This is a genomic window from Brevibacillus sp. FW306-2-1A-C05A (assembly GCF_058781555.1).
Genome location: NZ_JBYSWV010000003.1, coordinates 56,603 through 114,273 on the forward strand (window position 1 = coordinate 56,603; position 57,671 = coordinate 114,273).

The 57,671-nt window shown below is 54.2% G+C and carries 59 protein-coding genes and 1 other annotated feature (2 of these 60 running past the window's edge); of the genes, 51 read left to right on the forward strand and 8 right to left on the reverse strand.

Translation table 11 applies throughout. The features are described from left to right. The 43 genes from AC3WJN_RS04255 to AC3WJN_RS04465 all read left to right on the forward strand — a co-directional run. Positions 1 to 661, forward strand: the 3' portion of a protein-coding gene (locus tag AC3WJN_RS04255; RefSeq protein WP_005827351.1) for an endonuclease Q family protein. The gene continues 509 nt to the left of window position 1, outside the view; 661 of the gene's 1,170 nt are visible here — the last part of the coding sequence; its start codon lies beyond the left edge, outside the window; it ends in the stop codon at positions 659 to 661. Between the two features lie 66 nt (positions 662 to 727). Beyond that, positions 728 to 1,354, forward strand: a complete 627-nt coding sequence (gene spoIIM, locus AC3WJN_RS04260; protein ID WP_005827353.1) for a stage II sporulation protein M — start codon at positions 728 to 730, stop codon at positions 1,352 to 1,354. Between the two features lie 94 nt (positions 1,355 to 1,448). Further along, positions 1,449 to 1,913: a ferric iron uptake transcriptional regulator gene (gene fur, locus AC3WJN_RS04265; protein WP_005827355.1), complete on the forward strand. Its 465-nt coding sequence runs from the start codon at positions 1,449 to 1,451 to the stop codon at positions 1,911 to 1,913. 118 nt (positions 1,914 to 2,031) lie between these two features. Next, positions 2,032 to 3,162 carry an alanine dehydrogenase gene (gene ald, locus AC3WJN_RS04270; RefSeq protein WP_005827356.1) on the forward strand — a complete coding sequence of 377 codons (1,131 nt, stop codon included), beginning with the start codon at positions 2,032 to 2,034 and terminating at the stop codon, positions 3,160 to 3,162. Between the two features lie 57 nt (positions 3,163 to 3,219). Next, on the forward strand, positions 3,220 to 3,459 hold the full coding sequence (locus AC3WJN_RS04275) for a YqzK family protein (protein ID WP_005827357.1): 240 nt from the start codon (positions 3,220 to 3,222) through the stop codon (positions 3,457 to 3,459). 88 nt (positions 3,460 to 3,547) lie between these two features. Next, positions 3,548 to 4,435, forward strand: coding sequence for a site-specific tyrosine recombinase XerD (gene xerD / locus AC3WJN_RS04280; RefSeq protein ID WP_005827359.1), 888 nt, complete (start codon positions 3,548 to 3,550; stop codon positions 4,433 to 4,435). 168 nt (positions 4,436 to 4,603) lie between these two features. Then, positions 4,604 to 5,776, forward strand: a complete 1,173-nt coding sequence (deoB, locus tag AC3WJN_RS04285; RefSeq protein WP_007785537.1) for a phosphopentomutase — start codon at positions 4,604 to 4,606, stop codon at positions 5,774 to 5,776. 60 nt (positions 5,777 to 5,836) lie between these two features. After that, entirely contained in the window at positions 5,837 to 6,646 is an 810-nt protein-coding gene (locus AC3WJN_RS04290; protein WP_005827361.1) for a purine-nucleoside phosphorylase, read from the forward strand. Between the two features lie 24 nt (positions 6,647 to 6,670). Next, positions 6,671 to 7,978, forward strand: coding sequence for a pyrimidine-nucleoside phosphorylase (locus AC3WJN_RS04295; RefSeq protein ID WP_005827363.1), 1,308 nt, complete (start codon positions 6,671 to 6,673; stop codon positions 7,976 to 7,978). A gap of 331 nt (positions 7,979 to 8,309) precedes the next feature. Continuing rightward, positions 8,310 to 8,780 carry an Lrp/AsnC family transcriptional regulator gene (locus tag AC3WJN_RS04300; protein ID WP_005827364.1) on the forward strand — a complete coding sequence of 157 codons (471 nt, stop codon included), beginning with the start codon at positions 8,310 to 8,312 and terminating at the stop codon, positions 8,778 to 8,780. A gap of 111 nt (positions 8,781 to 8,891) precedes the next feature. Next, positions 8,892 to 10,544: a peptide ABC transporter substrate-binding protein gene (locus AC3WJN_RS04305; protein WP_007785533.1), complete on the forward strand. Its 1,653-nt coding sequence runs from the start codon at positions 8,892 to 8,894 to the stop codon at positions 10,542 to 10,544. Between the two features lie 246 nt (positions 10,545 to 10,790). Further along, positions 10,791 to 11,723 (forward strand): ABC transporter permease, encoded by a 933-nt coding sequence (locus tag AC3WJN_RS04310; RefSeq protein ID WP_005827367.1) that lies wholly within the window; start codon positions 10,791 to 10,793, stop codon positions 11,721 to 11,723. Positions 11,724 to 11,730: 7 nt separating this feature from the next. Next, complete coding sequence (locus tag AC3WJN_RS04315) at positions 11,731 to 12,648, forward strand: ABC transporter permease (protein WP_005827368.1); 918 nt, start codon at positions 11,731 to 11,733, stop codon at positions 12,646 to 12,648. 14 nt (positions 12,649 to 12,662) lie between these two features. Beyond that, the gene (locus tag AC3WJN_RS04320; protein ID WP_005827369.1) at positions 12,663 to 13,658 is read left to right on the forward strand and encodes an ABC transporter ATP-binding protein; all 996 of its coding nucleotides are present in this window, start codon (positions 12,663 to 12,665) and stop codon (positions 13,656 to 13,658) included. Positions 13,659 to 13,672: 14 nt separating this feature from the next. Beyond that, positions 13,673 to 14,632, forward strand: coding sequence for an ABC transporter ATP-binding protein (locus AC3WJN_RS04325; protein WP_005827370.1), 960 nt, complete (start codon positions 13,673 to 13,675; stop codon positions 14,630 to 14,632). Between the two features lie 177 nt (positions 14,633 to 14,809). Next, positions 14,810 to 16,882, forward strand: coding sequence for a methyl-accepting chemotaxis protein (locus AC3WJN_RS04330; protein ID WP_005827371.1), 2,073 nt, complete (start codon positions 14,810 to 14,812; stop codon positions 16,880 to 16,882). A 99-nt stretch (positions 16,883 to 16,981) separates the two neighbouring features. Beyond that, positions 16,982 to 18,169, forward strand: coding sequence for a D-alanyl-D-alanine carboxypeptidase family protein (locus AC3WJN_RS04335; protein ID WP_005827372.1), 1,188 nt, complete (start codon positions 16,982 to 16,984; stop codon positions 18,167 to 18,169). Positions 18,170 to 18,318: 149 nt separating this feature from the next. Further along, complete coding sequence (gene spoIIAA / locus AC3WJN_RS04340; RefSeq protein ID WP_005827373.1) at positions 18,319 to 18,669, forward strand: anti-sigma F factor antagonist; 351 nt, start codon at positions 18,319 to 18,321, stop codon at positions 18,667 to 18,669. Further along, complete coding sequence (spoIIAB, locus tag AC3WJN_RS04345) at positions 18,670 to 19,119, forward strand: anti-sigma F factor (RefSeq protein WP_005827374.1); 450 nt, start codon at positions 18,670 to 18,672, stop codon at positions 19,117 to 19,119. A gap of 11 nt (positions 19,120 to 19,130) precedes the next feature. Further along, positions 19,131 to 19,886, forward strand: coding sequence for an RNA polymerase sporulation sigma factor SigF (sigF, locus tag AC3WJN_RS04350; RefSeq protein ID WP_005827375.1), 756 nt, complete (start codon positions 19,131 to 19,133; stop codon positions 19,884 to 19,886). A gap of 156 nt (positions 19,887 to 20,042) precedes the next feature. Continuing rightward, a complete protein-coding gene (locus tag AC3WJN_RS04355) occupies positions 20,043 to 20,657 on the forward strand; it encodes a stage V sporulation protein AA (RefSeq protein ID WP_005827376.1) in 615 nt (204 codons plus the stop codon). Then, positions 20,654 to 21,073 carry a stage V sporulation protein AB gene (locus AC3WJN_RS04360; protein WP_007785524.1) on the forward strand — a complete coding sequence of 140 codons (420 nt, stop codon included), beginning with the start codon at positions 20,654 to 20,656 and terminating at the stop codon, positions 21,071 to 21,073. The genes AC3WJN_RS04355 and AC3WJN_RS04360 overlap by 4 nt, the downstream gene beginning before the upstream one ends. Before the next feature lie 98 nt (positions 21,074 to 21,171). Beyond that, a complete protein-coding gene (gene spoVAC / locus AC3WJN_RS04365; protein ID WP_005836019.1) occupies positions 21,172 to 21,657 on the forward strand; it encodes a stage V sporulation protein AC in 486 nt (161 codons plus the stop codon). A 14-nt stretch (positions 21,658 to 21,671) separates the two neighbouring features. Continuing rightward, positions 21,672 to 22,697 carry a stage V sporulation protein AD gene (gene spoVAD / locus AC3WJN_RS04370; RefSeq protein ID WP_005836018.1) on the forward strand — a complete coding sequence of 342 codons (1,026 nt, stop codon included), beginning with the start codon at positions 21,672 to 21,674 and terminating at the stop codon, positions 22,695 to 22,697. Then, positions 22,697 to 23,047 carry a stage V sporulation protein AE gene (spoVAE, locus tag AC3WJN_RS04375; protein WP_005836016.1) on the forward strand — a complete coding sequence of 117 codons (351 nt, stop codon included), beginning with the start codon at positions 22,697 to 22,699 and terminating at the stop codon, positions 23,045 to 23,047. Before spoVAD ends, spoVAE begins: the two co-directional genes overlap by 1 nt. A 27-nt stretch (positions 23,048 to 23,074) precedes the next feature. Continuing rightward, a complete protein-coding gene (gene spoVAEA / locus AC3WJN_RS04380) occupies positions 23,075 to 23,692 on the forward strand; it encodes a stage V sporulation protein SpoVABEA (RefSeq protein ID WP_005836014.1) in 618 nt (205 codons plus the stop codon). Further along, a complete protein-coding gene (locus tag AC3WJN_RS04385) occupies positions 23,646 to 25,115 on the forward strand; it encodes a spore germination protein (RefSeq protein WP_005836013.1) in 1,470 nt (489 codons plus the stop codon). Before spoVAEA ends, AC3WJN_RS04385 begins: the two co-directional genes overlap by 47 nt. 174 nt (positions 25,116 to 25,289) lie before the next feature. Next, the gene (lysA, locus tag AC3WJN_RS04390) at positions 25,290 to 26,612 is read left to right on the forward strand and encodes a diaminopimelate decarboxylase (RefSeq protein WP_221842149.1); all 1,323 of its coding nucleotides are present in this window, start codon (positions 25,290 to 25,292) and stop codon (positions 26,610 to 26,612) included. Positions 26,613 to 26,734: 122 nt separating this feature from the next. Next, positions 26,735 to 29,002 carry a bifunctional diguanylate cyclase/phosphodiesterase gene (locus AC3WJN_RS04395; protein WP_492329226.1) on the forward strand — a complete coding sequence of 756 codons (2,268 nt, stop codon included), beginning with the start codon at positions 26,735 to 26,737 and terminating at the stop codon, positions 29,000 to 29,002. Between the two features lie 67 nt (positions 29,003 to 29,069). After that, positions 29,070 to 29,504, forward strand: coding sequence for a peptidylprolyl isomerase (locus AC3WJN_RS04400; protein WP_005836006.1), 435 nt, complete (start codon positions 29,070 to 29,072; stop codon positions 29,502 to 29,504). Between the two features lie 227 nt (positions 29,505 to 29,731). Then, the gene (locus AC3WJN_RS04405) at positions 29,732 to 30,400 is read left to right on the forward strand and encodes a site-2 protease family protein (RefSeq protein ID WP_005836004.1); all 669 of its coding nucleotides are present in this window, start codon (positions 29,732 to 29,734) and stop codon (positions 30,398 to 30,400) included. 20 nt (positions 30,401 to 30,420) lie between these two features. After that, positions 30,421 to 31,182, forward strand: a complete 762-nt coding sequence (locus tag AC3WJN_RS04410) for a segregation and condensation protein A (RefSeq protein ID WP_005836001.1) — start codon at positions 30,421 to 30,423, stop codon at positions 31,180 to 31,182. Next, positions 31,172 to 31,756 carry an SMC-Scp complex subunit ScpB gene (gene scpB / locus AC3WJN_RS04415; protein WP_005835999.1) on the forward strand — a complete coding sequence of 195 codons (585 nt, stop codon included), beginning with the start codon at positions 31,172 to 31,174 and terminating at the stop codon, positions 31,754 to 31,756. The genes AC3WJN_RS04410 and scpB overlap by 11 nt, the downstream gene beginning before the upstream one ends. Before the next feature lie 96 nt (positions 31,757 to 31,852). Further along, positions 31,853 to 33,022: a D-alanyl-D-alanine carboxypeptidase family protein gene (locus tag AC3WJN_RS04420; RefSeq protein ID WP_007785513.1), complete on the forward strand. Its 1,170-nt coding sequence runs from the start codon at positions 31,853 to 31,855 to the stop codon at positions 33,020 to 33,022. Further along, on the forward strand, positions 33,015 to 33,605 hold the full coding sequence (locus AC3WJN_RS04425; protein WP_005835995.1) for a nucleoside recognition domain-containing protein: 591 nt from the start codon (positions 33,015 to 33,017) through the stop codon (positions 33,603 to 33,605). Before AC3WJN_RS04420 ends, AC3WJN_RS04425 begins: the two co-directional genes overlap by 8 nt. A gap of 11 nt (positions 33,606 to 33,616) precedes the next feature. After that, positions 33,617 to 34,150, forward strand: a complete 534-nt coding sequence (locus tag AC3WJN_RS04430; RefSeq protein ID WP_005835993.1) for a spore maturation protein — start codon at positions 33,617 to 33,619, stop codon at positions 34,148 to 34,150. A 113-nt stretch (positions 34,151 to 34,263) separates the two neighbouring features. Then, positions 34,264 to 35,013, forward strand: coding sequence for a pseudouridine synthase (locus AC3WJN_RS04435; protein ID WP_005835992.1), 750 nt, complete (start codon positions 34,264 to 34,266; stop codon positions 35,011 to 35,013). 109 nt (positions 35,014 to 35,122) lie between these two features. Continuing rightward, positions 35,123 to 35,647 (forward strand): thiol-disulfide oxidoreductase ResA, encoded by a 525-nt coding sequence (gene resA / locus AC3WJN_RS04440; RefSeq protein WP_005835990.1) that lies wholly within the window; start codon positions 35,123 to 35,125, stop codon positions 35,645 to 35,647. A gap of 12 nt (positions 35,648 to 35,659) precedes the next feature. Continuing rightward, positions 35,660 to 37,288 (forward strand): cytochrome c biogenesis protein ResB, encoded by a 1,629-nt coding sequence (gene resB / locus AC3WJN_RS04445; protein WP_007785508.1) that lies wholly within the window; start codon positions 35,660 to 35,662, stop codon positions 37,286 to 37,288. A gap of 24 nt (positions 37,289 to 37,312) precedes the next feature. Next, on the forward strand, positions 37,313 to 38,542 hold the full coding sequence (gene ccsA, locus AC3WJN_RS04450; protein ID WP_005835985.1) for a cytochrome c biogenesis protein CcsA: 1,230 nt from the start codon (positions 37,313 to 37,315) through the stop codon (positions 38,540 to 38,542). A 90-nt stretch (positions 38,543 to 38,632) separates the two neighbouring features. Next, positions 38,633 to 39,349, forward strand: a complete 717-nt coding sequence (locus AC3WJN_RS04455; RefSeq protein ID WP_005835983.1) for a response regulator transcription factor — start codon at positions 38,633 to 38,635, stop codon at positions 39,347 to 39,349. Beyond that, positions 39,350 to 41,140: an ATP-binding protein gene (locus AC3WJN_RS04460; RefSeq protein ID WP_005835982.1), complete on the forward strand. Its 1,791-nt coding sequence runs from the start codon at positions 39,350 to 39,352 to the stop codon at positions 41,138 to 41,140. Between the two features lie 14 nt (positions 41,141 to 41,154). Continuing rightward, positions 41,155 to 42,288 (forward strand): HAD family hydrolase, encoded by a 1,134-nt coding sequence (locus AC3WJN_RS04465; RefSeq protein ID WP_007785502.1) that lies wholly within the window; start codon positions 41,155 to 41,157, stop codon positions 42,286 to 42,288. An 86-nt stretch (positions 42,289 to 42,374) separates the two neighbouring features. On the opposite strand, the gene AC3WJN_RS04470 is transcribed toward AC3WJN_RS04465, so the two are convergent. From AC3WJN_RS04470 to AC3WJN_RS04495, 6 genes are all read right to left on the reverse strand, one after another. Continuing rightward, complete coding sequence (locus AC3WJN_RS04470) at positions 42,375 to 42,650, reverse strand: hypothetical protein (RefSeq protein ID WP_007785500.1); 276 nt, start codon at positions 42,648 to 42,650, stop codon at positions 42,375 to 42,377. A gap of 12 nt (positions 42,651 to 42,662) precedes the next feature. Continuing rightward, the gene (locus tag AC3WJN_RS04475; protein WP_005835975.1) at positions 42,663 to 43,946 is read right to left on the reverse strand and encodes an ArsB/NhaD family transporter; all 1,284 of its coding nucleotides are present in this window, start codon (positions 43,944 to 43,946) and stop codon (positions 42,663 to 42,665) included. Between the two features lie 125 nt (positions 43,947 to 44,071). Then, a complete protein-coding gene (gene serA / locus AC3WJN_RS04480) occupies positions 44,072 to 45,655 on the reverse strand; it encodes a phosphoglycerate dehydrogenase (RefSeq protein ID WP_007785496.1) in 1,584 nt (527 codons plus the stop codon). Then, entirely contained in the window at positions 45,648 to 46,802 is a 1,155-nt protein-coding gene (locus AC3WJN_RS04485) for a pyridoxal-phosphate-dependent aminotransferase family protein (RefSeq protein ID WP_007785494.1), read from the reverse strand. Before AC3WJN_RS04485 ends, serA begins: the two co-directional genes overlap by 8 nt. Before the next feature lie 67 nt (positions 46,803 to 46,869). Then, positions 46,870 to 47,120 (reverse strand) — a binding site (T-box leader). A gap of 349 nt (positions 47,121 to 47,469) precedes the next feature. Further along, entirely contained in the window at positions 47,470 to 47,676 is a 207-nt protein-coding gene (locus AC3WJN_RS04490) for a ferredoxin (RefSeq protein WP_005836244.1), read from the reverse strand. A gap of 102 nt (positions 47,677 to 47,778) precedes the next feature. Further along, positions 47,779 to 48,597, reverse strand: a complete 819-nt coding sequence (locus AC3WJN_RS04495) for a hypothetical protein (protein WP_235694603.1) — start codon at positions 48,595 to 48,597, stop codon at positions 47,779 to 47,781. 186 nt (positions 48,598 to 48,783) lie between these two features. On the opposite strand from AC3WJN_RS04495, the gene AC3WJN_RS04500 reads away from it, so the two are divergent. From AC3WJN_RS04500 to AC3WJN_RS04530, 7 genes are all read left to right on the forward strand, one after another. Then, positions 48,784 to 49,902: a YpbB family protein gene (locus AC3WJN_RS04500; protein ID WP_007785492.1), complete on the forward strand. Its 1,119-nt coding sequence runs from the start codon at positions 48,784 to 48,786 to the stop codon at positions 49,900 to 49,902. Further along, positions 49,895 to 51,403 carry a RecQ family ATP-dependent DNA helicase gene (locus AC3WJN_RS04505; protein WP_005836239.1) on the forward strand — a complete coding sequence of 503 codons (1,509 nt, stop codon included), beginning with the start codon at positions 49,895 to 49,897 and terminating at the stop codon, positions 51,401 to 51,403. The genes AC3WJN_RS04500 and AC3WJN_RS04505 overlap by 8 nt, the downstream gene beginning before the upstream one ends. Positions 51,404 to 51,420: 17 nt before the next feature. Beyond that, entirely contained in the window at positions 51,421 to 52,002 is a 582-nt protein-coding gene (locus AC3WJN_RS04510) for a CPBP family intramembrane glutamic endopeptidase (protein WP_007785490.1), read from the forward strand. A 92-nt stretch (positions 52,003 to 52,094) separates the two neighbouring features. Continuing rightward, entirely contained in the window at positions 52,095 to 52,685 is a 591-nt protein-coding gene (locus tag AC3WJN_RS04515; protein WP_237716678.1) for a LysM peptidoglycan-binding domain-containing protein, read from the forward strand. Positions 52,686 to 52,744: 59 nt separating this feature from the next. Further along, the gene (locus tag AC3WJN_RS04520; protein WP_007785488.1) at positions 52,745 to 53,677 is read left to right on the forward strand and encodes an NAD(P)/FAD-dependent oxidoreductase; all 933 of its coding nucleotides are present in this window, start codon (positions 52,745 to 52,747) and stop codon (positions 53,675 to 53,677) included. Positions 53,678 to 53,832: 155 nt separating this feature from the next. After that, complete coding sequence (locus tag AC3WJN_RS04525) at positions 53,833 to 54,198, forward strand: hypothetical protein (protein WP_005831375.1); 366 nt, start codon at positions 53,833 to 53,835, stop codon at positions 54,196 to 54,198. Positions 54,199 to 54,483: 285 nt separating this feature from the next. Next, positions 54,484 to 55,083 carry a genetic competence negative regulator gene (locus AC3WJN_RS04530; RefSeq protein WP_007785485.1) on the forward strand — a complete coding sequence of 200 codons (600 nt, stop codon included), beginning with the start codon at positions 54,484 to 54,486 and terminating at the stop codon, positions 55,081 to 55,083. A gap of 71 nt (positions 55,084 to 55,154) precedes the next feature. Here AC3WJN_RS04530 and AC3WJN_RS04535 read toward each other — a convergent pair whose 3' ends face one another. Next, positions 55,155 to 55,907 carry a PIG-L deacetylase family protein gene (locus AC3WJN_RS04535; protein WP_007785483.1) on the reverse strand — a complete coding sequence of 251 codons (753 nt, stop codon included), beginning with the start codon at positions 55,905 to 55,907 and terminating at the stop codon, positions 55,155 to 55,157. Between the two features lie 370 nt (positions 55,908 to 56,277). Between AC3WJN_RS04535 and AC3WJN_RS04540 the strand changes: the two genes are divergently transcribed. Next, complete coding sequence (locus tag AC3WJN_RS04540; protein ID WP_085974920.1) at positions 56,278 to 57,510, forward strand: Glu/Leu/Phe/Val family dehydrogenase; 1,233 nt, start codon at positions 56,278 to 56,280, stop codon at positions 57,508 to 57,510. A 143-nt stretch (positions 57,511 to 57,653) separates the two neighbouring features. Here AC3WJN_RS04540 and AC3WJN_RS04545 read toward each other — a convergent pair whose 3' ends face one another. Continuing rightward, positions 57,654 to 57,671, reverse strand: partial view of an asparaginase gene (locus AC3WJN_RS04545; protein ID WP_005831366.1) — the 3' end only. It continues 954 nt past the right edge of the window; the window shows 18 of its 972 coding nt (coding positions 955-972); its start codon lies beyond the right edge, outside the window; the stop codon is at positions 57,654 to 57,656.

Below are 57,671 nucleotides of genomic sequence, written 5' to 3' on the forward strand. Positions count from 1 at the left end.
TCGGCTGGCGGATGTGCTCGACCCGTCCCGCATCTACGCTGTAGAGCTTGGGCTGAGCGCGAATACGGACATGGCGGATCGGCTGTCCGAGCTGCACGCCAAAACGTTTCTCACCAATTCCGATGCGCACTCCCTCGGCAAAATCGGCCGAGAGTATCAAAGCATCGCGATGGAAGCGCGTTCGTTCGCCGAGTGGGCAAAAGCGATTCGCCGCGAGGGCGGCAGAGGGGTGACGGTGAATTACGGCCTGCATCCGCAACTGGGCAAATACCACCAAACCGCTTGCCAGGGCTGCCAGTCGCTTTTGCCAGCAGACGCAAAAGGGAGATGTCCCGAGTGCGGACACAAGCGGATCGTGCGCGGCGTGGCTGCGCGCATCGACGAGCTGGCAGACCGGGAAGCCGGAGCGCACCCTGCGTTTCGCCCGCCTTATATCGAGCAGTTTCCGCTGGAATTTATCCCGGGAGTCGGGCCGAAGCTGCTCGCCAAGCTGTATCACGCGTTTGGCACGCAGATGAATGTCGTGCACCGAGCGACAGAGGAAGAACTGGCACATGTCGTCGGCGAAAAAATTGCCAAGCTGATCGTGGCAGGCAGAGCAGGTTGTTTGAACGTGCAAAAAGGCGGCGCGGGAACTTACGGAAAGGTGATCTTGTCCTAACTGTCATAGCCCCTCATCAGCCCGCATAAGCTGTACAGTAATCAGCGAAGCGGGAGGGGACGAACCGTGCGTTCACGAGTCGGACAAACTATCCAATCCTATATGAGAGAACATCAGTCGCTCTATTGGTTTACGATTGTCCTGTTTGCCATGGGGATTATTTTCGGTGCCGTGCTCGTCAACTCGCTGCCACTTTCGCAAAAGCAGGAGCTGTACGGTTTTCTGCAATATTTTTTTAACAGCCTGAGCACGAGCGGCATCCCGGAGACGAGCGCCCATTTTCAGCAGTCGTTCGGGCATTATGCGAAAACGGTCGCGATCATGTGGGTGCTGGGCTTATCCATTATCGGCCTGCCGATGATTTTGCTGATGCTGTTTCTCAAAGGAGTCGTCGTCGGATTTACCGTCGGCTTTTTAGTCAGCCAGTTGCAGTGGAAAGGCGTGACGTTCGCCATGCTCGGCGTACTCCCGCAAAATTTGCTCGTCGTTCCGGCTCTGTTCATCATCGGCGTGAGCGGAATTTCTTTTTCTCTCCGGCTGATCCAGACCCGGCTGTTGAGCAAGCGCGATGTCATTGCCCCGCATTTCATGGGCTATACCGTGCTGGTCATTTCCATGCTGGGCGTGCTGACGCTGGCCGCTCTGTTCGAGACGTTTGTGTCGCCGAGACTGATGCAGCTCGTGCTCAATTAAGAATAATTATCAGGTAAGAACTCATGCATTTGACTTATTCGACGCCCCTCTACTATAATAGGAACAGGTTTCATGCGAGCGGGGAGGGGCATTAATGTTGGAAGAAAAATTAGAGAAGATCAAGCAACAGTTGCATTCACAAAACTACAAGCTGACACCACAGCGTGAAGCCACTGTTCGCGTCTTGCTGGAAAATGAAGAAGATCACTTGAGTGCGGAAGATGTTTATTTGCTGGTGAAGGATAAAGCGCCGGAAATCGGGCTTGCGACTGTATACAGAACTCTTGAGCTTTTGAGCGACTTGAAAATCCTTCATAAAATGAACTTCGGCGATGGGGTAGCCAGATACGACCTTCGCGATGACAATGCGGCTTACCACCACCATCACCTCATTTGCCTCAACTGCGGCACTGTGGACGAGATTTTTGAAGACTTGCTTGTCAGTGCAGAAGAAAAGGTCAAGAATGTTTACAACTTTGCTATTACCGACCACCGTCTTACCTTTTACGGGATTTGCGGTCGCTGCATTGACAAAGTAAACGTGGAGGACTTCAAATAAGCCAACTTCTCTGGGAACGGAGAAGTTTTTTTCTTTTCTCTTTCGGCGCTTTTGTAATGGCCGACGTTTTCCTGTGGCATCCTAAAACAGTACATGGAGACAGGAGGCGAGATGGCTTTTGATTATTGGCGTACCGAAAGAGATCAAAAATAACGAAAACCGCGTCGGGCTTACTCCTGCTGGCGCCAGCTCCTACAGGCAAGCAGGACACCGCGTGCTGGTAGAGACGCAGGCGGGAGTAGGCTCCGGCTTTACCGATGAAGACTATGCCGCAGCAGGGGCGGAAATTCAGCCGTCGGCAGAGGAAGTGTGGAAAAACGCCGACATGATCTGCAAGGTCAAGGAGCCGCTGCCTGACGAGTACCCGTACTTCCGGGAAAACCTGATTCTGTTTACGTATCTGCACCTCGCGCCGGAGCGGGAGCTGACCGAGCAGTTGCGGGCGAAAAAAGTGGTGGCAATCGCCTACGAGACGATCCAGACCGACAGCGGGGCACTGCCGCTGCTCATGCCGATGAGCGAAGTGGCGGGGAGGATGTCCGTTCAGATCGGGGCGCAGTTTCTAGAGAAGCCACACGGCGGAAAAGGCGTCCTTTTGGGCGGGGTCCCCGGTGTTTTGCCTGGGCGCGTCGTCATTGTAGGCGGGGGCATCGTCGGGACGAATGCGGCGCGAATGGCGATCGGGCTTGGGGCCAATGTCACTTTGCTCGACATTAACGCCAACCGGCTGCGCGAACTGGATGAAATGTTTGGCGGCAGGCTGCAGACGCTGATGTCCAACTCCTACAACATCGCCGAAGCGGTAAAAGACGCGGATTTACTGATTGGAGCCGTGCTCATTCCCGGCGCCCGCGCTCCGCGGCTGGTCACGGAGGAGATGGTCAAGACGATGTCGCCTGGCTCGGTCATTGTCGACGTGGCAATCGATCAGGGCGGCTCCATCGAGACGGTCGACCGCATATCCACCCACAGCGACCCGACGTATGTCCGGCATGGCGTCGTCCACTATTCGGTGGCCAACATGCCAGGGGCGGTACCGCGCACCTCGACGATTGCGTTGTCCAACGTGACGCTGCCGTACGGGCTTTTGCTCGCCAACAAAGAGTATCGGGCGGCGATTTCCCAGCATCGGGCCTTGGCGCGCGGGGTCAACGTGCTAAACGGACATATCGTTTACGAGGCTGTCGCCCGTTCGTTGAACTTGCCGTACACGCCGCTCGACGATGTGCTGCAGGAGCTTCCGCTGTAGAGCCGCATGGGCGAAGAGACAAGTGCATACATATGAAGAGAGCAGGGAGGTGGACAGATGGGGTTCCCGTATCGCCGGATGATGGAGGCGCTTCGCTTTTTGCTGTTATTCGTGACGTGCTCATTGCTCTCTTACGGTATCATCACGTTGCTTGCGGAAAAATTGCTGCCGGCCGATCCATACCACGAGCCGCACGGGAATGCCGTGAAGGTCGTGAAACTGATTAATTCCCCGCAAACACAGGACCTGGACGGCTACCTCGCGCGGTTGCAGTTGTTTTATTTGACGGGAGAGTAAATGCACTTTTTTGTGTGCGGGCAGCAGGAGATTTTTACTCGATGTGGAAAGCAATACAGGATACTTATCACCTGAAGGGGACAGCTTCATGGACAGTCTGATTGATCTATTTATCCATTTCCTCGCTGTGGAAAAGGGGCTATCGCGCAACACCCTGGAATCGTATCAGCGGGACATGGTCGCCTATACCTCGTATTTGCACGAGCAGGGCGTGACCCGGATCGAGGAATCAACGCGGACGCACATCATCGGCTACTTGCTCGTCCTGCGGGAAAAGGGGCGGGCAACCGCGACGCTTTCGCGCAATATGGCATCCATTCGCGCTTTCTACCAGTTTCTCGTTCGGGACAAAATCATCGACAAAGATCCTTCGATCCACCTGGAGACGCCCAAAATCGAAAAGCGCTTGCCAAAAGTGCTCTCGGTTGACGAAGTGGAGCGGCTTCTGGACAGTCCCCCTGTCAATCACCCGGCCGGGCTGCGGGACAAGGCGATGCTGGAACTGCTGTATGCGACAGGCATCCGCGTCTCTGAGCTGGTCAATCTGGACAAAGCGGATGTCAATCTGGATATGGGCTTTGTCAAATGCATGGGAAAAGGCTCCAAGGAACGGATTATTCCGCTTGGCTCCGTCGCCATTCAGATGGTCCGGCACTATTTGCAGGCAGGACGTCCCAAGCTGGTGAAGGGGACGGGCGAGTCAGCCTTGTTTCTCAATCATTTGGGCAAGCAGATCACGCGTCAGGGCTTTTGGAAAATTATCAAGCGCTATGCCGCGAAAGCGAATATCCGGGCGGAGATTACGCCGCATACCTTGCGTCATTCTTTTGCCACCCACCTGTTGGAAAACGGGGCGGACTTGCGCTCGGTACAGGAGATGCTCGGGCATGCGGATATTTCCACGACACAAATCTACACGCATGTGACCCGGACGAGGATCAAGGACATTTATGCCAAAACGCATCCGCGAGCGTAATGCCGATGCGGCTTGGGATACGATGAAGATACCCCCGACAACGCTAGACAAAAGAAACACAGATGACTCCGCCCGAGTCCGAGGCGGAGCAAGCTTATCTCCATCAGGTCAGACGTCTGACGACCTGGGATGAAACTTTATCCATTTTTTGAACTGGAGGCGTTAACATTGCGTTATTCACGTGTATTTCTGATCGTTATGGATAGCGTGGGAATCGGCGAACAGCCAGATGCTCCCAAATTCCGCGATGAAGGAGCCAACACTCTCGGCCATATCGCGGAGCGCGTCGCAGGCTTTGCTTTGCCGAACCTGCAAAAGCTCGGGCTCGGAAATATTGCCCCGCTAAAAGGCGTCCCTGCTGCGGAAGCTCCAGCCGCCCACTATGGGAAAATGCAGGAAATTTCCATGGGAAAAGATACGACGACAGGCCACTGGGAGATTATGGGCTTGCACGTCGCAACGCCGTTTCGGACGTATCCGGACGGTTTTCCAGCCGAGCTGATCGCGGAATTTGAACAGCGCATCGGGCGGAAGGTGCTTGGAAACAAAGTCGCTTCCGGTACGGATATTCTCGACGAGCTGGGCGAAGAGCACATGAAAACAGGGGCTGTCATTGTGTACACGTCTGCTGATAGCGTTTTCCAGGTGGCTGCCCACGAGGAAATCGTGCCGTTGGAGGAGCTGTATCGCATTTGCCAGGTGGCGCGCGAGCTTACTTTGCGGGATGAGTTTGCCGTGACGCGCGTGATCGCCAGACCGTTTGTCGGAGAGCCGGGCAACTTCACACGCACCGCCAATCGCCATGACTACTCCGTCAAGCCGTTCGAGCCGACCGTGATGAACCGTTTGCAGGATGCCGGACTGACCTCGATCGCGATCGGCAAAATCAGCGACATTTATGCCGAGGAAGGAATCACGCAGTCGATCCGAACCAAAGATAACATGGATGGCGTAGACCAATTGATCGGCACGATGAAGCAGTCGTTTACAGGTCTGTCGTTCGTCAACCTCGTCGACTTTGATGCGAAGTTCGGACATCGCCGCGATCCGGAAGGGTACGGCCAGGCGCTGATGGAGTTCGATGCCCGCATTCCGGAAATTTTGGCCGCCATGCGAGAAAACGACCTGCTCGTGATTACCGCTGACCACGGCAACGATCCGGTCCACCACGGAACCGACCATACGCGCGAATACGTTCCGCTCCTGGTGTACCACAAAGGCATACGCACAGGGGAAAACTTGGGCATTCGCGAAACATTTGCCGATCTCGGCGCGACGATTGCGGACAATTTTGGCGTGGCCGCTCCGGCAATCGGAAAAAGCTTCCTGAATCGTGTATAAAGGTTAAGTGATTATAAATATTTATATAGAAGAAACGTAACCGAAGAGGAGTGTTCACATATGGCAAATTTGCAAGAAGCAGTAGCGTTTATCGAACCAAAACTGGCGGAAAAGCCGACGATCGGGCTGGTATTGGGTTCCGGGCTGGGCGTTTTGGCCGATGAGATCGAAAATCCGGTCGTCATTCCGTACCACGAAATTCCGGGCTTCACCGTGTCCACGGTAGTCGGACACAAAGGGCAGCTCGTCATCGGCAAGCTGCAAGGCAAACAAGTAGTGGCGATGCAAGGCCGTTTCCACTTCTACGAAGGCCACGGGCTGGATGCAGTCGTTTTCCCGATCCGCGTGATGAAGCTTTTGGGCGTGGAGACGATCATCGTGACCAATGCGGCGGGCGGCATTAACGAAGGTTACGATCCGGGCGATCTGATGCTGATTTCCGACCATATCAACATGACTTTCCGCAACCCGCTGATCGGGCCAAACGACGACGAGCTGGGCGCGCGTTTCCCTGACATGTCCGAAGCGTACTCCAAAGAGCTGCGCCAACTGGCGCATCAAGTAGCGTCCGAGCAAGGCATCAAGCTGCGCGAAGGCGTGTACGTAGGATTGCTTGGCCCAAGCTACGAGACGCCGGCGGAAATCCGCATGCTCCGTCTGCTCGGCGGAGATGCCGTAGGGATGTCGACTGTTCCGGAAGTGATCGTCGCGCGCCACATGAAAGTAAAAGTGCTGGGCATTTCGTGCATCAGCAACATGGCAGCAGGCATTCTCGAACAGCCGCTTTCGCACGATGAAGTAATGGAGACGACCGAAAAAGTAAAAACGCAGTTCCTGGCATTGGTCAACGGCATCGTAGCCAAACTGTAAAGAACAAGGCGGAGGGGATTTTCTATGCGGATGGTCGATATGATTGCCAAAAAGCGTGACGGCGGCGAGCTGACAACCGAGGAAATACAGTTTCTCGTAGACGGATATACAGACGGAACCATTCCTGACTACCAGATGTCCGCCTGGGCGATGGCGGTTTTTTTCCGCGGCATGACAGCGCGCGAGACAGCAGATTTGACACTGGCTATGGCAGGCTCGGGCGAACAGCTCGACTTGTCCTCGCTGGCAGGCATCAAGGTGGACAAGCACAGCACGGGGGGAGTAGGCGACAAGACGACGCTTGTCGTCGCCCCTCTGGTGGCAGCAGCAGGCATTCCCGTAGCGAAAATGTCGGGCCGCGGCCTGGGCTACTCGGGAGGAACGATCGACAAGCTGGAGTCGTTTAGCGGCTTTCAGGTAGAGCGCACACGCGAGCAGTTTTTGCAGCAGGTGCGCGACATTGGCGTGTCCGTCATCGGGCAGTCCGGCAACCTGACTCCGGCAGACAAAAAACTGTACGCGCTGCGTGACGTGACAGCGACCGTAGAAGCGGTTCCGCTGATCGCAAGCTCGATCATGTCCAAAAAGATTGCGGCGGGCGCTGACGCCATCCTGCTCGACGTAAAAGTCGGCAAGGGCGCGTTCATGAAAAGCCTGGAAGAAGCGGAAACGCTGGCAAACGCGATGGTCGCAATCGGCAGCCAGGTCGGACGCAAAACGGTGGCGGTCATCAGCGACATGAACCAGCCGCTCGGCTTTGCCGTGGGCAATGCGCTGGAAGTGAAAGAAGCCGTAGAGACGCTGGCTGGCAGAGGGCCAAAAGATTTGACCGAGCTTGCCCTCTCGATTGGCTCGCGCATGCTTGTTTTGGGTGGACTCGTTTCCACTGTTGAGGAAGGCCGCGTCAAGCTGGAGGAACTGATGACGAGCGGCAAAGCCGTGGACAAGCTGGCCGAGATGGTGGAAGCGCAAGGCGGCGACAAACAGGACGTGTACGACCTATCCCGTTTGCCGCAGGCGAAAATCATTCATCAGGTTGTCGCAGAGCAGGATGGCTATGTGGAGGCGATTGACGCCGAAGCGGTAGGGCATGCCTCTGTCGTCCTGGGAGCTGGCCGTCTGACGAAGGAAATGCCGATCGATCTGGCGGTAGGCTTCGTGCTGCACAAAAAGCGGGGAGACGAAGTCCGGGCCGGCGAGGCGCTGATGACGATCCACGCCAACGACGAGCAGCTTTTGCAAAGCGCGCTGGAAGAATTGCGGAATGCCTTCTCTATTTCGACAACAATTCCGTCCGCCCAGCCGCTGATTTATAAAATCATCGAGGCGTAAATCGCGCCTTTTTCTTGAAGGATCAACAAAGGAAAGAGTGTGCCTGCCTGGGGTGCGCACACTCTTTCTGTGTGTAAAAATACAGTTTTTCGAGAAAATATAGTTGATTAAATTGTCATTTTCCTTTTCAATATGAGATAGGAAGTGCTTGTTTGATAATATAAAAAAATTTTTACTGTTCGGCTACACTTTATAATGTTTTATAATTCTACTTGTCAAATTTCGTTGACACCGCTATCATTTCAGATTACTTTTAATGTAACAGACAAATTATTAAAGATTTTTTCGAGTTTCGTAAAAAAAGGATGGAGGTTCCCGGAAAAACGTATTTATGAGAAAGTTGGACCATGTTGACAAGCAGATTCTGCAAATCCTCCAGGAAGACGGACGAATCCCGTACACAGAAATCGCGCATCAACTTGGCGTGAGCGAGGGAACCATTCGATCTCGCATTACCCGTCTGTTGCAAGATGGAGTCTTTCAATTCGTTATTCATCCCGACCCGGCAAAGCTTGGGCTGAAAGTACAAGCAATCATCGGGTTGACCACCAAACTCGGTTCACAGAAAAATGTGGCAGAAGAGTTGAGCAAATTCTCTGCAGTCCGGTTTGTGGGTGCATTTAGCGGTAAGCACGACTTGATTATCCAAGCGTGTTTCCATAGCAATGACGAGCTGATCACTTTCGTCAATGAACGACTCTCTCAAATTGAAGGGATTGTAGGCGCGGATGTTTCGTTGGAACTGAAGCAGTACAAAGATTCCTTCTCTATCGTTCACGATGACGAGGTGACCCTGCAGTGAAAGGGGTTGATGCCTTCTAGCCGAAGTCAGGAAGCTTCGGGCCATGTTCGTTTTTTCGTCCTTTATTTTCTGAAAAAAGACAAAAAAGAAAACGTACGGGGGGTTATTGCGTTGAAAAAGAATGTATTTGCACTTGTAAGCTCGATTGCAGTTTTGGGTACGGCATTGGCCGGTTGCGGTGGCCAGCAAGCTTCCACTCCAGCACAACCGTCGAACAATTCGAGCACCGAACAGCCTGCGGCAACACCAGAGGCAGAGAAAAAACCACAAGTTCTGAAACTGAACCTGCACTCTGAGCCACCTACGGCTGACCCTGGCCTTTCGGAAGACACTACTTCCGCAGCGATTATCCGCGCTACCTTTGACGGTCTCACCCGCATCGGAGAAGACGGAAAGCCTCATGAGGCGGCTGCCGAGAAAGTGGAAGTCTCTGAAGACATGCTGACCTACAAGTTCACCATTCGCGACGCAAAATGGAGCAATGGCGATCCGGTAACAGCGCACGACTTCGAGTACGCCTGGAAGCGGGCACTCGATCCGAAAACCGGAGCAAACTACGCTTATCAGCTCTACTACATTAAGAACGGTGAAAAAGCGAACAAAAACGAAGCTAAGCTTGATGATGTTGGTGTGAAGGCACTGGATGACAAGACTTTGGAAGTAAAGCTTGAAAATCCGACTCCATTCTTCCTGGAGCTGACTGCTTTCCCAACCTACTTCCCTGTTAACAAAAAAGTGATCGAAGCCAACGAGAAGTGGGCTGGCGAAGCGAAAACCCACGTGGGCAACGGCCCGTTCAAAATGGAATCCTGGGAGCACAAAAGCAAGCTCGTGCTCGTGAAAAACGAAAACTATTGGGACAAGGATGCCGTGAAGCTCGATCGCATCGAGTTCTCCATGGTAGAGGACGAGAACACCGAATTGTCCATGTTTGAAAACGGAGAACTGGATTGGGCGGGTGCTCCAATGAGCGCGCTGCCGACAGATGCGATTCCTGCGCTGAAGGAGCAAGGCAAAATTACGACCCAGCCAATCGCGGGTACGTACTGGTACAAGTTCAACGTGGAAAAACCTCCGTTCGATAATGTGAAGATTCGGAAAGCTTTTGCTTACTCGATTAACCGCCAAGCCCTGATTGACAATATTCTGCAAACCGGACAAATCCCGGCAACAGGGGCAGTACCGCCATCCATGGTCCTGAACCCGAACGGCTACTTCAAGGACAACGACCTGGAAACAGCGAAAAAGCTTTTGGAAGAAGGCATGAAAGAAAAAGGCCTGACAAAGCTGCCGCCAATTACCTTGTCGTACAACACTTCCGAAGGTCACAAAAAGATTGCGGAAGCGATCCAAGACCAATGGAAGAAAAACCTCGGAGTAGAAGTGAAGCTGGAAAACAAAGAGTGGAAAGTGTACCTGGAAGACATGCATGCGGGTAACTTCCAAGTAGGCCGTATGGGCTGGTTGGGCGACTTTAACGATCCAATCAACTTCCTGGAGCTGTACAAGGACAAACTGGGTGGAAACAACGATACGCGTTGGGAAAATCCGAAGTTCAAAGAGCTCCTGAACCAATCTGCTCTGGAAGCTGATCCGGAGAAGCGTAAGAAAATTCTCGCAGATGCCGAGCAAATCTTGATGGACGAAATGCCGATCATGCCAATTTACTTCTATACCAACTCTTGGGTACAGAAAGAAAACGTCAAAGGCGTTGTCATTGGCGGTCTGGGAGACGTCGACTGGAAATGGGCATACGTAGAGTAATCTAACTGAAGGAATCGGGTATTGCGGCAGAGGGTATATGGAAACCCATATACCTTCTGCTATGCAGTCCCTTCCCATAAATACCAGCTCGCAAACAAGCTGGAAAAGAAAAATATAGAGAAAAGTTTCAACGCAAGAGATCATTTTCGGGTTATTTACACAGCCGATTTTTGCACTGTGTCGGTAACGTCCGCAGTGTAAAGATGGGACGTGAAAGCAATCAAATCTGTCAAGGGGGTAAATTAGTTGATCCGTTATCTTGGTAAGCGCATCATCTTCATGCTCATCTCGCTCTTCCTGATTGTAACGGCCACCTTCTTCATCATGAAAGCGGTACCGGGTGGACCATTTACATCAGAGAAAAACGTTCCTGATGAGATTAAAGCGGCACTCGAGGCCAAATACAAGCTGAATTTGCCGCTGCACGAGCAGTACTTCGAATATTTGAAGGGTGTCGTTACTTGGGATTTGGGTCCGTCGTTTACAGAAAAATCTTCGACGGTAAACGAAATGATTAATCGCGGTTTCCCTGTATCAGCGCACTTGGGAGCACAAGCATTGCTCTTGGCAATCTTCGGAGGTATTATCCTTGGGGTGGTTGCAGCACTGAAGCATAACAAGTGGCAAGATTATTCCGCTATGGTGATAGCAGTTTTGGGGCTATCCGTTCCAGGTTTCATCTTGGCATCATTTTATCAGTATTTCTTCGCGATTCAATGGGGTCTTTTGCCTATCGCAAAATGGGAAGGCTTCGAGTACACGATTTTGCCATCTCTCGCACTCGCCGCGTCGCCAATGGCTTTTATCGCTCGTTTGACGCGTTCCAATATGATTGAAGTCCTTGGACAAGACTACATCAAAACGGCAAAAGCAAAAGGTCTGCACACCTTTACGATTACCGTGAAGCACGCAATTCGCAACGCGCTCTTGCCGGTTATTACTTACCTCGGTCCATTGATTGCCAACATCCTGACTGGTGCATTCGTTATCGAGCGTATCTTCGGGGTTCCTGGTCTGGGTCGTGAATTCGTATTGTCCATCACCAACCGCGACTACACGGTTATCATGGGGACAACGGTCTTCTACTCCATCATTCTCGTAGTGATGATCCTGATTGTGGACATCGCGTACACCTTGGTAGACCCACGAATTAAACTCGCAGACGCAGGAAGGGAGTAATGTGAAAATGCAGCAATTGACAAAAGAGCATTTTGAACCGATTTCGGTCGATCTTCGCCAAGCAGAAGCGATCAAGCGTCCGAGCCTCTCTTTCTGGGCGGATGTATGGCGTCGCTTGAAAATGAATAAAGTCGCGATGGCTTCCTTGATCTTTATCGTCGCGCTGATGGTATGTGCTGTCGTCATTCCGATGGTGTCTTCCAACGACTATTTCACAACCGATTTGGCTGGCAAAAACAAAAAGCCATCCGCTGAGCACTGGTTTGGTACGGATGACCTTGGACGCGACATGTTCGTGCGGATTTGGTACGGAGCTCGCATTTCCTTGGAAGTTGGTCTGGCTGCTGCCTTCATCGACTTGATTATCGGGGTCATCTGGGGCGGTATTGCCGGTTTCTATGGCGGTAAAGTAGACGAGATCATGATGCGTTTCGCTGATATTTTGTTCGCTATTCCGTACTTGCTTGTCGTTATTTTGCTGATGGTTGTCTTAGCCCCCGGGGTCGGCACGATCATTATCGCCTTGACGATAACGGGGTGGATTGGGATGGCCCGGATTGTGCGCGGGCAAATTTTGCAGCTCAAATCGCAAGAATTCGTGCTGGCAGCGCGCTCCCTTGGTGCTGACAGCGGCCGTTTGATCTTTAAACACCTGATTCCAAACGCTTTGGGTCCAATCATCGTTACGCTCAGCTTGACTGTACCGTCCGCGATTTTCGCAGAGTCTTTCCTGTCCTTTATCGGTTTGGGGGTAGCGGCGCCTGTTGCTTCCTGGGGCACGATGTCCTCAGAAGGTTTGCCTGCCATGAAGTACTATCCGTGGCGGTTGATGTTCCCGGCCCTTTTCATCTCCGTGACCATCTTGGCATTTAACTTGTTTGGTGACGGTCTGCGCGATGCAGTAGACCCACGCCTGCGTAAATAGGAGGGATCATCGTTATGGAACGCATTCTCGAAGTAAAAGACCTGCATGTCTCCTTCCATACGTATGCAGGTGAAGTCAAAGCAGTACGAGGCGTTAATTTTCACGTAAATCGCGGGGAAGCAGTAGCGATTGTAGGGGAGTCCGGTTGCGGTAAATCCGTAACCGCTCAAACCCTCATGAAGCTGATCCCGATGCCGCCAGGCGAGATCAAAAAAGGCGAAATCCTCTTTAATGGACAGAACATTGTCAAAAAGTCGAATAAAGAAATGGAATCCATCCGCGGAAAAGACATCGGGATGATTTTCCAGGACCCGATGACATCGTTGAACCCGACGATGACCATTGGCAACCAGATTACCGAGGGACTTATCAAGCACCAAAACATGAGCCGTGCAGCCGCTCGCGATCGCGCGATTGAGCTGTTGACCATGGTAGGTATCCCGCAACCGGAAAAACGTGTGGAGCAATATCCACACGAGTTTTCCGGCGGGATGCGCCAACGGGCGATGATCGCCATCTCTCTCGCCTGTTCGCCCAAGCTGTTGATAGCGGATGAGCCGACAACAGCTTTGGACGTAACGATTCAGGCTCAGATTTTGGATTTGATGAAAGACTTGCAAAAGAAAACGGGTACTTCCATTATCCTCATTACGCATGACCTTGGTGTTGTTGCTGAGATGTGCGACCGCGTGATCGTCATGTACGCTGGGAAAGTGATTGAAACGGGCACAGTAGATGACATTTTCTACAACCCGCAACATCCGTACACGAAAGGTCTGCTGCGCTCTGTGCCGCGTCTGGACTTGAACCGTGATGAGCCGTTGACTCCGATCTTCGGAACACCGCCGGACCTTCTGCGTCCGCCAGTGGGCTGTGGCTTCACCGCTCGCTGCGAATCGGCTATGCGTGTTTGCCAGGAGATCGATCCTGAGTTGAACGAAATCAGCACGACCCAACGAGCAGCATGCTGGCTGCAGCACCCGCTCGCTCAGAACCGCGCAGGATCGTAGGAGGAGGGTAAACAGTGGATAACCGTGAGACACTCATTGAAGTACGCAACTTGAAAAAGTTCTTTTCCATTGGCGATAATACTCTGAAAGCTGTGAATGATATCTCGTTTGAAATCAAACGGGGGGAAACTCTCGGAGTAGTAGGGGAGTCCGGCTGTGGGAAGTCCACCGCGGGTCGTACGATTCTTCGTTTATATGACGCGACTGGCGGGGACGTCCTCTTTGAAGGCAAAAGCATCATGAATTTGAATCATCAGGAAATGAAGGCCATGCGCCGCAACATGCAGATGATTTTCCAGGACCCGTACGCTTCCTTGAACCCGCGTATGACTGTTGGGGATATCATCGGCGAGGCGCTTGACATTCACGGCCTTGCTACCGGGCAAAAGCGCAAGGAACGCATCCAGGAGCTGCTTTCTTTGGTCAGCTTGAACCCTGAGCACATGAACCGCTTCCCGCACGAGTTTTCGGGCGGTCAGCGCCAACGTATCGGGATTGCCCGTGCGCTGGCTGTAGAACCTAAGTTTATTGTTTGTGACGAGCCGATTTCCGCTCTCGACGTATCCGTTCAGGCACAGGTTGTCAACCTGCTTGAGCAGCTTCAGGAAAGAATGGGCCTGACCTACATGTTCATTGCCCATGACCTGTCTATGGTGAAATACATCTCCGACCGCGTTGCCGTTATGTACCTGGGCAAAATGGTCGAGCTGGCCGAAAGCGACGCTTTGTATGAAAAACCGCTCCATCCTTATACGCAAGCCCTGTTGTCTGCGATTCCGATCCCAGACCCAGAGGTGGAGCGCAACCGCGAGCGCATCGTGCTGCAAGGTGATGTACCTAGCCCAATGAACCCGCCAAGCGGCTGTCATTTCCGCACGCGTTGCCCGAAAGCAATGCCGGAGTGTGCTGCATCTGTACCAGTATGGAAAGAAGTCGAGCCCGGACACTTCGCTGCTTGTCACTTGTACAATTAATCTTTTCATGAAGAAAGCGAGTTCTCGGATGCATCAGACCCGGAACTCGCTCCTTTCATAAAGGGAGGTTTTACCACTTGGAAAACAGGGTATAAGTACAGTTGATAACCTTTTTCAATGGTATTTTTTTTCAAAACCATCACTAGAAAATGTAGGGTATGAAAAGGAGGCAGCATCATGAGCCGATTTTTGTCGCCGAAATGGAAAAAGAAAGGGGCTGGGTTTTCGTTTTCTGGAAAAGGAAACATCAAGAGCCTGCTCGCCACAGAAAAACTGCGGGGCTCCCTGGCAACAAAGATGATTGTCTTTGGCTTGATTCTCGTACTTATCATTATTGGCTCGTTGCAATACATAGCGCTTTCTTTTTCAAAATCTACTTTGCTCTCCATTACTTCCAAGCAAGCGAAAATGCTGGCGGAGCAGCACGCGGCCAGCATGGAAGACTGGATTCAAACAATCGTGAAGTCGACAGAATCGGCTGCCGCCAAGCGCGTCATGATGACAGAGCTGGAGCCGTTGATTATGGAGCAGTTCACGCTGATGCGGCAATCGCATAAAGAAATATCCAAAATTTATTTGATAGACAGCAGCAGCGGGAGGTCGCTCTACTCCCTGACCGGGAAAAACGAGATTGACTTCAAGCAAAAGCAGTATTACCAACGGGTCATGAGTACCGGGAAAACGGTCATTTCAGACGAGGAAATTGTTGAGGGCATTAATAAGAGTTTTCTTTATATTGCGACACCTGTCGGGGAGAAAAACAGCGATACGAGCCGCATGTTCGTCGTCGGATTTACGATTGACCAGATGACGGAAAAAATTCCGGAAATCTCCTTCATGCAAAACGGATATGCGTTTGTCGTTCGGCAGGACGGGCTGGTCGTTGCTCACCAAAACCCGCAAAACAACAACAAGCTGGTGCTCGCAGGGCAGTCGGACTACGAGGAAATGCTGGAGTTGATGAAGCATGACATGAGCAACAGCCTGTTGTACTCCGATCACGGCAAAGATTCCTTCGCTGCCTTTGCGCCGATCCACCTGTTGAAGTGGAACGTCGTCCTGTCGACGGGCAGCGATGAAGTGTACGGCGAAGTGAATGGCATGTGGCTGTACTTTGTCCTGTTCAGCCTGCCGATTATTGCGCTGTCGGTATGGGCGATCTGGTGGTTCGCCAAGCGGATTCGCCTCTCGCTGTTTGCGATTGCCAGAGACATGGATCGCATCGGCTCAGGCCACTTCGACGTCCATGTCAACGTAAACGGCAATGACGAGCTGGCGATGGTAGGCCGCAAGATGAACGAGATGGCTGCCGAGCTGCGCAAGCTGATTGCGCTCGTGCAAGGACAAGCAACCCAGTTGAACGTGGCGACAGACGAGCTGACGCAGTTCGCCCAGGACAACAAAGGGGCGATCAGCGTCATCACTGACAACATCTCGACGATCGCGCAACGGGTTTCCACGCAGACGAACGAGGTGCAGGCGACGGCGACGACCGTCTCGGAAATCTCGCAAGGCGTCGAGCAGGTAGCGATCGCGGCGGAGTCCACTTCGATTGCGACGACGCGGACGTTTGAGCGCGCCCAGGGCGGTATGCAACTGGTCGAGGACGTCATTGACACGGTACGCCGCGCGACAGGCGAGGTGGAACGCACAGCCGCGCAAATGCACAGCTTGCGCGAGCGGGCCCGCGAGATTACCAGTATCGTCGAAATGATTACGAGCATCGCCTCACAGACAAATTTGCTCGCGTTGAACGCGGCGATTGAGGCGGCGCGCGCAGGCGAAGCAGGACGCGGCTTCTCGGTCGTGGCGAGCGAGGTGCGCAAGCTGGCAGAAGAGAGCAGCTCCTTCTCCGAGCGCATTGCCGCTATCGCTCACTCGATTAACGATGAAGCGATGGATATGAGCAAGCATATGGACGAAATCGTCACGATGGTAGGCGGCGGCTTGAAGTCTGTCGAGTCTGTGGGCACGACGTTCCAAAACATCGTGGCGGAGATTCAGTCGGCTGCGGAGCAGAGCGAGTCCATGACGGCGACCTCCGAGGAAATGGCTGCGGGCAATCAGGTTGTAACCAATTCGATGCAGCGTCTGGCCAGCATGTCCGACGAAATCAGCGAGTCGATCTCCGGGGTTGTCGAGACGGTAGACGAGCAGTTGAATTCGATTGCGCGCATCAACGAAAATGTGGAACAATTGAAAAAGATGGCAGACGAATTGACGGAAAATGTCAGCCGTTTTGTGATCTAAAACGAATCCCTTCTGCGAAATGCGGAAGGGATTTTTTTTGTGAATATTTTCCTACCCCCTTGGTGAGAATAAAACCATGAATGGAGGGAAGGGACTGCTATGAAACGGATAGGATACTTGGCTTCTTGCTTCATCATGTGTGTGACCATCTTTTCTCCGATGGGTGCGTTGGCAAAAGAAAAAGCAGCTCCGCCAAACAGCGAGATGAATTTTGCCCCGCACGCCTCGTCTGCGATCATGATTGAAGCAGACACGGGAACGGTGTTGTACGAAAAAAATGCAAACGAAAAAATGCCACCCGCCAGCATCACCAAGGTGATGACGATGCTCTTGATTATGGAGGCGGTGGAACGGGGAGAGCTTAAATTTACCGATAAGGTTAGAACCAGCGAACGAGCAGCGTCGATGGGCGGCTCGCAAATCTTTTTGCAGCCCGGCGAGGAAATGACGGTAGAGGACATGATAAAAGGCATCGCGATCGCCTCGGGCAACGACGCTTCAGTCGCCATGGCAGAGCATCTCGCCGGAACGGAAGAGAGCTTTGTCAACCGGATGAACGAGCGGGCGAAGCAGTTGGGGATGAAAAACACGCATTTTGTCAACTCTAACGGCTTGCCTGCGGAAAATCACTACTCCTCTGCGGCAGACATCGCGATCATGTCGCGTGAGCTGCTGAAGCACGAAGGGATTACGAAGTTTACCGGGACGTACCAGGATTATTTGCGCAAAGACTCGGCAAGCCCGTTCTGGTTGGTCAATACGAACCGACTCGTCCGTTTTTACGAAGGCGTAGACGGCTTGAAGACCGGCTTTACAGGCGAGGCCAAGTACTGCCTGACCGCTACCGCCAAACGCAACAATATGCGCATCATCGCGGTCGTTATGGGCGAGCCTGACGTCAAGACGCGCAACAACGAAGTGTCCACGATGTTCAACTACGCTTTCACCCATTTCCAGGTGATGCCGATGTACAAAAAAGGCGAGACGGTGGAGTCGCTCACGGTGGATAAAGGGCAGACGCCCAAAGTCAACGTGGTGACGCCACAAGCCGTCAGCCTGCTGATGAAAAAAGGCGAGTCGGCGGACACGTACACGAAAGAAGTCGTCATGAACCGCTCCGTCAACGCTCCACTCTCGAAGGACCAGGTCGTCGGCCATATTTTCATCCGCACGAAAGACGGCCGCGAAGTAAACCGGATTGACCTGTTCCCGGAGCAACAAGTGAATAAAGCAAGCATGTGGGAGATTCTCAAGCGAACCACCAAGGGCGTTTTGATTAGTTACTGACAGACAGCAAAGAAGCGCGAAAAGAATCGAGTTGCCTCGAATGCGATGGCGCGGCTGCTCGATTTTTTTGTTCTTTTGTCGCCTGGCAGGAATTGGTTTGGGCGAAGCAGAAAGAGAGGGTTATTCAAGGGAGAAGGAGTGAGTCAGCCATGAGTTTACGGATTGCGATGGAGACCCGGCAGGACGTGCTGGTGATCCGCTTGCAGGGAGAGCTGGACCATCATACAGCCGAAGAGCTGCGCAGCAAAGTGGATGATATTTTGCGTACACCCAACATTCGTCATATCGTACTGAGCCTGGCTGATTTGGCTTTCATGGACAGTTCCGGTATCGGCGTGATTTTGGGGCGCTACAAGCAAATATCCGCCCGCTCGGGGGAAATGTACGTATGCTCGATCAACCCCACCATTTACCGGATCTTTGAAATGTCTGGCCTGTTCAAAGTAATCAAGTTCCGCGAAAATGAAGCAGATGCTCTGCTTGTTCTGGGGGTGGCGTAAATGAAGGTACAGCGCAATTTTATGTCCGTATCGTTTGCTGCACTGAGCCAAAATGAGGCGTTTGCGCGAATTGCGGTCGCTTCGTTTATCTCGCAGCTCGACATCACGATGGATGAGCTGGAGGAGATCAAGACGGTTGTATCCGAGGCTGTCACGAACGCCATCATTCACGGCTACGACGAAAATCCAGAGGGCGTGGTACATATCTCTGTGCGAATCGACGAGGGAGCTGTGGAGCTGGTCGTGGAGGACAACGGAAAAGGAATCGAGGATGTGGAGCAGGCGATGCAGCCGCTTTATACGACCAAGCCTGAGCTGGAGCGCTCGGGAATGGGCTTTACCATTATGGAGAATTTCATGGATTCTTTGGAAGTCGCGACGGCTGTTGGTAAAGGGACAACCGTTCGTCTGACCAAACGCCTGTCGTTTGCCAAAGCCTTGCAAAATTAGGGGTAGTGCCAATGGGTGCCGATATCAAAAATGCGAGTCAACCATTTCTGACCAATGACCAAGTGAAAGAGCTAATCGCCAAAAGCCAGGCTGGAGACACCGAAGCGCGCGAGCTTCTTGTGAACAGCAATATCCGGTTGGTCTGGTCCGTCGTCCAGCGCTTTATCAACCGAGGGTACGAAGCGGATGATTTGTTTCAAATTGGTTGTATTGGCCTCTTGAAAGCTGTGGACAAATTCGACCTTTCCTATGACGTCAGGTTCTCGACGTATGCCGTGCCGATGATTATTGGCGAAATCCAACGGTTTTTGCGTGATGACGGCACAGTCAAGGTTAGTCGATCGCTCAAGGAGACCGCGAACAAGGTGCGACGAACAAAGGATGAGCTGTACAAGCAATTTGGCCGCGCACCCACGATTGCCGAGGTGGCAGACGCCGTCGGAATCACGCCGGAGGAAGTGGTGTTTGCCCAGGAAGCGAATCGGGCGCCTTCCTCGATTCACGAGACAGTCTTTGAGAATGACGGAGACCCGATTACGCTGATCGACCAGATCGCCGACGAAGGCGTGAACAAGTGGTTTGAAAAAATCGCGCTGAAGGATGCGATCAGTCGGTTGAGCGAGCGCGAGCAGCTCATTGTCTATTTGCGCTACTACAAAGACCAGACCCAGTCTGAGGTGGCGGAGCGGCTCGGAATCTCCCAGGTTCAGGTGTCCCGTCTGGAGAAGCGCATTTTGCAAACGATCAAGGATCAGATCGAACACTGATAGCCGAATAGAAGGATGGAAAACACCGAAGCCTGGCGCTTGGGTGTTTTTGGTTTGCCTGTACATGGCAGCCGCAGCCTTTTTTCGGGTATGGATTTTGGCTGCGGGCACATACTACGGGATAAATGAGCACGTTTTAGGCAGGGAGGAGTTTTCATGAAAGACGCGCTGTTTCTCCGTCTGAGAAAGCGTCTGGCAGTCAAGCCGGAGGCGATGATTACGCTAGGGGATATTTGCCAGCTTTTTTGGGATGGGAAACGCGAGGATGCGTTAAAGCGAATGCCAATCTATCAGGTCAAGCCGACGGACGGCAACTTGATCGTCATCGACATCATGCAGGTTATCCAGAGAGTCCGCTCCGTCTATCCGGAAGTCGAGCTGGAAATCCAGGGAGCGCCGCAAATCATTGTGGAAGTGCTGAACCCGCGGAAAAAAGCGAACCCTGTGCTGGTTGCGCTCGTCTGGCTGCTTTTGTTCATCGGCTCGGGCCTGGCGATTATGAACTTCCACACGGACGTCAGCATGCGCGAGGTGCACGAGCGCATTTTTTATCTCATCACGGGTGAGCAGAGCAAGCAGCCGCTCTGGCTGCAGATTCCGTATTCGATCGGGATCGGCATGGGGATGATTTTGTTTTTCAACCATATTTTCGAGAAAAAAATCAACGAAGAGCCAAGCCCCCTGGAAGTGGAGCTGTTCATGTACCAGCAAAGCCTCGACCAGTACTACATCCAGAACGAGAACAAAGAAAACCAGCGAACGAAGCTATGAGCGTATGGGCATGCGGCTTGCTGGTCTTGATTGGACTGGGCGGCGGGCTTGCGGTGGGGAGCGGGCTTGTCGCCTTCATTACCGTACTGGACATTATCCCGAGGCTGACGCAACTGACCAACGCTCACCGTCATATTCGCGCACTGGAATGGGCCTTGGTGATGGGGGCGCTTTTTTTTACGCTGATTGACTTTTTTCACGTCAAAGCTCATATGCCAGTCGTCGTTACCTCGCTTTACGGGCTGTTTGCGGGCGTATTTGTCGGCACACTGGCTGCCGGCTTGACCGAGGTGCTGAACGTCTTTCCGATTTTGGCGAAGCGGATCAGCATGGATGGCAGTCTGCTGTTTCTGTTGATGGCGGTCGTGTTCGGCAAAGTCACCGGCTCGCTTCTGCAATGGCTCTTGCATCTGTGAATTGGTAAATACCGCTATTCATAGGCAAAGTTTGAAGAAGGAAAGATAGAGGTAGGGGACCTGGCAGGATCTATGGACTTACAAAGGAGTGAAAGGGCATGGCAACCAAAACGAAATCGAAATCGCTCGGATCGATGCAGATGACGAAGCAGCTTTACCAGCAGCAGGCTTCCAAGTATCAGCCGAAGCGCAATGTCCTCTTGAACTCGTTGCGGGCGTTTTGGGTCGGGGGAACGATTTGTCTTTTGGGACAGGTTATTCAAAATATGTATATCCATTTTTTCGGCTTTACCGAGAAGACCGCGAGCAATCCGACAGTTGCCACGCTGATCTTTTTGTCTGTGCTGCTGACGGGGCTCGGCGTCTATGACAACATCGGCCAGTACGCCGGGGCGGGCTCTGCCGTTCCGGTAACGGGCTTCGCCAACTCCATCGCGTCGGCCGCTATCGAGCATCGCAGCGAGGGACTGGTTCTCGGAGTGGGCGGCAACATGTTCAAGCTCGCAGGCTCCGTCATTGTGTTCGGGGTGGTGGCTGCCTTTGTTGCGGGCGTTTTAAAAAGCCTGTATCACATGTTCTTTTGACGGGAGGGCTGTCTGTGTCAAGCAATCCACAACAGAAACGCGTGAGCCGCCAGACCTGGCGCTTCGACCAGAACGTCCGCCTGCAAAGCTCGGCGGTCGCAGTAGGGCCGAAGGAAGGCGAAGGGCCACTGGCCTCCTTGTTTGACGTGATTCACGACGACATGTACGCAAGCCAGGATACGTGGGAGAATGCGGAGCGGAAGCTGATGGAGGACGCCGTCTCCACCGCGCTGAAAAAAGCGGGCGTGACGGGCCAGGACGTCGATGTCATTTTGGCAGGCGATCTGCTGAATCAGAACATCACGACCAACTTCACGGCCGAAAAGCTGGAGATTCCGCTGTTGGGGATGTACGGGGCGTGCTCGACCTCGATGCTGACACTGGCTACGGCGACGGCTCTGGTAAACGCAGGCTACGCAGACAGGGCAGTAGCTGCCTGCAGCAGCCATAACGCCACGGCAGAGCGACAGTATCGCTATCCGACCGAATACGGCGGGCAAAAGCCGCCGAGCGCGCAATGGACCGTGACGGGAGCGGGAGCCGGGCTGATTGGAATTGGGGGGACGGGGCCGCGGATTACGTATGCGACGCTGGGAAAAGTGGTGGACATGGGCATTAAAGACCCGTTTGACATGGGCTCAGCCATGGCACCTGCGGCGGTATCGACCTTTTTGACCCATTTTCAGGATACGGGACGAGAGCCGAAAGACTACGATCTGATCGTGACAGGCGATTTGGCGTCTGTCGGCTATCCGATCGTCAAAGAGCTGATGCTCGCAGAAGGCTACGATATGGACGGGGTGTACAACGACTGCGGCCTGATGATCTACACGCCGGATCAGGACGTATTCGCAGGCGGCAGCGGCTGCGCCAGCAGCGCCGTTGTGACCTACAGCTACATTATGGACCAGTTGAACCGCGGCTTGCTGAAAAAAGTGCTGGTATGCGCGACGGGGGCTCTGCTCAGTCCGGTCAGCACGCAGCAAGGCAATTCGATTCCGTGCATCGCCCATGCGGTTGCGCTCGAAGGAGGACAATGATGGAATATGTAATTGCATTTGTCGTCGGAGGGCTTGTCTGCGTCATCGGGCAACTGCTTCTCGATGTCGGCAAGCTCACCCCGGCTCACGTGATGAGTACGTTGGTAGTGTCAGGGGTTGTGCTCGATTTTATCGGCGTGTACGACAAGTTCATTGATTTTGCCGGAGCAGGTGCCACGGTGCCGATTACGAGCTTCGGACATGCGCTGTATCACGGAGCGATCAGCGAAGCGGAGCAAAACGGCCTGATCGGGGTCGCTACCGGCATTTTTGAAGTCACCAGTGCAGGGATATCGGCTGCGATTGCGTTCGGCTTTTTGGCTTCGCTCGTCTTCAAACCGAAAGGCTGACGCAGCAGGGGCAGGGACGGTGAGCAAATGAGGGAGGATCAGCGGCGCAAGGTCATCCTGGTGACAGACGGCGACCATATCGCGCAAAAAGCAGTGGAGAGCGTCGCGAAAGAGCTGGGAGGCAGGTGCATTTCGCTGTCTGCGGGAAATCCGACTCCTGTTTCCGGCAAGCAGGTGGTGGAGCTCATCAAGATGGCGCCCCACGATCCGGTCATCGTCATGTTCGATGACAACGGCGATTTTGGCAAAGGGCGCGGGGAGCGGGCGATTGAATACGTCGCCAGCCACCCGGACATCGAAGTGATTGGCGCGCTCGCAGTCGCCTCTCATACGAACTGGGTACACGGTGTGACGGTTGCCTATTCCGTCGACAACCAGGGGCAGATCGTAGAGGGGGCGGTCGACAAGGACGGATATGCGGATCAAGAGCTGCAGCATCATATTTACGGCGACACCGTCGATATTTTGAACACCTTGAAGCTGCCCAATGTCATCGGCATCGGAGACATCGGGAAAATGGACGGGCGCGACAGCTTGCAAAACGGCTGCCCGATCACCAAAAGGGCGGTGCAATGGATCATGGAAAGGAGCGGTGCCTATGGCGACAGTGACGGAGAAAAGACGCCCCATCTCGGACCGAATTGAGGAAAACAAGGAGTATCTAAACGACAGGCTCGGGGTAGGAAAAAGCTTTGACATCGGCGTCCACGAGTTTTTTGTGGGCAACACGAAGCTGCTTATGTACTACATAAACGGGTTTGTGGAGAGTCAGCTCGTCACGCAAATCATGCGGGAGATCAACGACTTGCGCGGCAGGGACGTCGCGGACAATTTGTTTGATACGCTGTTTTACAAGTTCATTCCGTTTTTTCAGCTCGTCAAAGTCGATACAACAGACGAGTTTATGGACAAGCTGCTGGTCGGGCAGGTCGGGCTGATTATCGACCACTCTCCCCATGCGATCATTATGGATGCGAAAGTGTTGCCCACGCGTACGCCGCAGGAGCCGGACACGGAGCGGATTGTTCGCGGGGCGCACGATGGCTTCACCGAGGCGATCGTGACGAATACGGTGCTGACGCGCAGGCGGATACGCGACGAGCGGTTGCGATTCGAGATCATGCAGATTGGCGAGCGCACCAAAACGGATGTCGCCGTCGCGTACCTGCAAGATGTAGCGAACCCGGATCTGGTGGACGAATTGAAAGAACGGCTGCAAAATATCCAGATCGACGGGATTCCGATGGCGGAGAAGACGATTGAGGAGTTCATCATCGGGAAGACGCTGAATCCGTTTCCGCTGGTCCGCTATACCGAGCGACCCGACGTGGCGGCGGTACACCTTTTGGAAGGACATGTGCTGATTTACGTAGACACATCGCCGAGCGTCATGATTACTCCTGCGACTTATTTTCATCACGTCCAGCACGCAGAGGAATACCGCCAGACTCCTGTCGTGGGAGCGTACTTGCGCTGGGTGCGTTTCTTCGGAATTTTGGTTTCGGTGTTCGTTTTGCCGATCTGGCTGCTTCTGGTAATGCATCCGTCGATGATTCCGGAGCCGCTTCATTTCATCGGCATTAAGGATAAAGGCAACATTCCACTGCTGGCGCAATTTATTATGGCGGAGCTGGGGCTAGATTTGATGAGAATGGCCGCGATTCATACCCCCACACCGCTTTCGGTCGCGATGGGGCTTTTGGCGGCGATTCTCGTGGGGGATGTCGCGATCAAAGTCGGGCTGTTTGCGCCGGAGGTCATTTTGTACCTCGCCGTGGCGGCAATCGGCATGTTTGCGACGCCAAGCTACGAGCTGAGCCTAGCGAATCGGCTGGTGCGCATTTTCCTGATCTTGATGGTCGGCTTCTTCTCGACGCCGGGCCTGATGATCGGCTTCCTCGCTGTCCTGGTCGGCCTGGCTGCGACGCGATCGCTCAACACGCCTTATTTGTGGCCGCTCATTCCTTTTAACTACAAGGCGATGAAGGATGTCGTCGTCCGCCTGGCGGTTCCAAGCAAAAACCGGCGTCCGAGTATCGTTCGCTCCCAAAATTCCTCTCGTCAATAATATTCAGAAAACGGATGTCATCACCCATTGTCAAAAGCACAGGCTTGTAGTAAATTGATGGGGAAGCCTTACGATGCTTGTTATGTATGGCAACTGACGCATTGGGGTCGGTTGCCTTTCTCTATAGGATCTGGGCTGTTAGAATCGGCGGGTTTAGACTGGGAGGAGCCAATTATGTTTTTACACGGGACAAGTCGAGTGAACGAGCAGGGACATCTGGAAATCGGGGGCTGTGATACGACCAGCCTGGCAGCTACGTACGGCACGCCGCTGTACGTATATGACGAGGCACACATTCGCGCAAAGTGCCGCAGCTTTGTAGAGGCGTTCAGGCAAACGGGCTTCTCGTTTCAGGTCGCGTACGCCAGCAAAGCGTTTTGCACGATGGCGATGTGCAAACTGGTAGAGGAAGAAGGGCTTTCTCTCGATGTCGTATCGGGGGGTGAGCTGTACACAGCGCTGCAGGCAGGTTTTCCGGCAGAGCGCATTCACTTCCACGGCAACAACAAGTCGATAGACGAAATCAAGATGGCGCTGGATGCGAAAATCGGCTGTTTTGTGGTAGACAATTTTTATGAGCTTCACGTGCTTGCCGATCTGGCCGAGGAGCGCGGCGAAAAGATTGCGGTTCTCCTGCGCGTGACGCCAGGTGTGGAAGCTCATACGCACGAATACATTTCCACGGGGCAAATCGACTCCAAGTTTGGCTTTGACGTGCAAAACGGTCAGGCGCTGGAAGCGATCCGCTATGCACAGGAGAGCAATCATCTGCACTTATTGGGCGTTCATAGCCATATCGGCTCGCAAATTTTTGAAACAGACGGCTTCCTCGTCGCGGTAAGGCGGTTGACAGAGCTTTTGGGCGAAGCAAAAGAACAGTACGGCTTCCTGCCAGAAGTATTGAACGTGGGCGGAGGCTTCGGAATCCGCTATGTGGAGGGCGACACGCCGCAGCCAGCCGAAACGTACATCAAGGCGATTACCGATGTCGTTCGCGAAGAGCTAACTGCGCGTGCAATTCCGCTCCCTGAGCTGTGGATCGAGCCAGGCCGCAGCATCGTGGGCGACGCGGGCACTACTTTGTACCGAATCGGCTCCCAAAAAGAAATTCCGAACGTCCGCAAATACGTCGCGGTGGACGGAGGCATGACGGACAACTTGCGTCCTGCCCTGTACAATGCGCAGTATGAAGCGGCGATTGCCAACAAGATGAACCAGCCTGCCAGCGAAGTCGTTTCGATTGCAGGCAAATGCTGCGAGTCTGGCGACATGCTGATTTGGGACGTGAAGCTGCCGCCAGCGGTTGCGGGCGATATTTTGGCTGTGACCAGCACAGGGGCTTACGGCTATTCCATGTCCAACAACTACAACCGCATCGCTCGTCCGGCTGTTGTGTTCGTGAAGGACGGAGAGGCCGAGCTGGTCGTCAAACGCGAGACGTACGCGGATGTAGTCGGCCACGACCTTTTGCCAAAACGGGCGCAGTTGCAACGCTAAGCGAATCAATAGACCAAACCCTTCCGACCATGCTGCGGAAGGGTTTTTATATTACCTTCACTCCGCATTCACGAAAAATTAAACCTTCCCTGCCATAATGGAGGTGGCGAGGAGGATCCAGCATGCTGTCGACTCTCATCAGACGATTTTGGCGCTTTCCTTATTTTTCCTTAGATAAGCGTCAATGGATGAAGACCGTCATTCGGCAGGAAATTAACAAAGGCCGCAATGTCGTCTTGTTTTACGTAGACATCGTAAAAATGACCGAAGTGGAGCAGCGCTATGGCGATACGAGCGCCAAGCGGGTGCTGCACATTTTTGAAGGCATACTGCCGGCGGTGGCCCGCCAGGCGTTTGAAATCAAGGGGAGGATTTTGGCGATTCAAAAGCTGTGGGGCGACGATTTCGCCATTTACGTTTCGTTTGGCGGGCAAGTGAGCGACGAAGATTGCCGCATGCTCTCCATTCATTTTCAGGAAGTGGCGGAGCGGCAGCTCAATCGCCAGGTCAGCTTCGTCAATCGGGAGGACTTGCGCGTCCATATCGGGTACGCCCCGATTGCAGGTCACGATATCGTGCGCGAGATGTACACCTCTGTCAAACACGCCGTCCACATGGCGAAGTACGGGATCACCTCGGAAAAATATACGCACATGACGCAGTTTCACAAGCTGCTTGCCGAAGAAAATGTACACATGCATTTCATGCCGATCGTTCATCTGCCCGACGGTCACGCCCTGGGCTGGGAGGCGCTGGCTCGCGGCCCGCAAAACAGCCCGTTTGCCACGCCTGCGACGTTGTTCAGCTATGCGGAAGAGACGGATACGGTTTTTCGCCTGGAGCACATTTGCCGCAAACGGGCGCTGGAGCAACTGCGCTACCTGAATCCGAACGAAAAGCTGTTTATCAACCTGGACCCGCGGGCGATTGACGATCCGTTTTTGCTGCGCGGCAAAGTCCAGAGCCTGCTTGCCAACTACGGACTCAACCCGCACAACATCGTCTTCGAAATTACCGAGCGCCACGCGATCACCAACTATGCCGTTTTTCGCAAAATTATCGAGGAATATCGCAAAAAAGGCTATTTGATCGCGGTAGACGACGCCGGAGCGGGGTATTCCAGCCTGGAATCCATTACGGAGATTTACCCCGACTTCATCAAGCTGGACATGTCGCTCATCCGCAACATTGATGTCGATTCGATCAAGCAGGCGCTTCTGGAGACGTTCGTGTCGTTTGCCGAGAAGGTCAACTGCAAAATTATTGCGGAAGGCATCGAAACAGAGCGCGAGCTGGAAACGCTGATGGACGTAGGCGTCGTCTACGGCCAAGGCTATTACTTGGGCAAGCCGGACAAGGGGATGGCGCAAGTGTCTGGCCAGGCGATGAACTTTTTGCGCTACATGCAGGAAAAACGAAGGAACGGCGAGCGCGAGGCGCTGATTGTAACGCCGGACATGACGGAGATTTTGGCGAAGACGATCTGTGTGGAAAAGCACGTCCGCGTCCGCCGGGTGCACGAAATTTTCGAGCAAAACCAGCGAATCGAAAGCGTCGTCGTGCTGGAGGAGGGGCGGCCGATCGGGCTGGTCATGCGCTTTTCCCTCTATCAAATTCTCGGCGGCCAGTACGGGATTGCGCTCTACTACGAGCGGCCTGTTTCCCACATCATGAACACGAATCCGCTCAAAGCCGGCAAAACCGACAGGCTGGACGAGGTAGCCAAGCGGGCCATGGCGCGGGACGCCTACCATCTGTACGACGTCGTCATCATCGTCGGCGAGCAAAATGAATACCTCGGCATTGTGACCGTGCAAAACCTGCTCGACAAGATGGCGTCGATCAAGCTGGAAATGGCCAGCTCCGCCAATCCGCTGACGGGACTTCCCGGAAATGTGCAGATTGAGCGCGAGCTGAACTTGCGAATCAAGCAGCGCGAGGCGCAGATGGTCATTTATTGCGACCTCGACCGGTTCAAATGGTTCAATGACCGCTACGGCTTTGAGGTTGGGGACCAAATTATCGTCCGGACGGCGAATTTGCTGCGTGAAGCGTCCCGGCGGTTCGGGAGCGGAAACGATTTTATCGGCCATATCGGCGGCGACGATTTTATTCTCATCACGTCGGCGCACGGGGTGGATGCGCTCATTGCTTTTCTGATTGATTCGTTTTCGTCGTACTTCGCGGACATTTATGAAAAGTGCCGGATGGGCGATGAGGTGCAACTGTCCATGTCGATGGCCGGAGTGGATCTCGGCCCTGACCTGTACGCGAGCGCGGAAGCAGTGGCGCGGCGGGCGGCAGATGTGAAAAAAACGGCCAAGTCGCATCCCGGCACGGTGTTTGTCCACGACCGCGAATGCGAGGAGCAGACGGGTGTGGAGGTATAAATTGGACGGGGACCTTTGCGCGTGGTAAAATAGGAACGTTAACTTTACAAGGTCTGGAGGCTCATCCATGAAAAAAGCGCACATCACCATGGAAAATGGTAGTCAAATCGAGCTGGAGCTGTTCGATCAGGAAGCTCCGGGAACCGTTGCGAACTTTGAAAAACTGGCAAACGAAGGCTTCTACAACGGTCTTTCGTTCCACCGTGTCATTCCTGGCTTCGTAGCTCAAGGCGGGTGCCCGTATGGAACAGGAACAGGCGGGCCAGGCTACACCATCAAATGTGAAACAAAAGGAAACCCGCACAAGCATCTGCGCGGTGCGCTCTCCATGGCGCATGCAGGCAAAGACACAGGCGGCAGCCAGTTCTTCATCTGCTACGATTCCTTCCCGCACCTCGATGGCGTACATACTGTGTTTGGCCGCGTGACTTCCGGCATGGAGCATGTCGACGCGATCAAGCAAGGCGACAAAATGGCAACCGTAAAAGTCGGAGCCGAATAATCAGCGTTTTGCAGCACCGGCGGGCACAGGCTTGCCGGTGCTTTTTATTGCGCCGCGAATACACTTGTAAGCCTATCCATCTGCTGGTATCCTATAGGGTAGACGATTTTTTGCCGAGCAAAGCCGATGGACTTTTCACAAGCTGCGTAAACAAGCTGCCTCGACATAGCATGATATGCTGGCTTGGGGGGAGCGGCTTTGCCTAAGAGGCTGTTAAGGGGGAACCAATGGATCTTTTTCACTTTGATTGGAAAACGGTACCGTTTCGCATGATTGCATTCGTTATCGCTTTCAGTTTGCACGAATGGGCGCACGCCTTTGTCGCCTGGAAGTTGGGCGACGATACCGCCAAAAATGAGGGCCGTTTAACGATAAATCCAATCCCGCATATCGATCCGTTCGGTTTGATCCTCATTCTGTTTGGACCGTTCGGCTGGGCCAAGCCTGTGCCGATCAACCCGCTGCATTTTCGCGGGAACAAGCGGTTGGGCATTGTGTACGTGTCAGCGGCGGGGCCACTGATTAACCTGGTGCTGGCGATTCTTTTCTGCGTCATTTACATACTCGTAAGCCTTTTCGGCGTGATGGACGGCATGAGCGACAAAGCGGCGTTTGCGCTGGAGACGACGCTCCGATTCTGTATCATCATCAATATCGGTCTGTTTGTGTTCAACCTGCTGCCGGTTCCACCGCTCGACGGGTACAAGATCGTGCGTTTCCTGTCGCCGAGACGCTGGGATGGCGCTTTTTACAACTTTGAAATTTACGGCCCGTGGCTTTTGCTGCTCTTGATCTTTATCCCGGGGGTTAGCTCCATGATCTTCGGAGTTCCTATGGGCATGATGCTGAACTTTGTGCAACAGATTGCAGCGGGCATCGTGAGCGTGTTCATTTAAAGGAAACGAGGGGACGTCTTTTGGCATACAGCATCAAACTTGATTCCTTTGAAGGGCCCCTTGACCTTTTGCTGCACCTGATCGACAAGGCGGAAGTGGACATCTACGACATCCCGATAGCGGAAATTACCGAGCAATACCTTGCGACGATCGATCAAATGCAAGAGCTGCAATTGGACGTCGCCAGCGAGTTTGTCGTCATGGCGGCGACGCTTCTCTCGATCAAGAGCAAGATGCTGTTGCCAAGAAAAGAGGAGCACGTGTTTCAGCCGTTTCTCGATATGGATGTCGAGGAAGTGGACCCGCGCGAGGAACTGGTGGCGCGGCTGTTGGAGTACAAGCGCTACAAGCTATTGGCCGAGCAGTTGCGCGAGATGGAAATCGGCCGCAACCAGGTGTTTACCCGGCCTGCGGAAAGTCTGGCGCCGTACGTGCGCGAGGAAGATCACACGGTCAAAAACGTGACCTTGTACGATCTGATTAACGCTCTGGAAAAGCTGGTGCAAAAAGCAAAAGACAAGGAGCCGATGACAAAGGTTTCCCGTGACGAAATCTCGATCAAGGACAGGATGACGCAAATTCGCCAGCTAGTGCGTGTCGGCGGCGGAATGGTGCGCTTTTCCCAGCTTTTTTCCAAAGGGGCGACCCGTTCGGAAATCGTGACGACATTTCTCGCTTTGCTGGAGTTGATGAAGGCAAAGCACATTACATGTATTCAAAATCAACTGTTTCAGGACATCATGATATGTGATGCGGAAGGAGCCCAAAACGATGGACTATGACAAGCTGAAAGGCGTGATCGAAGGCTTGCTGTTCATCTCGGGGGATGAAGGCATTGATGCCAAGGAGATCAGTGAAATCGTCGAGGTGTCGGAAGAAGAGGTCGTTGATTTGATCGAGGACATGAAAGCGGACTTTCGCCGGGCAGGGCGCGGCGTGCAAATCGTGGAAGTGGCCAAGGCGTATCAATTGACCACCTTGCCCGAGCATGTTCCGTATTTCGAACGACTGGCAACCTCGCCGGGACAGTCGACGCTGTCCCAGGCCGCATTGGAGACGCTCGCCATCATTGCCTACAAGCAGCCTTTGACGCGCTCGGAAATCGAAGAAATCCGCGGCGTGAAGTGCGAAAAGGCACTTAATACGCTTTTGTCGAAACAGCTCATTCGCGAAGCGGGCAGAGCCGAGGGGATCGGACGCCCGATTTTGTACGCCACGACCAAAGAGTTTCTCGAGCATTTTGGCCTGCGCGAAATTTCCGATCTGCCGGAGCCGCCCGTCAATCTGGATATCGAGGAAATCCGCATGGAAGCATCCGCGCTATTTGGCAAGCAGGAAGAAAAGACAAACGATTAGTCAGTTCGGACAGTTTTTCGTACTACCTCCCGACTCGTCCCCATATATATGTACAAACCTGTGTATCGTTGTACTTTTGGGATGGGGAGGACGTTTATGAACGCGCGAAAACTTCTGTCCGGCGGACTCGTCGTTTTTCTTTTTATACAGCTCCTGTTGGCTCCGGTATCAATCGCAGAAGCCCAAGCGCCGCCGAGCCTGTCTGCCGAGGGGGCGGCCCTGATTGACGTTGCCAGCGGGCGGATTCTCTACTCGAAAAACGGCACGAAAAAAATGCGGATCGCCAGCCTGACGAAGACGATGACGGCGATTGTCGCGATTGAGACCGGGAAGCTGGACGATGTGGTGACCGTACCACCGGAAGCGGTAGGCGTAGAAGGCTCGTCCATCTACCTGAAGCGCTCCGAGAAGCTGACGCTGGAAGAGCTGCTCTACGGTCTGATGCTGCGCTCCGGAAACGACGCTGCCGTCACGATTGCCACCCATATCGGCGGCTCTGTCCCCGGCTTTACGTATTTGATGAATGAAAAAGCCGCCTTGATCGGGATGGAGCATACGAATTTTACCAATCCGCACGGGCTCGATGACAGCAACCAGCATTACTCCACGCCGGAAGATATGGCGAAGCTGTCCGCCTATGCGTTGCGCAATCCTGTCTTTCGCCAGATCGTGTCCACCAAAGTCAAGGATATCTCCTGGGAAGGGGAAGAGTGGGACAGACGGCTTTTGAACAAAAACAAGATGCTGCACCTGTACAACGGAGCGGACGGCGTCAAAACAGGCTATACGAAGCTGGCGAAGCGTTGCCTCGCAGCATCGGCCACGCGCGACGGGCGACAGTTGGCGACGATTACGTTGAACGCTTCGGATGACTGGAACGATTCGGCGAAGCTGTTGGACTACGGATTTGCCCAGTTCCCGCTGAAGCAACTGGTCGGGGAAGGGCAGGACGTCCAGCCGGAGATGCCGCTCACGATGGAAGCAGGGACCCATCTGGTGACACAAAACGCGTTTCGCTATCCGCTCCAGACTGCGGAGGAGGCGGGGATTAAGCAGCGCGTGGTAGTGGGCCAATCGACGATTACCCCGAAGATGGATGGGCAGCTTGTCGGCTTTTTGCAGCTTTATTTGAAGGAACAGATGATCGGGCAGGTTCCGCTGCTCGTTCGCGCGGACGCCCCGACGAGCAGCCAGCCGCTGACGGGCGCGCATGCGTTTTGGAAGCAACTCTGGGACATCGTGGCAGGGGGGCTGTGGAGTGCTTAATGTCATATGGCTCGGACTGATTGTCATTAGCATCGTGGTGGCAGCCGTCACCGGGCGGATGGAAGCGGTCAACGCCGCTGCCTTTGAAGGAGCAAAAACGGGCGTCACGGTATGCTTTGGCCTGCTGAGCGTGCTTGCCTTCTGGATGGGCATCATGAAAGTCGCAGAAAAATCAGGGCTGCTCGCGCTGTTGTCCAAAGTCTTGGCGCCGATCATCCAACTGCTGTTTCCCGACGTGCCAAAAGGGCACCCTGCCATGGGCTATATTTTGTCGAACATGAGCGCCAACCTGCTCGGACTTGGCAACGCGGCGACGCCGATGGGACTGAAAGCCATGGAAGAGCTGCAAAAGCTCAACCCGGATAAGCAGCACGCCTCCCCGGCGATGTGCACGCTACTTGCGATCAACACCGCGAGCATCACGATCATCCCTACCACGATGATTGCCATCCGGATGCAGTACGGCTCGGTCAATCCGGTGGAGATTGTCGGTACGACGCTTGTCTCTTCCTTTGCCGCAACGATCGTGGCGCTTTTCATCGACCGCTGGTATCGCTATCGTCACTTACGACGTCACAGTTAGGGGGAAACCGTATGTACCAATGGGTGTCCCTGCTCTCGCTATGGGCGATTCCCGTTACGATCGCGTTTGTCCTTTTATACGGGTGGAAGAGAGAGGTCCCGGTTTACGAAACATTCGTCGAAGGGGCAAAAGGGGGGCTGACCACGACCATTCGCATCTTGCCCCATTTGATCGCGATGATGGTCGCAGTCAGCATGTTCCGCGAGTCGGGTGCGCTGGACTTGCTCTTGCGGGGAATCAAGCCTGTGCTCGACATGCTGCATTTTCCCGAGGAACTCGTGCCGCTCGCCCTGCTGCGTCCGCTGACCGGGACGGGCTCGCTTGCGATTGCGACCGATCTGATCGCCCAGTACGGGCCGGATTCGTTTTTCGGCCGGTTGGCTGCCACGATGCAAGGCAGCACGGACACGACGCTGTATGTCTTGACCGTCTACTTCGGCGCTGTCGGGATTCGCAATTCGAGCTACGCGCTGAAAGTAGGTTTGTGGTCTGACCTGGCAGGGGTCATTTTTTCCTTGCTGATCGTCTCGTATGTGTTCTCCTGAATCGAAAACAGACATGTCGGATGAGAAAACTTCCTCGAACGCCGGGGAAGTTTTTCCCTTTTTCTTGTCCACACTGGTAAGAATGGGTATGATGTTGTAGAGGTGATCCAACAATGGAACGTTTGCAAAAGGTATTGGCGCATGCTGGAGTCGCCTCTCGCCGGCATTGTGAGGAACTGATCGCACAAGGACACGTGCAGGTGAATGGACAGGTCGTTCGCGAGCAAGGGATGAAGGTCGATCCAGCGACTGACCGGATTACGGTAAAAGGCCGGGAAATCGCGCTGGAAGAGCACGTCTACTATTTGCTGTACAAGCCGACAGGCGTCATCACGAGCGTCACCGACCCCCGCGGACGGCGGGTAGTGACCGACTTGCTGACAGGAGTAAAAGAGCGCGTCTATCCGGTAGGACGTCTCGACTATGATACGTCAGGCTTGCTGCTCCTGACGAACGACGGCGATCTCGCCAACAAGCTTGCCCATCCGAGCTATGAAATCGACAAGGTGTACCGCGCCTGGGTAAAAGGCGTGCCAAGCCAGGAAAAGCTGAAAAAGCTCGCGACCGGGATTCGCCTGGAGGACGGTATGACTTCGCCGGGGGCATCCAGACTGGTGAAGGCAGAGCCAGGCAATGCGAAGGCGCTTATCGAGCTGACCATCCACGAAGGACGGAATCGGCAAGTCCGGCGGATGTGCGACGCGATTGGCCATCCCGTTTTGACGCTGGAGCGCATTCGCCTCGGCTTTTTGACGCTGGAAGGCTTGCGGCCAGGCCAGTATCGTCCGCTGTCGCGGCAGGAAGTAGACAAGCTCAGGCAGGGACTGATTCAAAACAGGCGGGGCCGAGGGGCAAAACTGTGATTCGTTCAAAATCTGTTCATAAGTTATGCGCTGGCGGAAAATCTAGGAACGCTATAATAGAATGGATAATGCCTGCAATTTATTTGTAGTAGATGGGAGTATGGGCAACATGAACAAAAGCAATCGTACATATGTCAGGATCGCGGTATTGGGTCTGCTGCTTGTCGCCCTGGTTTTTGCACTCTACTCCAGCTTCGTGAAGGACCCGAATGCGGTAAAAGTAGGGAGAGACGCTCCGAATTTCAGCCTGGAGCAGCTCAATGGACCAGAATTGGCCCTTGACGATTTGAAAGGGAAGGGCGTCGTGCTCAACTTTTGGGGGACGTGGTGTGAGCCCTGTAAAAAGGAAATGCCCGCCTTGCAGGAACAATACAGCAAGTTCAAGGACAAAGGACTGGTTGTACTCGGCGTGAACATCGGCGAGTCGCCGGTTGCCGTAGAGCCATTTGTGAAGCAGTTCGGCGTCGAGTTTCCGATTTTGCTGGACCGCCAGTCGCAAATTACGAAGCTGTACCGGATCGGTCCGATTCCGACGACCTTTTTCATCGCGCCTGATGGAGAAGTGAAGGAAATTTTTATCGGACAACTAAATGAAGCGATGATTGCGGACAAACTGTCCAAAATCTTGCCGTAAGCGAGGAGCAATATGGATCAGCGAAAATGTGAATGTGGACATACGAATCCCGTCGGAACGCTGCTCTGTGAATCGTGCGGGAAGCCGTTGAATGTGGAAGTGTTCGAGCAGATACAGTTTCCCGACATGCGCTACGAAGGGATGGCACGGCGTTCCCAGACGTACACGAAAAAGTGGATCGACCGAATCTGGAATACTTTTTCCTCGGTCAAAATTGCAATCGGTATCATTATCGTTATTCTGGTTGCCTCTGCCGTCGGAACGGTGTTTCCGCAGCAGCAATACATACCTGTTCCGGTGCCGACAGAAGCCGATGTGGCGCGCTTCTATACCGATACGTACGGGACGCTCGGAACCGTTTACTACGGGCTGGGCTTTCACAATCTGTACTCCTCCTGGTGGTTCGTGACGCTGCTCGTGCTTTTGGGAACTTCGCTGGTCATCTGTAGTCTCGACCGGGTCGTTCCGCTCTACAAGGCGCTCAGCAAGCCGCGGCTCAATCAGCACAAGTCGTTTTTGAAGGGGCAGAAGCTGTTTGGCGAAGGAGAGCTTGCGCCGGACGCAGATCAGGCGGAGCTTCTGGAGCGCTCGGCCGCCGTCCTGAAGAAAAAAGGCTACCGGATTTTCCGGGCAGAGCGGGCGATCATGGCCGAAAAAGGCCGCTTCAGCCGCTGGGGCCCATACATCAACCACATCGGTTTGATCCTGTTTCTGATCGGTGTGCTCATGCGCAATATCCCTGGCTTCTACTTGGACGAGTTCGTCTGGGTGCGCGAGGGACAAACCGTTGCGATCCCGGAGACGCCCTACTACATAAAAAGCGAGAACTACCAGACGACGTACTGGTCGGAGGAAGAAATGCCGGAGAAGCTGGAGTTGAACGGGGGCGTAATCCCGAAAAGCTTCCAGACCGATGCCGTCCTGTACTTGAACAAAAACGCGGACGTACCGGGCAAGAAACCCGATCTGGTCGAAGTGCAAAAAGGCCCGATTATCGTCAACCACCCGATGATCGAAGGAGATATTGCGATTTATCAGTCAGGGGTACAGGAGATGCAGCTCGGCGCTCTCAACTTTGTGCTGGTCGACGTGAAAAACGGAGACAAGGAGCTGGGGGCGTTCAAGGTCGATCTGTACAATCCGGCAGTAGAGCAAGAAGTCGCCGCCGGAATCAAGGTGCGAGTCCTGGATTACTTCCCGGATTTCATCATGGGCAATGACGGCAAGCCTGCTACGAAAACGAACCTGCCGAAAAATCCGATGGTCGCGCTGGAGATTGTGGATGAAGCTACACAGCAAAGCGAGAAGCTGGTCTATTTGCAAGGCTCGGTTTTGACGCAAAAATCGGATGCCCGCTTCGGCCTGACCTTCCACAAGCCTGATCTGATCGACATCTCCGGCTTGAACGTGCGGATCGACAAGGCCGTGCCGCTCATTTACTTCGGGGCGTTTATCTTTATGATCGGTGTCGCGATGGGCTTCTTCTGGCAGCATCGCCGCATCTGGGTGCAGACACAGGATGGAACGATTTTGCTGGCAGCGCATACGAACAAAAACTGGTTCGGGCTTCGCAGGGAAGTGGACGGTTTGGTTGAGCAGTTGCAGCTCCCTGTAACCATCGAAGAAAAAACGAAGGCGTAAAAGCTCCAAGGGGGTACTCTCGACGTGCAGCTCATACAATTGAGTGACTGGTTACTGGATATCGCGTTTTTGCTGTACGTGATCTCGTCGGTTGTGTTTGTGGTGGCGATGACGGGGAAAAACTGGGCGGGACGCGATCCGAAGCAACATGAGGAACGCTATGGACGGATTGCCTATTGGCTTGCGGTCATTGGCTTTCTGGCGCAGACAGGGTATGTGATTGCCCGCTGGATTGGCGGAGGGCACAGCCCGACGAGCAACATGTTTGAGTTTATGGCCTTTTTGGATTACTGTATTATCCTGGCCTATCTGATTATTTACCGCATCTACAAGCTGACGGTAATCGGGGCGTTTGTGCTTCCGCTCGGGGTCATCATGCTGGCGTATTCGTACGTGTTCCCCAAAGAAGTGACGCCGCTGATTCCATCGCTGCAAAGCTACTGGCTGCACATTCACGTGACGACAGCGGCGCTCGGGGAAGGGATTCTCGCAGTCGGTTTCGCAGCAGGGCTGATGTATTTGATTCGTACGGTGCCGCAACATATTTCTACGCGCAGCACCAAGTGGCTGGAGTTCGTGCTTGCTGTCGTTCTCATGCTCGTCGGGTTCATTTTGATGGAATCCACATTTGCCAGAATGGAACAAAAGACCGTTTTTGAAATGAACATGGAGCAGATGAACGCGGCCGGGCAGATGGAAAAAGTACAGGTGGAGTACACGATGCCCGCGATCGTCGCCCCAGCCGATTCGAAAATCGTTCAGGCCGGGCCGATGAACCCGTGGTTCGAAGCGCCGACCTGGATGGAAGGGAAGGACGCCGCGCGCAAACTGAACACGATGCTCTGGTCGATCATCACCGGGACCGTTTTGTACGGCGGGCTGCGCCTGATTTTCCGCAAGCGTCTCGGCGCTGTGATCCAGCCTTCGCTGGAAGGCATCGAGCCTGACCTGCTGGATGAAATCAGCTACCGGGCCATCAGTATCGGCTATCCTGTGTTCACCCTGGGCGCCTTGATTTTTGCGATGATTTGGGCGCAGGAAGCTTGGGGACGATTCTGGGGCTGGGACCCGAAAGAAGTATGGGCGCTCATCGTCTGGCTGTTTTACAGTGCGTATTTGCACCTGCGCCTATCGCGCGGCTGGATCGGTGCGAAATCAGCCTGGATGTCCGTCATCGGATTCGTTATCATTTTAATTACACTGGTCGTGGTCAATCTGGTCATTGCCGGTCTGCACTCCTACGCAGGCGTGTAGCATACCCCTTCAAAAAGCTGGTGATTTTGCCAGCTTTTTGGACTATCTTCAAACCGTTGTACGATATCATGAGGCCAAGAGGTGTTAAACATGGAAAAAATGGCACGTATTCTCGTAGTAGACGATGAGGAGCGCATTCGCCGCCTGCTGAAAATGTACCTGGAAAGGGAAAACTTCCTCATCGACGAGGCTGACAATGGCGAACAGGCTGTCGAGATGGCTGTCGGCAGCGATTACGATATTATTTTGCTCGACCTGATGCTTCCCGGGATGGACGGGATCGAAGTATGCCAGCGCATTCGCGAGTTCAAGGCAACCCCGATCATCATGCTCACGGCAAAAGGCGAAGAAACAAACCGTGTGCATGGCTTTGAGGCGGGAGTCGATGATTACGTTGTCAAGCCGTTCAGCCCGCGCGAGGTCATGTACCGGGTCAAAGCGATTCTGCGCCGTTCCTCCGCTACCGCTTACTTGAAGACGGAGACGTTCAACAGCCACTCCGTGCTTGTTTTCCCCGAGCTGACGATCGACCACGACGCGCACAAAGTCATCGCGAGCGGCCAGGAAGTGAGCCTCACGCCGAAAGAGTACGAGCTGCTGCACTACCTCGCCCTGTCGCCGGACAAAGTGTTTACGCGCGAGGAGCTGCTCAAAGACGTTTGGCATTACGAGTTTTTCGGAGATTTGCGCACGGTAGATACGCACATCAAGCGGCTGCGCGAAAAACTGAACCGGGTTTCTCCGCAGGCGGCCAACATGATTGCGACCGTCTGGGGAGTCGGCTACAAGCTTGAGGTGCCGAAATAAGTGGACGTTATTTTTCGCAGCGTTGTTGGAAAGCTATGGATGACGATTATTGCGCTGTTTGCGCTCGTTTTGACGATCTTCAGCCTGCTGCTCGTGCAGTCGTTTGACAGCTTTTACAGCAATCGGCAGACGAAAAATTTGCAGGAGCTGGCAGAGGGATTGTCCAAGGGGCTGGCAGCGAGCGCGGACAAGCGGGAAGCATTGGAGATGGCTTCGACCTTTGGCCTTGTCCACCACACCGGGATGGTGGTGCTGGATGAGAACAGCCAGGTCATCGGAAAAAGCGAAGGCAACGGCTTGCCAGACATTCCCGTCGAGCAGTTGCTGAAAGACCAGGCGTTGCATCTGTCCGAGGCACTGGCCGGAAAGCATCCCGCCCCGCAGCGAATATACTTGCAGGTGGCCTCGAACAATCCGAACGACCATATGAGCAGCGTGCAAATGCTCGCGGTGGCGGTGCCGTTGGAGGTCGCGCCGGGCAAGCAGGGCGCTGTGGTGATGTACCAGGCGATTGAGGATTTTGACGATACCGTAAACGAAGTGCGGTTTTTAATTTTTGTCGTCGGCGTGATTGCATTCGTTTCTACCACGGTGTTTGCCTTTTTCCTGTCGTCGCGGATCACGATTCCGCTCAGGCAAATGAAGGAGACGGCGCACCGGATCGCGGAAGGCGATTTTCACGCGGAAGTTCCGATCAAAACAACGGACGAAACCGGCGAGCTGGCGGCCTCGTTCAACACGATGGCGAGCAAGCTGAATCAGCTTGTCGACGCCTTGTCCAAAGAAAAGGAGCAGCTCGCAAGCGTCTTGCGCTCGATGGTGGACGGGGTGGTCATGATCGACGTCAACGGGAAAATTGCCGTCACGAATCCGCCCGCAGAGCGCTTTTTGCGCGATTGGGAGTTCGAGCACAAGGACGAGCAGGTTCCGCTGTTCGCCTTTTACCAGCAGGTCGTGCAAACCGGGCAGGAGGTCACGGAGGACATTCCGGTACAGGGCCGCATCTGGGCGCTTGTCATGGTGCCGCTCAATGACCGCGAGCAAATTCGCGGGGCTGTAGCCGTCCTGCGCGACATCACCCAGGAGCGAAAGCTGGACAAAATGCGCAACGATTTCGTGGCGAATGTGTCGCACGAGCTGCGCACACCGTTGTCCATGTTGCAAGGCTACAGCGAGGCGATAGTCGACGATATCGCGACGACGCCGGAAGAGCACAAAGAACTTGCGCAAATCATTTACGACGAGTCGGTGCGCATGACCAAGCTGGTCAACGAGCTGCTCAGCCTGGCGCGGATGGAAGCCGGGCATGTGGAGCTGTTTCAGGAGATTGTGGAGCTGCGTCCGTACCTGGAGCGAATCCAGCGCAAGTTCACGAACCTGGCCCGGGAGCGCGGGATTACACTGCTTTTGGATGTGACGACGTCGCACAGCGAGGTCTACATCGACCCGGACCGGATGGAGCAGGTGTTGACCAACCTGATCGACAACGCGCTCAGGCACACGCCGAGCGGGGGCAGCGTCACCATCCGCGCGCGCGGCGACAAGACTTTGCTGATCGAGATCAGCGATACAGGCAGCGGGATTCCGCAGGAGGATTTGCCGTTTGTGTTCGAGCGCTTCTACAAGGCCGACAAGGCCCGGACACGCGGGCGCGTAGGCGGGACCGGACTGGGTCTTGCCATCGCGCGCAACATCGTCGAAGCGCACGGCGGGACAATCGGCGTGCAAAGCAAGCTGGGAGAGGGTACGACCTTTACGATCGCGATGACCGTACAGGCGAAAAACAAATAGGAGTGTAGAGAGAGATGATAAAAACGATCTTGTTTGATGTGGATGGGGTTATGCTCAGCGAAGAACGCTACTTCGATGCTTCCGCGCTGACAGTCTGGGAGCTTTTGTTCAGTCCGGGGTACGTCGGTTTGCAAGGGGATACGTTTACTCCGGCTCCCGAGGAAGCGCTGATTCGGCGCGTCCGTGAGCAAGTGTTCGCGCATGATGAAGTGCTGGATTTCATCAAATCCCGCGGCATCAATTCCAACTGGGATATGGTTTTCCTCGCGTTTTCCTACCAGTTGATTCGTTTGATCGAAGCCCTCAAGCCGCACGTGCCGGAAGCGGCAAGCCTGCTCACCGCTCCGCTTGAGCGGCAAGAGCTCGCCCGGCTGCGCGACTGGGCAACCGTCTACGCTCCTGATTTTCAGGTCGACTACGCTGCTTTTCTCCCTGACTTTGCGCGAAGCTCGGCGCAAAAGGCCGACCTGCTGTTGTATTTGAACGAGCTGGCCCGCGAACGTTGCGGAGTGGAAACCGACATGTTTTCGCCGAACTGCGCCCTGTGGCAGTTGGTGCAGGAGACGTTTCAGGAATGGTACTTGGGCGATGAGCGAGTGGCTGCCTCTATCGGACGGGAAACGATGCAGCCAGGCAAAAAAGGCTTCCTGACTGACGAAATCCCGATTGTGCCGACGAAAGACATGGTCGAGCTGTTCCGCACGTTAACAGAACGCGGGTACACATTGGGCATTGGAACAGGCCGTCCGAGCATCGAGACACACGTTCCTTTGCGCGAGATGGGCCTGTTGGATTGGTTTGACCCTGAGCGTGTAGTGACCGCCACTCATGTGCTCGAAGCAGAAGCGAACTGCCCGAACTACGTGCCCTTGTCCAAGCCGCATCCTTTTTCGTATGTAAAAGGTTTGCTCGGCTTGTCCACACCGGACCGTGACGTGCTGCAATACCCGCTGCCGATCGCGAACGGCGCCGAAGTGCTGGTCGTGGGAGATTCCTTGGCCGATTTCCTCGCGGCTCGCTCCATCGGCTGCCGGTTTGCGGCGACACTGACCGGATTGTCAGGCCAGGAGGCCCGCAGCAAATTTGAAGAAGTGCAAGCCGACTACATTTTGGATGATGTTCGCGGCCTTTTGGACATCTTGAAGTGAAGCCAAGCGCACGGCGTACGAAAAAGACTCCATCGCAATGAAAAGCGGCGGAGTCTTTGTGATTTTGTTCAAACGTGTGTGCAAGCTCAAGCCCAGCGCAAGGAGGTCAAACATTTGCAGCGGAAGGCGTGAATGAGAAACGCGTGCTTTTGATCGTGGCGGACGATCACTTCGTAGGTTCCGTCCTGGCGCGAGTAAAACAGCACATCGGTGTAATCTTTGTTTTCCTCAAAAAAATGGCGAACCTGCTTCAGCCGCCTTCTCATTTCCTCGGACTTGACCGCAATCGTAAAAGTAGTGTCCTGCGCTGCGCTTTTCTCCGTGATCTCGATTTCATTCTCAGCAAATGTGTAGTGGAGCAAACGGTTTCCTCCTTACCAGACAAAATAGCGTAAGTAAACGTACAGATGGGAGACGACAATCGACATAATCATCAGCGGAAAAGCCACCTTCATAAAGCTGACAAAGCCGATATGATGCCCTTCCTTGGCGGCGAGACCGGCGACGATGACGTTGGCACTGGCACCGATGAGCGTGCCGTTTCCGCCCAGGCAGGCGCCGAGAGCGAGGCTCCACCAAAGCGGCTCCAGGTTGGTAATGCCCAGTGCCCCCATCTCTTTAATCATCGGGATCATCGTCGCGACGAACGGGATGTTGTCCACAAACGCCGAAGCAATCGCACTCATCCACAGAATGAGCAGCGACGTTTTCAACGGATCGGCCCCTGTCAGGTTGATCGCCTGGCTCGCCAGCTTCGCGATGACGCCTGTTTCGACCAGACCCGATACAAGGACAAACAAGCCGATGAAAAAGAAAATCGTGTTCCACTCGACTTTGCTGATCGCGTCCTCCAGGTAATGCTCTCCGGTGATGAGGAGAAGCAGAAAAGCGCCAGTGAGCGCGATGGTCGCGGATTCCAGATGCAGGGCCCCGTGCAGCATGAAGCCGATAATCGTCAAAGCCATGACGGTCAATGATTTTTTCAGCAAGGTCGTATCGGTAATTTCGTCGCGTTCGTTCAACTGCATGATCTTCGCGCTCAGCTCCGGAGAAGTATGCAGTTGTTTCCGATAAATGAAAACGAGGCACAAGATGGTCAGCGCCATGATGATGGCAATAACCGGACTCAAATTCAGCAAAAACGCCATAAAATCAAGCTCGGGCACGGAGCTGCCAATCATGATATTGGGCGGGTCGCCGATCAAGGTTGCGGTACCGCCTGCATTGGAGGCAATAATTTCGCTGATTAAAAAAGGAATCGGATTCAGCTCAAGCTGTCTGGCGATGCTGAACGTAACGGGGACGATCAGGAGCACCGTCGTGACGTTGTCCAGAAAAGCAGAAGCGAGCGCGGTGATGATGCTCAAGTAGACGAGAATGCGGACTGGCTTGCCTTTTGCCAGCTTGGCGGCGCGAATCGCGACGTATTTGAACACGCCGGTTTGCGCTGTCACAGCTACGAGAATCATCATCCCGATCAAGAGGCCGAGCGTGTTGAAGTCGATGTGATGAATCGCCTGCTCCTGGGTGACGATGCCAAACAGCACCATGAGAATCCCGCCGCACATGGCGACGATCGTTCTGTGCAATTTTTCGCTAATAATAAATGCGTAAGTAACTAAAAAGATGCCAATGGCGAACAGCGCCTGGTTCGTCATAAGAAACTCCTTTCTTGGTGTAAAATCATCTTGTCCCATTATAGCGCTAACAAAATGGAGGGTAAAGCAAAAGACCCGGCGCGCAGCCAGGTCTTTTCGGCGAAAAATGAAGCGGGAAAAACCGCCTACAGTTCAATTTGCGTGACGCTTTTCACTTCGGCCAGCTCGCCCATCGTATCGAGCAGCTCGGGGGTCAGCGGTTTGTCTACAGACAGCATCATGATCGCGTCTCCGCCGACATCGCGGCGCCCTACTTGCATCGTCGCGATGTTGACGCTGTTTTCGCCAAGGATGGAACCGACGCGTCCGATGACACCGGGGCGGTCGTTGTGGTGAATATAGAGCAGATAGCCTTCTGGCGCCACGTCGATGGCGAAGTCGTCAATTTTCACAATCCGCGCGCCGTAGCCGTTGAGACGCGTACCCGCAACGGTGCGAGTTTCTTGCGTCGTCTTCAGGGTAACCGTCAGCAGGTTGGTAAAGCCTTTGTTTTGCGCCGCCTTTTGCTCGGTAACGGTGATGTCGCGCACTTTTGCCAGCAGCGGCGCATTCACGTAGTTCGCGACTTCGCCGAGGCGGAAGGACAAGACGCCCTTCAGGACGGTACGGGTCAGTGGCGACGTATCCACGTCGGTCAGCTCGCCGCTGTATTTGATTGCCACCTCGGAGATCGAACCGACAGTCACTTGGGCGAGGAAATGGCCCAGCTTCTCACCGAGCTGGAAGTACGGCTGCACCTTTTCCATCACGTGTGCAGGGATGGACGGCAGGTTTACGGCGTTTTTGAACGGCTCGCCGCGCAGTACCTTCAAAATCTCCTCGGAAACGTCGACCGCGACGTTTTCCTGCGCTTCCACTGTCGAAGCGCCCAGGTGAGGGGTCGTGACCACTTGCGGCAGGCCGACCAGCGGGTTGTCGACAGGCGGCTCTTCCTCGAATACGTCCAGAGCGGCTCCGGCGACTTTGCCGCTTGTGATGGCTTCGTACAACGCTTTCTCGTCGATGATGCCGCCGCGCGCGCAGTTGATGAGACGCACGCCTTCCTTCATCTTGGCAAATTCACGCGTGCTGATGATGTGGCGTGTTTCTTTTGTCAGCGGGGTGTGAACGGTGATGAAATCGGCCTGACGGCAAATCTCATCGACAGTCGCGTGGATGACGCCCATTTTTTGCGCGCGTTCTTCCGTCATGAACGGGTCGTAGCCCATGACGCTCATCCCAAACGCTTTGGCCCGTTTGGCGACCTCGGAGCCGATCCGGCCCATGCCGATGACGCCGAGCACTTTTTTGTTCAACTCCACTCCTTGGAAGCTTTTGCGGTCCCAAGTGCCGTCGACCAGCTTTTTGTGCGCCTGCGGGATGTTGCGAGCGACTGCCATCAGCATGGCGAAGGAATGCTCGGCGGTGGAAATCGTATTGCCGTCCGGCGCATTGATGACCGGGATACCCGCCTGGGTCGCTGCGGCGATGTCGATATTGTCCACGCCTACGCCAGCGCGGCCGACTGCTTTCAGGTTCTTCCCGGCGGCGAGCACCTCGGCTGTCACCTGTGTTTGGCTGCGGACGAGCAAGGCGTCGTAGTCGCCGATGACTTCGATCAGCTCAGCAGGAGAGAGGTTGGTTTTGCGGACGACTTCGACATCTTCTGCGTCCAGCAGTTGCTGGATACCAAATTCGCTAAGTGGGTCAGTAATGAGAACTTTATACATGTGCAATGAGCACCTCCTGAGCAGCTTTGACACCGGCACCCAGTTCGACTGGAGCACCGATCTGGTGGAGCGACATTTCAATCGCGGAAATCACTTGCAGGACATCGAGCGGCTCGCAATAGCCCATGTGCCCGATGCGGAAAATTTTCCCCTTCAAATGTTGTTGGCCGCCGGCGATGGTGACGTTGTACTGCTTCGTCAGCACCTTGCGCAGCGCTTCTGCGTCAAACGCCCCTTGAGGATCGCAGGAAGTGACGGTCAGAGCGGCGTAAGCGTCGTCGGCCATCAGGTTGACGTTCAACGCCCGCATGGCTGCGCGGGTCATGTCGCGCATCAGCTCATGGCGTTTGATGATCGCAGGCAAGCCTTCCTCGTCGAGCATATCGAGCACCTCGGCCAGACCGAAAATGAGCGAGACGGCAGGGGTGTACGGCGTTGTTTGCTCGGCGAGGCTTTTTTTGTACGCCTTCAGGTCGAGATAAAAAGCGAGCGGCTTGTTCGCTTCGATGACTTTCCAGGCGCGTTCGCTCGCCGCCAGAAAAGCAAGGCCGGTTGGCAGCATAAACGCTTTTTGCGAGCCGGTCACGACGATGTCGACACCCCAGGCGTCCATTTCGCAAGGGACAGCGCCCAGGCAGCTAACCGCGTCCACGATGAACAGCGCGTCCGAATGGGTACGGATCGTTTTGGCAAGCTCGGCAATCGGGTTTTGCACCCCGGTAGATGTTTCACAGTAGGTCGCGAATACCGCTTTTACTTGCGGTTTTTCCTTGAGGAAAGCTTCCAGCAGCTCTGGTGTAACGGCCTGCCCCCAAGGAACCTCCAGACGGTGGGCAACCACGCCGTAGCGCTCGCAAATTTTGGCGAAACGCTCGCCGAAAGCGCCGCTGACGAGAATCGCTGCCTCATCTCCAGGCTGCAGAGTGTTCACGACGCCTGTTTCCAGCGCGGCGGTTCCGCTGCCAGCCAAGATGTACACGTCCTGGGTCGTACCGAAGTAAGGCTTCAGTCGTTCCGCCGTGCGAGCGAACAGAGCGGAAAATTTGCCGCTGCGATGTCCGATCATCGGCTGGCTCATCGCCAACTGCACGCGAGGGGGGATCGGGGTAGGGCCGGGAATGCGCAAAATCAGTTTGTCAGTGAACATGTCTCTCTCCTCCTAAATAAATCAATAAAAAAACCTCCCGTTCTCACACTGCTCCTATTACAGAACAGTGAGGGACGAGAGGCTTTGCTTCGCGGTGCCACCCTCATTCGCTCCCTTTTTCTCAAAAAGGAGCCTTGGCAGGTACATGACCTGTAGAGATAACGGATCTACCGTTCGCACCTACTGGGACGGGAAAAATCGTCCGTTCAGCGCAGCAGCTCGGAAGTGCTTATCTGTGGTAGAAACCGCCGATTCGCAGCAATCATCGGCTCTCTGAGGATTTCCGGGGCCACAGCATTTCTTCGTCATCGCTGTTGGTGATGTGGTGTTTCGTAAGATTTGTACTAAAGATATCACGGCAAAATGACACCGTCAAGAACAAAAACAAGAAAAAATGAACAATGTCAAAAAAAATAGATTTATCGTTCGTGAATAATAGCGATCAGGGAGTGGGTAAGAGCTAGAAAACAACCAAAAACCGAACGTTAAGATATTTGTCTCACAAAAAATGGGAAAAATGCGCCGGAATGTTCGGTTTTTCTGCATGATTTTATCTTACCGAAAAATCAAAAAATAAGAAACGGGAAAATGTCGATCAGCCGTTCAGGGGAGAAAACTGAAAAACCTCTTACATACAAAGTACGTAAGAGGTTTTGTTCTTGGAATCCTATTCCACTTTGATAGAGTCGGTCGGGCATCCTTCCGCAGCGTCGCGAACGTCGTCTTGCAGGATATCCGGGATTTCAACACTGTTAGAGTTGTCATCCAACTTGTTGAACGCAAGGCCCTCGTCGTCGTAGTCAAAAACGTCAGGGGCCGTGGCGCCACAGGCACCGCAAGCAATACAAGTATCTTTATCTACCCATGTAGTCATTGTGGTTTCACCTCCCGTTACAAGTGGTACGTCCACTGTCATAGACAATTGTATGCTCTTGTTCACAAGATTTCAAGATTGAATCAGTCTAAAAATGTACGACTACTTGTAAAGCGGGATTTCAGGGGTGTTCAGTACGGAGTAAAGCTTGCCATTCAACTTCTTGAAATCGCCAAAGTGGACGGCATCGGTTGCATGCAACACCTTCACTGCCGCTGCCACATCCGTGATTCCCAACGTTTGCGACTCGCTGGAAGCAAGCAGCAGGTCGAGGCGGGCGGTCAAATCTTCCGGATTGTAGCTGTCCCAATGCTTGTTCGCAGACATGAACAGGGCGGCCAAATAAGTCCGGTAGTGAAAAGGGTACTGCTTCCACTGCGCTGCCGTAACGGTTGCAGGCGCTGTTTGTGGCATCGGTTTTTTCTCGACATACGCCGATTCCCAGGCCGCGACGGAATGATAGACCATTTCCTGGGCCGTCAACCAACTGTTCTGGGATAAAGTCAAGTTGGAGGCGATGGCAGCAGGCGTTGCGGCATTACTATTCTGATCGGAACGGATTCTCTCCATACTATCCAAATAAGCCCGTACACTGTTCGTAAAATTGGCGTGTGCTTGTGTCAGCAGCGGAGAGGTCGGGAGCGGCACCTTTTTTTCCAACTCCTTCAGCGTCTGCTCGGCGAGCTTTTCCAACTGCTTCAACGCGTCAGAGCGGCCTTTCTGATCGAGGCTTCCCCAATTTGCCATCGCATCGAAATGCGCCTGTTTCAGTTCAAGCGCCGGCGCGTACACGGCGTAGTAAAAGCGGATGAAGTCCTGCTCGCTGTACAGCTTTTGCTCGCGCAGGAGCTTTTCCTTTTCCGCTTCTTTTTGTTTGGCTTCCAGCGCAGCCGCCTGCTCGGCTTCAATCGATGACTTCATATAATGGGCGCCGAAAAAAAATCCACCAACCCCGCATGCAAGTGTTATGATGATCATGTACGCCATCATAAATTCTGACTTTTTCAATCGTTTTGTCATAAAGAAATCCTCCAAATCCAATCCAGCAAAAATGGTGCAGGCTGCCATGCCCGCCAAAAATAAAAAGGAAAAGTGCAAGGAGTACCAATGAACAGTCAAAACAGTGTGGCAGAGGAACTTGAGCTTCTATGCGCTGTCGCCCTGAATGCGATGATTCCTCTGGCGAACGAGAGAACGCTTCAGTCAGCCTACTACATACTGCGCGGCAGAAAAGCGAATCAGACCCTGCAGGATGTGCATTTGTACAACCTTTATCCGTATTATCGGATGTTTCCCGGTTTTTCAAAAGAGGATTGGGATAAAATTGTTGCAACTTTGTTTCAAAAAGGGCATTTGCAACAGCGGGAAGGGGAAGGGGCAAGCCCCAAGCCGACGTTTTTGGTCACCGAAACAGGCTGCCAGTCTGCCCGGGAGGCGTATGAGAAATACCGCTTCGCCGTCTGGTTTGCGCCCTTTACGCAGTTTGATTTCGCTTCGCGCATCGAGACGTTTTGGCAGCGGCTTCACCTTCTGGTGCAAACGGTGTCGCAAATGCTGGGAAAAGACCTTGGGTTTACGCCTGTCGTGACCGACAAATCCGTCCAGCTTTGGGTCAAGGAGCAGTTGCAGCCGAAAGAGGCGAGAGCGGTATGGACAGACGGGCTGGCCGAGGAGCTGTACCGGCTGTGGGAGCCGCTTGCGCCCGAGGTGCAAAAGCTGCTGGTCACTCAACTATCCGGCATCTCGCAGGTGGGAAAAACGCTTGGACAACTGGCGAAGCAACAGCAGGTGACGCACGTCTATCTGACGCTGTTGTTCCGCTATGGGCTGGCTGCCTCGATGCAACGGCTGATGAAGGAAGCAGAGGCGTTTCCGCTGCTTTCCCGGCTGGTCACCCGGGAAAACAAGCTCGATCCGCGGTTGAGCGACAGCGCGGCCCGGACGTATGCCATGGTGCAGCGAGGCTGGAGCAAGGCGGAGATCGCCGTCAGACGGCAAATGAAAGAAAGCACGGTCGAAGATCATCTCGTGGAAATTGCCCTGCGCTGTCCGGAGTGGGATGAATCGGCCTATTTGTCCCCCGAGACGCGCAGCGTGATCGTCGCCGCAAGCGAAGCGTTGCAAACGAGCAGACTGCGGCTCATCAAGGACCACGTCGGGCCTGCCGTCAGCTATTTGCAAATCCGTCTGGCGTTGGCCCGCAGGCAGGGGGAGACGAATGGATAAAGAGTTGCACGACTATTTGAAGGAGTATTTCGGCTACGAGGCATTCCGGCCGGGCCAAGCGGCTATCATAAAACGAGTGCTAGGCGGACAGAGCGTCCTCGGCCTGATGGCAACGGGCGGCGGGAAATCGGTCACCTATCAGCTTCCTGCCTTGCTGTTGCCGGGTATCACGGTGGTGGTTTCCCCGCTCATTTCGCTCATGGTCGATCAGGTTCAGCAACTGCGCACGAAAAGGCGCATACCTGCCGCCTATTTAAACAGCACGCAAGACCCGGCAGAGGCGCGGGAAGTGTTGCAGAAGATCGCGGCTGGCGCCTGCAAGCTGCTGTACATTTCGCCGGAAAAGCTGCAGCAGCCCTACGTCCAGCAAGTGCTGGGCCGCGCGCGGGTGTCGCTTCTGGCGATTGACGAAGCCCACTGCATCTCCGCGTGGGGACACGATTTTCGCACCGATTACTTGCGGCTGCCGGACACGCTAAAACAGCTCGGCAATCCGCCCGTGCTGGCTGTGACCGCGACGGCGACGACAGCGGTGCGCAATGAAATCTGCTCCCTGTTCGGGATTGCGCAGGAACATGTCGTCGTGCAATCGCTCAATCGGGCAAACATCGCGTTTGATCTGGCGGAAGTGAACGGGGAAAGCGAGCGGCGCCAACTGACGTTCGAGCTGATGGACAGGCTGGAAGGGCCGGGAATCGTCTATTGCAGCACGCGGCAGGCCGTCGATGTGCTCGTGGCTGCGTATCAGCTCGACGGGAAAAGGCGCGTGGACGGTTACCACGGAGGCATGAACAGCATAGAGCGGATGCTGATCCAGACGCAGTTTCTGGCGGGCGAACTGGACGTCATCATCGCGACGAACGCATTTGGCATGGGCATCGACAAGCCGGATATTCGCTACGTCATTCACTACCAGATGCCAGCAAGCCTGGAGGCGTACTCGCAGGAGATCGGCAGGGTCGGCCGCGATGGACGGCCCGGCTATGCCATGCTGCTGTACGCCCAGGAGGACATCCAGATTCATCAGTACATGCTGGACAAGGAATACCCGACTCCTGTGCAAATCCAGCAGTTTATCCAATATTACCGCGGGGGAGCGGCCCTGGATGCCCAGGCATTGGCCATGATCGACATGTCCGAGGAAATGGCGGCCATGCTCACCTTTTATACAGAGCGTGCCCTGTCCCGGGCGCAGGTGAGCAGCACACACGAAATAGCCAATCCCGTCCATGATATTTGGCAGGAGACGGAAAAGCGAAAGGCCGTCAAGCGAAAAAAGTTGTCCGAAATGGTATCGTACGTGCTCGCTGACAGTTGTCTGCGCAAGCATTTGAATCAATACTTTGGCGAAGCAGACCACGGCTATGACCGTTTTTGCTGCTCGCGCTGCGGATTGCAGCGGCAAGCTTACGAAGGGCAGCAGCCCGCGCTGATGCAGCCGGAAGCACAAAACAGTTGGAGTTTGCGGCAGGCATTGGACAAGCTTTTGCCGAAAAAATAAAAGGAGAGAACGATTACGTGAAAGAAAGTGGGCTAGAGGTGGATGAAGCGACGCTGCGGCTGAATCTGTGGCTGACCCAGGCGTTGGTTTTGGCGGCGGCAGCGGCAAGCAGCTTCTGGGTCCACGGATGGCAAGGGACGCTTGGCTTGTTCAGCTTCCCGGGGTGGAAGGGAATCGGCCTTGCGTGCGGTGTGGCAGCGGGGATTGTGCTCTTCAGCATTGCCATGGAAACCTATTTACCCAGACGCTGGCAGGACGACGGCAGCATCAACGAAAAAGTGTTTGGAGCCATGTCTTCCAGCCTGACGGTGCTCGTATGCGTCATCGTCGGTATTGGCGAGGAATGGCTGTTTCGCGGCGTGATCCAGCCGTTTGCCGGGAATGCCTGGACGAGCCTCATCTTTACGCTCGTACATGTGCGCTATTTGAAAAAGCCGCTGTTAATCGCGAGCGTGTATGGCACGAGCTGGCTGTTGGGGCTGCTGATGGATTGGCACGGCTCTTTGTGGCCGCCCATCGTCGCGCATATTGCCATTGATGTTTCATTGGCCTTTTATCTGCAAAAGACTTTGAAAAAGGAAAAGGGGGAGGAAGAGTGAATTTGCAGACGAACCAATTGCCGCCTCGACGCTCCCGTCATACCCGCCCAAAAGCGTCAGTGGGATTGAAAACATGGGTTCGGTCGGGACTCTTGGTATTTGGACTTGTTTTTTTCGGGCTGATCGGCCTGGAGCTGTACAAGGCGAATGTAGCCCGGGAACAGGCAGAAGCCGTCGACATGATCTTGACGCCGCCAGAGGCAGGCGAAGCGAAGACGGCGGCAGCCGAAGCAGAAACGGGAGCGGAAACGGAAACAGCCGCCAGCGAGCCAACATCGGTGGCGCTCCCGTCTACTCCCGCAGAGACTGCGCAGCCAGCCGAGCAGACTGAATCTGCGTCTGTTGCCGCTTCGCCGCCTGCTACTGCCGCAAGCAGCGCTCCGGCCAGCACAAGCGCGGCAGTAGCTCCGCAAACCGAGAGCAAGCCCGTCCAGCAAAAAACCGAGAGCGCATCTGCTGCTCCTGCTCCGGCACAGCCAGCTCCTGAACAGAAGCCGGTACAACCAGCCCAGAAGCCAAAAGTCGTCAAGCACGTCGTACAAAAGGGAGAGACGCTGTTCATGCTGTCCCGCAAATATTACGGCAACAATTCCAACGTCGCCCGCATTGCCAAATACAACGGGCTGAACGCGGAAACGCAACTGGCAGAAGGAAAGGTGGTCTTCGTGCCGCTCTCTCCGTAATCGTTCCCGCCGCCTGCGGTTATGCTAAAGGCAGTAGACGGATCAGTGGAGGGCTAGCGATGTACGATACGATCATTGTAGGCGGGGGAATAGCGGGCTTGCAGACGGCGATCCAGCTCGCCAGAAGCCCTCGCCGCGTGGCGGTCATCGACGTGCCGGGAGGACGGTCGGCGGTCGCCAAAAACTACCGGAACATCCTCGGATTCTCGGAAGGGGTCAGCGGCGATTTTTTTCGCCGGGAAGGGCGGAAGCAGGCCGCGCAATACGGCGCCGAGTTCATTGCGGATGAAGTGACGGGGCTTGTCGCAAATCCGGAGGGAAGCTTCCGGGTAACCACGAAAACGAGAGCGGGCGCACAGGCGTTGCAGGCGAAAACGCTCGTCATGGCGACGGGAATGGCGGACCCTTTTCCGGCGATTGCCGAACTGCGCGACTGTCTCGGGCTGTCTGTTTTTATTTGCCCGGATTGCGACGGGTACGAGAGCGTCGGACAGACAACGGCGGTGATTGGCGATGGCTCACACGCTGTCCAGATGGCAGGCGATCTGTTTTTCTACACGAAAAAGCTGGTCGTCGTCAATCACGGCGGCAGCGAAATCGACGAAGAGGAGCAGGCGCTGCTGGACAGGCTGGGGATTGGCTATCGCGCTGCGCGTGTGGAAAAGCTCGTGCAAGCAGATGGCCTCTTGCAACGATTAGAGCTTTCCTCAGGGGAAAAGTTGACCGTGACCCGCGCCTTTTTGGCCTTTCCCGGGGCGCAGGCCCAGACCGGGCTGTTGCAAGCTTTTTCCGTACATATCAATGAAAAAGGACACGTGCGCACCGATCCGCGCACAAAAGAAACCGATCATCGCAATCTGTGGGCAGTCGGTGACATCGCCGTTCATTCCCAGCAGGTCGCGATCGCGATGGGGGATGGCGCACAGGCGGCGATCTGGATTCAGAAGCGACTTCGCGAGCTGGATGGCGAGCTGCCGTTTGAACAGAAATAGCCCCTTTGCAGGGGGAGCAGGGCGGACGTTTTGGGAAAAAAGCAAACGCCGAAGCGTGCGGCGTTTTTTTCTTGCTTGAGCAAATGGACGCGGAACCCGAACTAGCCGGAATCAATATATATGGGGGGAAGAAACAATCGGGAGGCCCTAGAATCATGCTGGTAATGGGAAGAAGCCTGTTTGTCGGACTTCTGGCATGGCTATTGGGAAGTGCTGCCCAGCACGTTTTTCCCGCCAAACATATGCATCTGGAGCGATTCGGAGACTGGGTGTCGATGTTTCTGTTTTCGCCCGTGGAGATTTTGCTGTCACTGCTGTTGTTCAGCGGGGCTTGCCTCTTGTTGTTCGGCCTGCTGCATTTTCATGTCAGCCAGTTTTTGTACGGCCGAATGCTGCAGACGGGATGGGTTCACGCCCCTTTATGCTTCTTCTCCTTTTTTGTTCTGCTGATCCAATTTGTCAAAATGCCCGTTCCCACCTTCCTGGCGGCCGCAGTCGCGCTCATGATTGGATGGCGATAAACGAGCAGCTTTTCCTGGGAAAGCGCAGGAAGCGTCAGGCTGCTACAAAGTCTGCTTTTCAAGCGTCCGAATCGACACGTGCGTGCGAAAGTGCGCGAAGAGCCTCGGAGAGTGTCAGGTGCTATGTTCCTGCTACTAAATGTGATATGATAGGACTACCCCGGATTTTCCCATCTGCGAAAAAATGGTTGAATGCAGCACGGGCATTCGTCGGAAAATGCGGAGAACTCTTACAGGCTTAGCATCATATTTTGTAGTACGACTGGATGGCGAGGAGGGACAGTCATGCGTGTTGAACGCCTTGGTCAAGACAAAATACGAATCTTTTTAACGTTTGACGACCTAACAGAGCGCGGGATAGAAAAAGAAGACATGTGGCGTGACATTCCTAAAGTTCATGAACTGTTCAACGACATGATGGAGCAGGCTTATCACGAATTGGGATTCGAAGTGTCAGGGCCTGTTGCAGTTGAAGTGTTCGCCTTGCCAGCTCAGGGAATGGTCGTGATCGTAACTCGCGGCAAAACAGGCTCAAAGGACGGAAAAGAAGAAGAATTTGAGGACGAAGAAGTGTACGAATTAGAAGTCACCCTAGAGGAAAGCGACCTGATTATCTACGCCTTCCGTGACTTTGAGCATATGGTTGAAGCTGCCCATCGTATCAATGCCTTGCTGACCAATGGAGGGTCGGCCTACTTCTACCAGGGGAAATACCACCTGGTCTTGGAAGAGGTGGAATTGGATCAGGAGCGATACCACAAGTTGATTGCGATCCTCTCTGAGTACGGGGAAGCGACGCCGACAACGATTTATGTACTGGAGGAATATGGCAAAGTTGTCGTTGCCGACGATGCTGTCAAGGAAATATGCAGACATTTCACGTAAGCAAAAGGATGAAATGCCTGGGAGAATAAACAGCACCTAGTCCATCAACTAGGTGCTTTTGCTGTCTCAGGTTACTCGGGGCTGTCGAGGCCGGCGAAAAAGTCGGCTTCCTTGCCTGCGACCGTGTAGTCGGGAAGGTTGTGCCAGGCCAGAATGTAGTGATTGCTCGGAGGCACCGATTCAAAGCCGCCGGCAGTGACGCCAGGGAACACGCGCTCTACGGACAGATGCTGGGTGCGGTGGGCGCGCAGAGCAGCAGCCACCTGCGGCTTGTACGCCGGCCCGTCAACGATGGTGGTAATGCTTTCGATCGGATCGGAAAACGGCGGCTGTACGGCCCCGAATGGCCCGTTGGAGGCGCGGGTTGCGTAGTACAGCTTGCGAACGCTCGTCGCCGTGCCCAAGGACTGGACAGCCTGGGTCGTTGCGAGAGAGATCGCCTGGTGGTCCGGATGACCGGAAATGCCATGCGGGGCAAAAGTGACGAGTACATGAGGCTCGATTTTTGCGACCGCCTGGTGGATGCGTTCCACCAGTTCCTGGACGGGCACGGTGTTCAGCAGCTTATCCTGGTAGTCCCATATGTCCACGCTCGCAAGCCCGAGGATGGAAGCCGCCTCTCTCAATTCCTGCTCGCGATACGCGGGCAGTTGCTCGATGGTGCAGAGCGGTGGATTGCCGGGTTTGCCTGCTTGGCCCCTGGTGGCGCAGAGCAGGTGGCATTCTGCTATGTTTTCTTGGGTATATTTGGAAATCGTAATGCCGGACGCGAAGGTTTCGTCGTCAGGATGAGCGAAAACGAACAAAATCTTATTTTTTTTCATAAAAACGCCTCCGTGAATAAACTTCCAGAATTACTGTTTCCATTATGGCATAATTTCACTTGCCCCGTCATGAAAGAATGCGCGTTGGGTACACTACAACAACCAAGGGATGTACGTTTTACGCCATGTCAAGGTGCATGGGCGCTTTTCGTTTCCAGTTGCGACTGGCGGGGAAATCGTTGTATTTATATGCAGATGAGCCGGAGAAAACGTTTTCGAAATGGAAAAAAAACTTTTTTACGCTTCTCAACCCTGATACAAGCGTGTATACTAAAGGCTGCATTGACCGATAACATTTTTGAGGTGGTAAGTAATGGGTAATCAAGACGTGGTAACCGAAAGCACCGAAGGGAAAGAAAAGCAAGAAACAATGAACTTGCTGCATTCGACTCAAACGGTGATCAAGGAAGCACTGGACAAACTAGGTTACCAAGAATCGATGTTTGAACTCTTGAAGGAGCCGCTACGCGTTTTGACCGTACGCATTCCGGTTCGCATGGATAACGGCGAAGTAAAGGTGTTTACGGGCTATCGTGCTCAGCACAACGATGCGGTTGGTCCGACCAAGGGGGGCATTCGTTTCCACCCGGAAGTTACTGAGGATGAAGTTAAAGCACTTTCTATCTGGATGAGCCTCAAAGCCGGTATCGTCGACCTGCCTTATGGCGGTGGTAAAGGCGGTATCATTTGCGACCCGCGTGAAATGTCCTTCCGTGAACTGGAAAGACTGAGCCGCGGTTACGTTCGCGCAATCAGCCAACTTGTGGGGCCGACAAAAGACATTCCGGCTCCGGACGTCTTTACAAACTCGCAAATCATGGCTTGGATGATGGACGAATATAGCCGTATCCGTGAATTTGACTCACCTGGTTTCATTACCGGTAAACCGATTGCACTTGGCGGTTCGCATGGACGCGAGACAGCGACAGCCAAAGGGGTTACCATTTGCATTCGCGAAGCTGCAAAACGCCGCAACATTGACGTGAAAGGCGCGCGCGTTGTCGTGCAAGGCTTCGGTAACGCAGGCAGCTACCTGGCGAAATTCATGCACGATGCAGGAGCAAAAGTCGTCGGGATTTCCGATGCTTACGGCGCTCTGCACGATCCGAACGGTCTGGATATCGACTACTTGCTCGATCGCCGCGACTCCTTCGGTACGGTAACCAAGCTGTTCAACAACACGATCACGAACAAAGAACTGCTGGAGCTGGATTGCGACATTCTCGTTCCTGCAGCGATCGAAAACCAAATCACTGCTGCAAACGCTCACAACATCAAGGCGCAAATCGTCGTAGAAGCGGCTAACGGCCCAACTACGCTCGAAGCGACCAAGATCCTGACCGAGCGCGGCATCCTGCTCGTACCGGACGTACTGGCAAGTGCCGGTGGCGTAACGGTTTCCTACTTCGAATGGGTACAAAACAACCAGGGCTACTACTGGACAGAGGAAGAAGTAGAAGAGAAACTGGAAAAAGTAATGGTTCGCTCGTTTGAAAATGTTTACTCCCTGTCCCAAACACGCCGTGTGGACATGCGCCTCTCCGCTTACATGGTCGGTGCGCGCAAAATGGCAGAAGCTTCTCGCTTCCGCGGCTGGGTATAAGCAAAACAGACGACCTTCCCGATATGAGAAAAACCGGGCTTCGCCGCTTATGTGGCGAAGCCTTTTTGTTTGGGCGGGAACGTACAGGAAACAGAAACAGGAAAACCCTCCTGGAAGGGTCGAGGAGGGTTTGTCCGGTCGTGTTACTGATCGAATAGTTT

Coding starts and splice junctions, on each gene's coding strand:
- fur (WP_005827355.1), top strand. CDS start 1,449: ATGTTGGAAGAAAAATTAGAGAAGATCAAGCAACAGTTGCATTCACAA.
- AC3WJN_RS04275 (WP_005827357.1), top strand. CDS start 3,220: ATGGGGTTCCCGTATCGCCGGATGATGGAGGCGCTTCGCTTTTTGCTG.
- xerD (WP_005827359.1), top strand. CDS start 3,548: ATGGACAGTCTGATTGATCTATTTATCCATTTCCTCGCTGTGGAAAAG.
- AC3WJN_RS04290 (WP_005827361.1), top strand. CDS start 5,837: ATGGCAAATTTGCAAGAAGCAGTAGCGTTTATCGAACCAAAACTGGCG.
- AC3WJN_RS04295 (WP_005827363.1), top strand. CDS start 6,671: ATGCGGATGGTCGATATGATTGCCAAAAAGCGTGACGGCGGCGAGCTG.
- AC3WJN_RS04300 (WP_005827364.1), top strand. CDS start 8,310: ATGAGAAAGTTGGACCATGTTGACAAGCAGATTCTGCAAATCCTCCAG.
- AC3WJN_RS04315 (WP_005827368.1), top strand. CDS start 11,731: ATGCAGCAATTGACAAAAGAGCATTTTGAACCGATTTCGGTCGATCTT.
- AC3WJN_RS04320 (WP_005827369.1), top strand. CDS start 12,663: ATGGAACGCATTCTCGAAGTAAAAGACCTGCATGTCTCCTTCCATACG.
- AC3WJN_RS04330 (WP_005827371.1), top strand. CDS start 14,810: ATGAGCCGATTTTTGTCGCCGAAATGGAAAAAGAAAGGGGCTGGGTTT.
- AC3WJN_RS04335 (WP_005827372.1), top strand. CDS start 16,982: ATGAAACGGATAGGATACTTGGCTTCTTGCTTCATCATGTGTGTGACC.
- spoIIAA (WP_005827373.1), top strand. CDS start 18,319: ATGAGTTTACGGATTGCGATGGAGACCCGGCAGGACGTGCTGGTGATC.
- spoIIAB (WP_005827374.1), top strand. CDS start 18,670: ATGAAGGTACAGCGCAATTTTATGTCCGTATCGTTTGCTGCACTGAGC.
- sigF (WP_005827375.1), top strand. CDS start 19,131: ATGGGTGCCGATATCAAAAATGCGAGTCAACCATTTCTGACCAATGAC.
- AC3WJN_RS04355 (WP_005827376.1), top strand. CDS start 20,043: ATGAAAGACGCGCTGTTTCTCCGTCTGAGAAAGCGTCTGGCAGTCAAG.
- AC3WJN_RS04360 (WP_007785524.1), top strand. CDS start 20,654: ATGAGCGTATGGGCATGCGGCTTGCTGGTCTTGATTGGACTGGGCGGC.
- spoVAC (WP_005836019.1), top strand. CDS start 21,172: ATGGCAACCAAAACGAAATCGAAATCGCTCGGATCGATGCAGATGACG.
- spoVAE (WP_005836016.1), top strand. CDS start 22,697: ATGGAATATGTAATTGCATTTGTCGTCGGAGGGCTTGTCTGCGTCATC.
- spoVAEA (WP_005836014.1), top strand. CDS start 23,075: ATGAGGGAGGATCAGCGGCGCAAGGTCATCCTGGTGACAGACGGCGAC.
- AC3WJN_RS04385 (WP_005836013.1), top strand. CDS start 23,646: ATGGCGACAGTGACGGAGAAAAGACGCCCCATCTCGGACCGAATTGAG.
- lysA (WP_221842149.1), top strand. CDS start 25,290: ATGTTTTTACACGGGACAAGTCGAGTGAACGAGCAGGGACATCTGGAA.
- AC3WJN_RS04395 (WP_492329226.1), top strand. CDS start 26,735: ATGCTGTCGACTCTCATCAGACGATTTTGGCGCTTTCCTTATTTTTCC.
- AC3WJN_RS04400 (WP_005836006.1), top strand. CDS start 29,070: ATGAAAAAAGCGCACATCACCATGGAAAATGGTAGTCAAATCGAGCTG.
- AC3WJN_RS04405 (WP_005836004.1), top strand. CDS start 29,732: ATGGATCTTTTTCACTTTGATTGGAAAACGGTACCGTTTCGCATGATT.
- scpB (WP_005835999.1), top strand. CDS start 31,172: ATGGACTATGACAAGCTGAAAGGCGTGATCGAAGGCTTGCTGTTCATC.
- AC3WJN_RS04420 (WP_007785513.1), top strand. CDS start 31,853: ATGAACGCGCGAAAACTTCTGTCCGGCGGACTCGTCGTTTTTCTTTTT.
- AC3WJN_RS04430 (WP_005835993.1), top strand. CDS start 33,617: ATGTACCAATGGGTGTCCCTGCTCTCGCTATGGGCGATTCCCGTTACG.
- AC3WJN_RS04435 (WP_005835992.1), top strand. CDS start 34,264: ATGGAACGTTTGCAAAAGGTATTGGCGCATGCTGGAGTCGCCTCTCGC.
- resA (WP_005835990.1), top strand. CDS start 35,123: ATGAACAAAAGCAATCGTACATATGTCAGGATCGCGGTATTGGGTCTG.
- resB (WP_007785508.1), top strand. CDS start 35,660: ATGGATCAGCGAAAATGTGAATGTGGACATACGAATCCCGTCGGAACG.
- AC3WJN_RS04455 (WP_005835983.1), top strand. CDS start 38,633: ATGGAAAAAATGGCACGTATTCTCGTAGTAGACGATGAGGAGCGCATT.
- AC3WJN_RS04465 (WP_007785502.1), top strand. CDS start 41,155: ATGATAAAAACGATCTTGTTTGATGTGGATGGGGTTATGCTCAGCGAA.
- AC3WJN_RS04475 (WP_005835975.1), bottom strand. CDS start 43,946: ATGACGAACCAGGCGCTGTTCGCCATTGGCATCTTTTTAGTTACTTAC.
- serA (WP_007785496.1), bottom strand. CDS start 45,655: ATGTATAAAGTTCTCATTACTGACCCACTTAGCGAATTTGGTATCCAG.
- AC3WJN_RS04485 (WP_007785494.1), bottom strand. CDS start 46,802: ATGTTCACTGACAAACTGATTTTGCGCATTCCCGGCCCTACCCCGATC.
- AC3WJN_RS04490 (WP_005836244.1), bottom strand. CDS start 47,676: ATGACTACATGGGTAGATAAAGATACTTGTATTGCTTGCGGTGCCTGT.
- AC3WJN_RS04495 (WP_235694603.1), bottom strand. CDS start 48,597: ATGAAGTCATCGATTGAAGCCGAGCAGGCGGCTGCGCTGGAAGCCAAA.
- AC3WJN_RS04500 (WP_007785492.1), top strand. CDS start 48,784: ATGAACAGTCAAAACAGTGTGGCAGAGGAACTTGAGCTTCTATGCGCT.
- AC3WJN_RS04505 (WP_005836239.1), top strand. CDS start 49,895: ATGGATAAAGAGTTGCACGACTATTTGAAGGAGTATTTCGGCTACGAG.
- AC3WJN_RS04520 (WP_007785488.1), top strand. CDS start 52,745: ATGTACGATACGATCATTGTAGGCGGGGGAATAGCGGGCTTGCAGACG.
- AC3WJN_RS04525 (WP_005831375.1), top strand. CDS start 53,833: ATGCTGGTAATGGGAAGAAGCCTGTTTGTCGGACTTCTGGCATGGCTA.
- AC3WJN_RS04530 (WP_007785485.1), top strand. CDS start 54,484: ATGCGTGTTGAACGCCTTGGTCAAGACAAAATACGAATCTTTTTAACG.
- AC3WJN_RS04535 (WP_007785483.1), bottom strand. CDS start 55,907: ATGAAAAAAAATAAGATTTTGTTCGTTTTCGCTCATCCTGACGACGAA.
- AC3WJN_RS04540 (WP_085974920.1), top strand. CDS start 56,278: ATGAACTTGCTGCATTCGACTCAAACGGTGATCAAGGAAGCACTGGAC.